The 56,875-nt window shown below is 66.0% G+C and carries 52 protein-coding genes, 2 tRNA genes and 1 pseudogene (1 of these 55 cut by a window edge); 27 read left to right on the forward strand and 28 right to left on the reverse strand.

The features are described from left to right. The first annotated feature begins 86 nt into the window (after positions 1-86). Both F4Y72_09170 and F4Y72_09175 read left to right on the forward strand, forming a co-directional pair. The gene (locus tag F4Y72_09170) at positions 87-3,251 is read left to right on the forward strand and encodes a TonB-dependent receptor (GenBank protein ID MXZ28461.1); all 3,165 of its coding nucleotides are present in this window, start codon (positions 87-89) and stop codon (positions 3,249-3,251) included. A gap of 57 nt (positions 3,252-3,308) precedes the next feature. Continuing rightward, positions 3,309-5,294, forward strand: a complete 1,986-nt coding sequence (locus F4Y72_09175; protein MXZ28462.1) for a S9 family peptidase — start codon at positions 3,309-3,311, stop codon at positions 5,292-5,294. Between the two features lie 6 nt (positions 5,295-5,300). On the opposite strand, the gene F4Y72_09180 is transcribed toward F4Y72_09175, so the two are convergent. Continuing rightward, the gene (locus tag F4Y72_09180; protein MXZ28463.1) at positions 5,301-5,762 is read right to left on the reverse strand and encodes a RidA family protein; all 462 of its coding nucleotides are present in this window, start codon (positions 5,760-5,762) and stop codon (positions 5,301-5,303) included. A 147-nt stretch (positions 5,763-5,909) separates the two neighbouring features. Here F4Y72_09180 and dapF point away from each other — a divergent pair, with 147 nt between their 5' ends. From dapF to ubiB, 9 genes are read left to right on the forward strand one after another with little or no spacing between them, the layout of a single operon-like run. Next, entirely contained in the window at positions 5,910-6,734 is an 825-nt protein-coding gene (dapF, locus tag F4Y72_09185; protein ID MXZ28464.1) for a diaminopimelate epimerase, read from the forward strand. After that, positions 6,731-7,435, forward strand: coding sequence for a DUF484 family protein (locus F4Y72_09190; protein MXZ28465.1), 705 nt, complete (start codon positions 6,731-6,733; stop codon positions 7,433-7,435). The genes dapF and F4Y72_09190 overlap by 4 nt, the downstream gene beginning before the upstream one ends. Then, positions 7,435-8,349 carry a tyrosine recombinase XerC gene (gene xerC, locus F4Y72_09195; GenBank protein MXZ28466.1) on the forward strand — a complete coding sequence of 305 codons (915 nt, stop codon included), beginning with the start codon at positions 7,435-7,437 and terminating at the stop codon, positions 8,347-8,349. Before F4Y72_09190 ends, xerC begins: the two co-directional genes overlap by 1 nt. Then, positions 8,346-8,924, forward strand: coding sequence for an ATP-dependent protease subunit HslV (hslV, locus tag F4Y72_09200; GenBank protein MXZ28467.1), 579 nt, complete (start codon positions 8,346-8,348; stop codon positions 8,922-8,924). Before xerC ends, hslV begins: the two co-directional genes overlap by 4 nt. Then, on the forward strand, positions 8,921-10,246 hold the full coding sequence (gene hslU / locus F4Y72_09205) for an ATP-dependent protease ATPase subunit HslU (protein MXZ28468.1): 1,326 nt from the start codon (positions 8,921-8,923) through the stop codon (positions 10,244-10,246). Before hslV ends, hslU begins: the two co-directional genes overlap by 4 nt. Before the next feature lie 2 nt (positions 10,247-10,248). Next, positions 10,249-10,608: a DUF971 domain-containing protein gene (locus tag F4Y72_09210; GenBank protein MXZ28469.1), complete on the forward strand. Its 360-nt coding sequence runs from the start codon at positions 10,249-10,251 to the stop codon at positions 10,606-10,608. Beyond that, positions 10,595-11,350, forward strand: coding sequence for a bifunctional demethylmenaquinone methyltransferase/2-methoxy-6-polyprenyl-1,4-benzoquinol methylase UbiE (gene ubiE / locus F4Y72_09215; protein MXZ28470.1), 756 nt, complete (start codon positions 10,595-10,597; stop codon positions 11,348-11,350). The genes F4Y72_09210 and ubiE overlap by 14 nt, the downstream gene beginning before the upstream one ends. A gap of 11 nt (positions 11,351-11,361) precedes the next feature. Then, complete coding sequence (locus tag F4Y72_09220; protein ID MXZ28471.1) at positions 11,362-11,955, forward strand: hypothetical protein; 594 nt, start codon at positions 11,362-11,364, stop codon at positions 11,953-11,955. Positions 11,956-11,984: 29 nt separating this feature from the next. Continuing rightward, positions 11,985-13,577: a 2-polyprenylphenol 6-hydroxylase gene (gene ubiB / locus F4Y72_09225; GenBank protein MXZ28472.1), complete on the forward strand. Its 1,593-nt coding sequence runs from the start codon at positions 11,985-11,987 to the stop codon at positions 13,575-13,577. A 13-nt stretch (positions 13,578-13,590) separates the two neighbouring features. Here ubiB and F4Y72_09230 read toward each other — a convergent pair whose 3' ends face one another. Then, entirely contained in the window at positions 13,591-14,409 is an 819-nt protein-coding gene (locus F4Y72_09230; protein ID MXZ28473.1) for a tryptophan synthase subunit alpha, read from the reverse strand. Positions 14,410-14,570: 161 nt separating this feature from the next. Between F4Y72_09230 and F4Y72_09235 the strand changes: the two are divergent. After that, positions 14,571-14,861 (forward strand): annotated as a pseudogene (locus tag F4Y72_09235) (glycine zipper family protein). A 124-nt stretch (positions 14,862-14,985) separates the two neighbouring features. Here the strand turns inward: F4Y72_09235 and trpB are convergent. The 9 genes from trpB to F4Y72_09280 all read right to left on the reverse strand — a co-directional run bounded on the left by trpB (position 14,986) and on the right by F4Y72_09280 (position 29,181). Further along, positions 14,986-16,215 (reverse strand): tryptophan synthase subunit beta, encoded by a 1,230-nt coding sequence (gene trpB, locus F4Y72_09240; protein MXZ28474.1) that lies wholly within the window; start codon positions 16,213-16,215, stop codon positions 14,986-14,988. Continuing rightward, positions 16,215-16,919 carry a phosphoribosylanthranilate isomerase gene (locus F4Y72_09245; GenBank protein ID MXZ28475.1) on the reverse strand — a complete coding sequence of 235 codons (705 nt, stop codon included), beginning with the start codon at positions 16,917-16,919 and terminating at the stop codon, positions 16,215-16,217. The genes trpB and F4Y72_09245 overlap by 1 nt, the downstream gene beginning before the upstream one ends. Further along, positions 16,817-17,644, reverse strand: coding sequence for an indole-3-glycerol-phosphate synthase (locus F4Y72_09250; protein ID MXZ28476.1), 828 nt, complete (start codon positions 17,642-17,644; stop codon positions 16,817-16,819). The genes F4Y72_09245 and F4Y72_09250 overlap by 103 nt, the downstream gene beginning before the upstream one ends. Beyond that, positions 17,641-18,672, reverse strand: coding sequence for an anthranilate phosphoribosyltransferase (gene trpD, locus F4Y72_09255; protein ID MXZ28477.1), 1,032 nt, complete (start codon positions 18,670-18,672; stop codon positions 17,641-17,643). The genes F4Y72_09250 and trpD overlap by 4 nt, the downstream gene beginning before the upstream one ends. A gap of 20 nt (positions 18,673-18,692) precedes the next feature. Further along, on the reverse strand, positions 18,693-20,495 hold the full coding sequence (locus F4Y72_09260; GenBank protein ID MXZ28478.1) for an SLC13 family permease: 1,803 nt from the start codon (positions 20,493-20,495) through the stop codon (positions 18,693-18,695). Between the two features lie 68 nt (positions 20,496-20,563). Then, positions 20,564-21,892 carry a hypothetical protein gene (locus F4Y72_09265; protein ID MXZ28479.1) on the reverse strand — a complete coding sequence of 443 codons (1,329 nt, stop codon included), beginning with the start codon at positions 21,890-21,892 and terminating at the stop codon, positions 20,564-20,566. 89 nt (positions 21,893-21,981) lie between these two features. Further along, positions 21,982-23,652, reverse strand: a complete 1,671-nt coding sequence (locus F4Y72_09270) for a pyridine nucleotide-disulfide oxidoreductase (protein ID MXZ28480.1) — start codon at positions 23,650-23,652, stop codon at positions 21,982-21,984. Beyond that, positions 23,202-25,556 (reverse strand): SLC13 family permease, encoded by a 2,355-nt coding sequence (locus tag F4Y72_09275; GenBank protein MXZ28481.1) that lies wholly within the window; start codon positions 25,554-25,556, stop codon positions 23,202-23,204. Before F4Y72_09275 ends, F4Y72_09270 begins: the two co-directional genes overlap by 451 nt. After that, positions 25,549-29,181 (reverse strand): 5-oxoprolinase, encoded by a 3,633-nt coding sequence (locus F4Y72_09280; GenBank protein MXZ28482.1) that lies wholly within the window; start codon positions 29,179-29,181, stop codon positions 25,549-25,551. Before F4Y72_09280 ends, F4Y72_09275 begins: the two co-directional genes overlap by 8 nt. An 11-nt stretch (positions 29,182-29,192) precedes the next feature. On the opposite strand from F4Y72_09280, the gene F4Y72_09285 reads away from it, so the two are divergent. The 5 genes from F4Y72_09285 (at position 29,193) to F4Y72_09305 (ending at position 32,927) form a co-directional block, all read left to right on the forward strand. Further along, positions 29,193-30,644, forward strand: coding sequence for a sodium/proline symporter (locus F4Y72_09285; protein MXZ28483.1), 1,452 nt, complete (start codon positions 29,193-29,195; stop codon positions 30,642-30,644). Further along, complete coding sequence (locus F4Y72_09290; protein ID MXZ28484.1) at positions 30,637-32,037, forward strand: sodium/proline symporter; 1,401 nt, start codon at positions 30,637-30,639, stop codon at positions 32,035-32,037. The genes F4Y72_09285 and F4Y72_09290 overlap by 8 nt, the downstream gene beginning before the upstream one ends. Positions 32,038-32,099: 62 nt before the next feature. Next, on the forward strand, positions 32,100-32,336 hold the full coding sequence (gene rpmB / locus F4Y72_09295) for a 50S ribosomal protein L28 (GenBank protein ID MXZ28485.1): 237 nt from the start codon (positions 32,100-32,102) through the stop codon (positions 32,334-32,336). A gap of 23 nt (positions 32,337-32,359) precedes the next feature. Then, a complete protein-coding gene (gene rpmG / locus F4Y72_09300; GenBank protein ID MXZ28486.1) occupies positions 32,360-32,515 on the forward strand; it encodes a 50S ribosomal protein L33 in 156 nt (51 codons plus the stop codon). A 76-nt stretch (positions 32,516-32,591) separates the two neighbouring features. After that, complete coding sequence (locus F4Y72_09305) at positions 32,592-32,927, forward strand: STAS domain-containing protein (protein MXZ28487.1); 336 nt, start codon at positions 32,592-32,594, stop codon at positions 32,925-32,927. A gap of 14 nt (positions 32,928-32,941) precedes the next feature. Here the strand turns inward: F4Y72_09305 and F4Y72_09310 are convergent, their stop codons facing one another. Then, a complete protein-coding gene (locus F4Y72_09310) occupies positions 32,942-33,625 on the reverse strand; it encodes a JAB domain-containing protein (GenBank protein MXZ28488.1) in 684 nt (227 codons plus the stop codon). Between the two features lie 370 nt (positions 33,626-33,995). On the opposite strand from F4Y72_09310, the gene coaBC reads away from it, so the two are divergent. After that, positions 33,996-35,231: a bifunctional phosphopantothenoylcysteine decarboxylase/phosphopantothenate--cysteine ligase CoaBC gene (coaBC, locus tag F4Y72_09315; GenBank protein MXZ28489.1), complete on the forward strand. Its 1,236-nt coding sequence runs from the start codon at positions 33,996-33,998 to the stop codon at positions 35,229-35,231. Next, positions 35,099-35,704: a dUTP diphosphatase gene (locus F4Y72_09320; GenBank protein MXZ28490.1), complete on the forward strand. Its 606-nt coding sequence runs from the start codon at positions 35,099-35,101 to the stop codon at positions 35,702-35,704. Before coaBC ends, F4Y72_09320 begins: the two co-directional genes overlap by 133 nt. Positions 35,705-35,710: 6 nt before the next feature. Here F4Y72_09320 and pyrE read toward each other — a convergent pair whose 3' ends face one another. The 3 genes from pyrE to F4Y72_09335 are packed head-to-tail and all read right to left on the reverse strand — an operon-like array spanning position 35,711 to position 39,453. Then, positions 35,711-36,355: an orotate phosphoribosyltransferase gene (gene pyrE / locus F4Y72_09325; GenBank protein ID MXZ28491.1), complete on the reverse strand. Its 645-nt coding sequence runs from the start codon at positions 36,353-36,355 to the stop codon at positions 35,711-35,713. A gap of 15 nt (positions 36,356-36,370) precedes the next feature. Next, entirely contained in the window at positions 36,371-37,171 is an 801-nt protein-coding gene (locus F4Y72_09330) for an enoyl-CoA hydratase family protein (GenBank protein ID MXZ28492.1), read from the reverse strand. Beyond that, positions 37,168-39,453: a bifunctional salicylyl-CoA 5-hydroxylase/oxidoreductase gene (locus F4Y72_09335; protein ID MXZ28493.1), complete on the reverse strand. Its 2,286-nt coding sequence runs from the start codon at positions 39,451-39,453 to the stop codon at positions 37,168-37,170. The genes F4Y72_09330 and F4Y72_09335 overlap by 4 nt, the downstream gene beginning before the upstream one ends. Positions 39,454-39,519: 66 nt before the next feature. Here F4Y72_09335 and F4Y72_09340 point away from each other — a divergent pair, with 66 nt between their 5' ends. From F4Y72_09340 to F4Y72_09360, 5 genes are all read left to right on the forward strand, one after another. Then, on the forward strand, positions 39,520-41,031 hold the full coding sequence (locus F4Y72_09340) for an NAD(P)-binding protein (GenBank protein ID MXZ28494.1): 1,512 nt from the start codon (positions 39,520-39,522) through the stop codon (positions 41,029-41,031). A 99-nt stretch (positions 41,032-41,130) separates the two neighbouring features. Further along, positions 41,131-42,384 (forward strand): DUF1015 domain-containing protein, encoded by a 1,254-nt coding sequence (locus tag F4Y72_09345; protein MXZ28495.1) that lies wholly within the window; start codon positions 41,131-41,133, stop codon positions 42,382-42,384. After that, positions 42,374-42,574: a hypothetical protein gene (locus tag F4Y72_09350; protein ID MXZ28496.1), complete on the forward strand. Its 201-nt coding sequence runs from the start codon at positions 42,374-42,376 to the stop codon at positions 42,572-42,574. The genes F4Y72_09345 and F4Y72_09350 overlap by 11 nt, the downstream gene beginning before the upstream one ends. Positions 42,575-42,668: 94 nt before the next feature. After that, positions 42,669-43,574, forward strand: coding sequence for a DUF1838 domain-containing protein (locus F4Y72_09355; GenBank protein ID MXZ28497.1), 906 nt, complete (start codon positions 42,669-42,671; stop codon positions 43,572-43,574). A gap of 23 nt (positions 43,575-43,597) precedes the next feature. Beyond that, the gene (locus F4Y72_09360) at positions 43,598-44,638 is read left to right on the forward strand and encodes an NAD(P)-dependent alcohol dehydrogenase (GenBank protein ID MXZ28498.1); all 1,041 of its coding nucleotides are present in this window, start codon (positions 43,598-43,600) and stop codon (positions 44,636-44,638) included. 17 nt (positions 44,639-44,655) lie between these two features. Here the strand turns inward: F4Y72_09360 and F4Y72_09365 are convergent. The 9 genes from F4Y72_09365 to F4Y72_09405 all read right to left on the reverse strand — a co-directional run bounded on the left by F4Y72_09365 (position 44,656) and on the right by F4Y72_09405 (position 50,832). After that, positions 44,656-44,732 (reverse strand) — tRNA-Met (locus F4Y72_09365). 2 nt (positions 44,733-44,734) lie between these two features. Next, positions 44,735-44,810 (reverse strand) — tRNA-Thr (locus F4Y72_09370). Continuing rightward, the gene (locus tag F4Y72_09375) at positions 44,801-45,631 is read right to left on the reverse strand and encodes a type III pantothenate kinase (GenBank protein ID MXZ28499.1); all 831 of its coding nucleotides are present in this window, start codon (positions 45,629-45,631) and stop codon (positions 44,801-44,803) included. Before F4Y72_09375 ends, F4Y72_09370 begins: the two co-directional genes overlap by 10 nt. Continuing rightward, positions 45,586-46,377, reverse strand: coding sequence for a biotin--[acetyl-CoA-carboxylase] ligase (locus F4Y72_09380; protein MXZ28500.1), 792 nt, complete (start codon positions 46,375-46,377; stop codon positions 45,586-45,588). Before F4Y72_09380 ends, F4Y72_09375 begins: the two co-directional genes overlap by 46 nt. An 11-nt stretch (positions 46,378-46,388) precedes the next feature. After that, on the reverse strand, positions 46,389-47,039 hold the full coding sequence (plsY, locus tag F4Y72_09385) for a glycerol-3-phosphate 1-O-acyltransferase PlsY (GenBank protein MXZ28501.1): 651 nt from the start codon (positions 47,037-47,039) through the stop codon (positions 46,389-46,391). Between the two features lie 6 nt (positions 47,040-47,045). Further along, positions 47,046-47,693, reverse strand: coding sequence for a glutathione S-transferase family protein (locus F4Y72_09390; GenBank protein MXZ28502.1), 648 nt, complete (start codon positions 47,691-47,693; stop codon positions 47,046-47,048). Continuing rightward, the gene (locus tag F4Y72_09395; protein MXZ28503.1) at positions 47,690-48,388 is read right to left on the reverse strand and encodes a thiol:disulfide oxidoreductase; all 699 of its coding nucleotides are present in this window, start codon (positions 48,386-48,388) and stop codon (positions 47,690-47,692) included. Before F4Y72_09395 ends, F4Y72_09390 begins: the two co-directional genes overlap by 4 nt. Positions 48,389-48,418: 30 nt before the next feature. Then, positions 48,419-49,621, reverse strand: coding sequence for an FtsX-like permease family protein (locus F4Y72_09400; GenBank protein ID MXZ28504.1), 1,203 nt, complete (start codon positions 49,619-49,621; stop codon positions 48,419-48,421). Continuing rightward, positions 49,621-50,832, reverse strand: a complete 1,212-nt coding sequence (locus F4Y72_09405) for an FtsX-like permease family protein (protein ID MXZ28505.1) — start codon at positions 50,830-50,832, stop codon at positions 49,621-49,623. Before F4Y72_09405 ends, F4Y72_09400 begins: the two co-directional genes overlap by 1 nt. A gap of 96 nt (positions 50,833-50,928) precedes the next feature. Between F4Y72_09405 and F4Y72_09410 the strand changes: the two genes are divergently transcribed. Further along, the gene (locus tag F4Y72_09410) at positions 50,929-51,678 is read left to right on the forward strand and encodes a queuosine precursor transporter (GenBank protein MXZ28506.1); all 750 of its coding nucleotides are present in this window, start codon (positions 50,929-50,931) and stop codon (positions 51,676-51,678) included. A gap of 142 nt (positions 51,679-51,820) precedes the next feature. Here F4Y72_09410 and F4Y72_09415 read toward each other — a convergent pair whose 3' ends face one another. From F4Y72_09415 to F4Y72_09425, 3 genes are all read right to left on the reverse strand, one after another. Further along, a complete protein-coding gene (locus F4Y72_09415; protein ID MXZ28507.1) occupies positions 51,821-52,156 on the reverse strand; it encodes a hypothetical protein in 336 nt (111 codons plus the stop codon). A 109-nt stretch (positions 52,157-52,265) separates the two neighbouring features. Then, a complete protein-coding gene (locus tag F4Y72_09420; GenBank protein ID MXZ28508.1) occupies positions 52,266-52,940 on the reverse strand; it encodes an ABC transporter ATP-binding protein in 675 nt (224 codons plus the stop codon). A gap of 34 nt (positions 52,941-52,974) precedes the next feature. Further along, positions 52,975-54,123, reverse strand: a complete 1,149-nt coding sequence (locus tag F4Y72_09425; protein ID MXZ28509.1) for an efflux RND transporter periplasmic adaptor subunit — start codon at positions 54,121-54,123, stop codon at positions 52,975-52,977. 52 nt (positions 54,124-54,175) lie between these two features. On the opposite strand from F4Y72_09425, the gene F4Y72_09430 reads away from it, so the two are divergent. Next, positions 54,176-55,306, forward strand: coding sequence for a PA0069 family radical SAM protein (locus F4Y72_09430; protein ID MXZ28510.1), 1,131 nt, complete (start codon positions 54,176-54,178; stop codon positions 55,304-55,306). Further along, entirely contained in the window at positions 55,303-56,052 is a 750-nt protein-coding gene (locus tag F4Y72_09435) for a 3-oxo-5-alpha-steroid 4-dehydrogenase (protein ID MXZ28511.1), read from the forward strand. The genes F4Y72_09430 and F4Y72_09435 overlap by 4 nt, the downstream gene beginning before the upstream one ends. 15 nt (positions 56,053-56,067) lie before the next feature. Here the strand turns inward: F4Y72_09435 and F4Y72_09440 are convergent, their stop codons facing one another. Continuing rightward, positions 56,068-56,875: the 3' end of a methyltransferase domain-containing protein gene (locus F4Y72_09440; GenBank protein ID MXZ28512.1), read on the reverse strand. 983 nt of this gene lie beyond the right edge of the window; only the last 808 of its 1,791 coding nucleotides appear in the window; the start codon falls outside the window, past its right edge — the gene reads right to left on this strand; its stop codon occupies positions 56,068-56,070.

Consider the following 56,875-nt stretch of genomic DNA (forward strand, 5'->3'; position numbering starts at 1 on the left):
CCTTATTATGGGCGTATCGAAAACGTCGGATCCGTAGACGCTTGTCGTGAGGCGGGGCGGCGGGAACAACAAGAAGGGGAACGATCATGAGGCTGTTTCGATTTATGCCGCTGATCCTGGCTTTGGCGCTGACTCAAGGGCTGCACGCGCAGCAGGACGAGACGGACGAGGAGGCCGCCCAGGCCGACGAGACCGTCATGGAAGAGGAGGTGATGGACGAAATCGTCGTGACCGGTTCGCGAATCCGACGCGACGAGTTCAGCAGCGCCGCGCCGGTCCAGATCATCGACGGGCAGGTCTCCCGCGAACTGGGTTTGATTGACACGGCGGCATTGCTGCAGAGCGCCACCCAGGCAACGGGCACGCAGATTGACAGCACCTTTACGGCCTTTGTCGTGGACAATGGCCCGGGCGCCGCCCAGATCAATCTCCGTGGTCTGGGTGTCCAGCGCGTGCTGGTACTGCTCAACAGCAGGCGTGTCGCTCCGGGCGGCGTCGGTGGAGCGCCGACCTCGCCGGATATCTCGACCATTCCCAACGTGATGATCGACCGGATCGAGCTTCTGCTGGACGGCGCATCGTCGATCTACGGCTCGGACGCCGTGGCGGGCGTGGCGAACGTAATCATGAGAAAGGACTTTGAGGGATTCGAGGTCGAGGGCATATTTGAAGCGACGGACCACACAGGGGGTGCAGAGCAGACGATGGGGCTGGCCTGGGGCAGGACCGCCGATAACTGGACGCTCGGACTGGCCGCCGAGGTCTATGATCGCAAGCGGATCCGATTGCGCGACCGCCCCTACACGGAGCAGTGCAACCGCCTCTTTTATGAGGATGAGAACGGCAATCCGTTGAGCACATACCTGGGTCTGGTGCCCGGCACGACTGATAGTCCCTGTGCGCTGCGAACCATGAATCGCGTTTTCATTCCCGTCGGTTTCGGCAACGTCTGGTACACGCCGGGCACAACCAATATCGGCATTCCCAATTTCTCGGAGACGGAAGTCCCGGTGGGATTCACCGGGTTCAATCCCGCGGCCATCGTGCCCATCGACACGGACGGGGACGGCATCCCGGACACGGGACTGGTGGACCCGGACCGCAACGGCGTCTCGGAGATCGACCTGCAGACGGACGCCTACAACTACAACGGTTCGGACCGGGACCGCGCCGGCGACCTGCTTCCCAACTCCCGGCGCGTCAATCTGTACGCGTACGGGGAGCATGATCTGGGCAATGCGAGCAACTCGCAGGCGTACTTCGAGTTCCTGTACGCGAACCGGAAGACGGAAGTCTTCTCGCCCGGCGCCAGCATCTTTCCGGACGTTCCGCCCAACAATCCCTACAACCCCTGCAACCAGTTCCAACCGAACGGGGCCAACTGCCTGGGGTTCTTCGGCTTCAATTTCGGGAATTTCGAGGTGACGCCGATCGTCCACATTCGCGGAGACCGGGACAACAACGACGTGGAAATCGAACAGTTCCGCTGGGTGGCGGGAATGCGCGGCGATCTGCCGGGATGGCGGAACGATTCCGGTTTCGGCAACTGGGGATACGACTTCTACTTCAGTCATTCGTCGTCTCAGGGCACCGATTTCCAGACCGGCATCCTGGAGCGCGAACTGACCCTGTCGCTGGAGACTTCGGTCAGGAACCCCGCGACCGGAGAGGTCACCTGCGGCAATGGCCAGCCGTGCGTGCCCGTGAACATGTTCGCGGACTCGATTTATCAGCCGGGCGGGGGCGATTTCGCTACCCAGGAGGAGCGCGACTTTGTCTTCGGCCTGCGCAGCTTCGATACGAAGATTTACCAGTCCATATTCAGCGGTGTCGTGCAGGGCGAAGTGGCGACCTTGCCCTGGAACAACACCTCCATCCCGCTGGTGCTGGGTGTCGAGTACCGGGAGGACGAGATCGACTCGGTACCGAACGAGGTGGCCCGCGAAGGCCTGCTGATCGCCTACTTCCGGGACGGCGGAGCGGTGGGCAAGCGCGACATCACCGAACTGTTCGTGGAAACGGAACTGCAGTTGCTCGAGGGTGTCACGCTGGCGCAGGACCTTTCTCTGAATCTTGCGCTTCGCTGGACCGAAGAGAGCACCTACGGAAGTGATACCACCTACAGCGCCAAGAGCGTCTGGACGCCTTTCGAAGGCATTACGTTTCGCGGCACGTACGGCACATCGTTCCGCGCGCCGAACACGCACGAGCAGTTCCTGGCCGGAACTTCCGGCTTTGCGACCATCTTCGATCCCTGCGTGGTTCCCATCTCCGCCCGGGACGCGTCGTTGAATCCGAATGAACCTGCGACCTACAACCCGGACGAGGACCTGCGGGAGCAGGCCACGCTCGACAATTGTCGAGCCAATGGCGTGGATCCGACAACGTTGGGATTGGACGGCCTGAACACGACCTACTCGGTGGAGCGATTGCGCAAGGGCGGCCAGCAGGTTCAACTGGACATCGATCCGGAAACCTCGACCTCCTACACCTATGGAGTGGTTCTCGACCAGCCCTACTGGGACAACTTCACGCTGCGCGCCGGGGTGACCTACTACGACATCCATGTGGAGAACACGATCAGCCAGTTGGGCACGGGCTTCATCGTCAATGACTGCTACGTGGAACAGCCGAACAACGCCAGCGCCTTCTGCCGGTTCATCAATCGGGGCGCCAATGGCCTGATCGACCTGGTTGAAGCCAGTTTCGTCAACATCAACGCCATTACCTCGCGCGGCATCGACTACAACCTGTACTTTCAGCGCGACTTCATAGTTGCCGACCGGAACCTGAATCTGGAATTCGACATCAGGGTCTCGCGCCTGCTCGAGAACAACTTCATTTTCCGCGAGGCCGAGGAGGACGACGCCGGCACCCCGGTTGCGCCCGAGTGGGAAGGCACCAGCCTGCTGGTTGCGACCTACGGCAGGTTCCGCTTCCTCTGGCGGGCGAACTATATCCATGGCGAGGAGGACGACCCGGGCGATTTCTTCGTGGGAGCGCCCTGCGCCACGCTGCAGGTGATGTGCCGGCCGATTGCGAGGACAGATAAATACTGGACACATACCACCTCGGTTACCTGGGTTCCGCGCGACTGGGAGATCACGCTGGGGCTGGTGAACGTGTTCGACGAAGAGCCGCCCTTGATGGATAACGGCGCGCCGGAAGTGCAGTTGAATAACATTCCGCTGGGGGCGGGTTACGATCTGCTGGGGCGGCGCCTCTTCCTGTCGGTTAGGACGCAGTTCTAGCGAGATTGCGGAAATCATGCGGCGGACCGGCCCGATGAACAAGAACAGGAGTGGCCGATGAAGATCAGAATCCGTTTTCTTGCGGGCGTATGTCTCGCGCTGCCCTTATTTTCCGCGGCACAGGAACAACAGGCGCTGTCCGGGTATGAAGCGTTCGCCCAGGAACCCGCCATGAGTTCCGCGTCGGTCTCACCCGACGGCGAGCACCTGGCCACGCTGCAGCGCTTCGCCAAGGACGGGAAGCAGTTCCTTCTGGTTTATGACCTGAGCGATATGGCCAAACGGCCGGTGACGCTGGGCTCCGATCGAATGGACATCGTTTCCGCCGGCTGGGCCAACAACGAGCGGCTCATCGTGCGTTTCCGTCAGGACGTGGACACGCTGCAGCGGCTGGGCGCGGACACGCGCCAGGTCAGCAAACTGGCCACCGTGGACAGGGAAGGCAAGCGTTGGCTGGAGATTCCCCGCAGACGCGCCGACCGCCGGAGCCAGACGGCCAAGACCATTCAGCGATGGGCCGGCGCGTCCGTCTTTGACCTGTTGCCCAAGGACGACGACCACATCCTGATTGAGTATGACGACGATCAGAATTTCGTGGCGGACATTTTTCGGGTCAACGTGGAAACAGGCTCGGCGCAGCGGGTCGTGAAGAACAGCGACCGGATCAACATCACTTACCTGGACGACGACGGCGACCCCAGGCTCGCCTTCCGTTTCGACGAGGGCTCGGAAGCGATCATTGATCTGGCCAGGCTCAAGGGCGAAACGGACTGGATCGAAATTGGCCGGACTCAGGCCAGTGTGGGCAATATGAGCAGTATTTTCAATGCCTTCCGTATTGTGGGGCCACCGTCGAGCAACGAGTTCTATGTCCTGTCCAACCACGAGACGGACACCGCTGCGATCTATACCTTTGACCTGGAAACGCGCGAGTTCGGCGAGATGCAGTTCATGCACCCGCGATACGATGCGACCGGCGTGCGCACCCGGCTGGACGAAGAAAAGAACGACGTGATTATCGGGTTTACGTTCACCGGCAAGGCGGGTGACGTCTACCTCGTGGATCAGGAGGAAAAGGCGCTCTACGACGCGATTGACGGGATTCTCCCGGATACGGACAACAGCATCGTGTCCCGTTCTCACGACGGCAAGACAATGGTCATTCGCGCCGAAGGCCCCCGCACGCCGCGGTCCTGGTATCTGCTCAAGGAAGGCCGGCTGGATCTGCTCGGGCGGTCGATGCCGTTCCTGACCGAGGACATGCTCGCCGAAGTGGAGTGGGTCCGGTACGAGGCCCGCGACGGCATGGAGATCCCGGCGCTGGTGACGGTACCGCGGGGCGACGGTCCCTTCCCCCTCGTGGTACTGCCCCACGGCGGGCCGGTTGCGCGGGACTACTGGGGCTTTGACGTCTGGGCGCAGTTGCTTGCGTATCACGGCTACGTGGTCATTCAGCCGCAATTTCGGATTTCCGACGGATTTGGCCGGCGGCACCTGGAGTCGGGTTTCTCGCGATGGGGTTACGAGATGCAGGACGATCTGGAAGACGCGATCGGTTATCTCGCCCAACGAAACCTGGGCGATCCCGGACGGGCTGCCATATTCGGTTGGAGTTACGGCGGATACGCCGCTTTTGTAGGCTCCTTCCGCGATCCGAATCCGTTCCGCTGCGCGATCGCCGGTGCGGGCGTCGCCGACTTGCCATACTTCCGGGCTTGGCTGGCCGATTCAGGGACCCTGGCGGAGAAAGCCTATCGCCCCACGGTGGACGGCGTAAACCCGCTGGAGCACGTGGACAGCGTCGATGTCCCCATCCTGGTGATCCACGGCGATGACGACGAACGCGTGCCGGTGGACGAGAGCCGAAAATTCGTCGCTAAGCTGAAGGAATACGACAAGCACCACAAGTACATCGAACTCGAAGGCGCGAACCACTTTTTCGGCACGATCTACTACCGCCACTACATGGAAATGTATCCGGCCATGATCGACTGGCTCGACAATACCTGCAACCTCAAGGCAACCGCCGCCGCCGCCAACTAAGGCCTGCTAGTCGGTAACCGCCCGCACGTTGATTTCCACCAGCAGTCCGGGATAGGCCAGCGCCGAGACCCCGATGACCATCGATGCCGGTTTGTGTCCGGCGGGGAAGAAATCGCGCACGTCCTGGTAAACGGGGGTGGGGTCCACGTTCTCCAGGTTCACGATGTAGATTTGGATTTCGACCACGTCCTCGCGCGTGGCGCCTGCCGCCTTCAGCGCGCGGTCGATATTGGCCCAGGTCAGGCGCGACTGTTCGGCCAGGCTCTCGGGGAAGCTGTCGTCGGGGTGGATGCCGGCCTTGCCGCCCAGGTAGATGAAGCGCCCCGGGTTTTTGGCTATGACCACCTGCGAGTAGCCGTCGGGCTGGGAAAGCCCTTCCGGGTTGAAGCGCTCGATTTCGGTGGCCGCCGCTACCGGCAGGGCGAATACCAGGCCGGCCAGCGGAAGTGTCCTGCTGTTGTAGGTCATGCTTTGTTCTCCTGATTGTCGGATCGAAAGGCGCCGGCCTGTGCCGCCGGGCCGTGCCTATTTTCGGTCAATTGTCCGCCGGGCGGTGGCTACGGCCGAAAGTCGCCGCAGGACTATAATTTTCGGAGCGCCCGCCGACTTTCCGAAATGCTCCAGGCCTTTACCAAGATGCAATCCGCCGGCAACGACTTCATGGTCGTGATCGGCCGGTCGCTGCCGGCGCCGTCACGGCAACGGATTCGCGCGCTGGCGGACCGCCGCCGGGGCGTGGGTTTCGATCAGCTACTGTGGGTGGACGAGCCCGGAAACGGCATCGATGCGGTCGGGTACCGGGTCTTCAATGCCGATGGCGGCGAGGCTGGCCAGTGCGGCAACGGAGCCTTGTGCATCGCCGCCCTGGTGGCCGATCGCCGGCCGGCCGGCGGTGAATTCTCCCTGAAGAGCCGTGGCGGGGAGGTCCGCGCAAGGTTCGCCGGGGATGATTCGGTCAGTTGCTCGCTTGGCCGACCCGAATGGAACCCCGAGCGGGTCCCGTTTGTCGCCGGCGAGCAAGAGCCGTCATACAGGATTGCGGTCGATGGAGAGAACTGGCAGATCGAAGTGCTTTCCCTGGGCAACCCGCACGCGGTCATTGCCGTCGCCGACGCCGCCGAAGCTCCGGTTGCGGGCCTGGGGGCCAGCCTTTCCGTGCATGAGCGATTTCCGCGCGGCTGCAATGTGGGCTTTGCCGAGACGCTGGGCGAGCAGGAACTGAAGCTGCGCGTGTACGAGCGCGGCGTGGGCGAGACTCCCGCCTGCGGCACGGGCGCCTGCGCGGCGGCGGTTGCAGGCATTCGTCAGGGCCGGGTCCGTTCTCCCGTCAAAGTGGAAATGCCCGGAGGCGATTTGCAGGTCGATTGGGCCGGTGGCGACGAACCGGTCTGGCTTACCGGGCGGATCGATTGCGTTTTCGAGGGCCGGGTGGAGTTATGAGCCCGCCGCGCAAGGCAACCCGCAGCTCCGGCTTGAGTCCGAAGAGCGTGGCCGCTTATCTCAGGGACAATCCCGACTTTTTCGAGCGTCACGCCGACCTGCTGCTGGAGCTGAGCGTGCCGCACGACGGCGGCGCAGGGGCCGTGTCGCTGGTCGAGCGCCAGATCGAGTTGCTGCGCCAGCGCAACGAGGAAATGCGCCGCACGCTCGACGAGTATGTGGCCAACGGCCGCGCCAGCGATGAACTCGCCGGCAAGCTGAACCGGCTCGTAACCAAGCTGCTGGCCTGCCCCGACCCGGACGAAAGGTTGCGCGCTTTGCCGGGGAATCTGCGGGAGATTTTTTCGCTGGATTTCGTTCGCCTGTTGCTGTTCGACGCGGCGTCCGGCGACTATGCCGACGTACCGGGACTGTCGGCGACGCCGCGCGAAGACCTGATGACCGAGGGCCTGAGCGCGGTCCTGAAGGCCAACGCGCCGCGCTGCGGCCGATTCAGCTCCGGGCAGCGCGAATTCCTGTTCGGCGCGGACGCCGGCGAGGTGGCGTCGGTGGCGCTGGCCCCGCTGGGGCATCGCGGCAAGCTGGGACTGCTGGCCCTGGGCAGCCGCGACCCCGATCACTATCACCGCGCCAAGAGCACCGAGTTCCTGGGCCGCGTCAGCGCCATCGTGGCGGCGGCGGTATCGCCGGAAAGCTCCTGATGCGGGCCGGGGCGCAACGGCAGGTTGACGCGTTCCTGCACCACATACGATTCGAGCGGCGACTGTCGGAACACACGGTCAGCGCCTATCGCCGCGATCTCGCGGCGCTGGGCGAGTATTGCGCCGAGCGCAATCTCGCCGACTGGTCCGGACTGTCCACCGGCGATCTGCGCCGTTTCGCCGCGGGCGCCCACCGCCGCGGCCTGGCGCCGCGCACCGTGCAGCGCCGCCTGGCCGGAGCCCGCAGCTTCTTCAACTACCTGGAGAGCGAGGGCGCGATAAGCTGCAATCCGGCGCGCGGGGTCAAGGCCCCGCGGCCGCCACGCAGCCTTCCGCAAACCCTGAACCTCGACCAGGTGACGCGGCTTCTGGACATCCCGAATGGCGATACGGTTGCCTGCCGCGATCGCGCTATGCTGGAACTGATCTACTCCTCCGGATTGCGGCTGGCCGAACTGGCCGGCCTCGACCTGGGCGGCGTGGACATGCGCGAGGGCCTGATCCGGGTCACGGGCAAGGGCCGCAAGACCCGCATCCTGCCGGTGGGTCGCAAGGCGATCGATGCGCTGAAGGCCTGGCTGCGGCGCCGCGGCGAGTTGGCGGCGGACGGTGAGAACGCACTGTTCGTGGGCGTAAGGGGCCGGCGAATCAGTTCCAGCAGCGTCCAGTCGCGACTCGACTACTGGGCCCGGCGCGCGGGCCTGCCGGGGCGTGTTCACCCGCATATGCTTCGCCACAGTTTCGCCACGCACCTGCTGGAATCGTCCGGCGACCTTCGCGCGGTGCAGGAACTGCTGGGTCATGCCGACATATCGACGACGCAGGTTTACACCCACCTGGACTTCCAGCATCTGTCAAGGGTGTACGATCGCGCCCACCCCAGAGCCCGGCGCAAGGCGTCCACGAAATCATGAACTCTCCGGACCGTACGAAAAGCCCCGCGGCGGGCAAAAAGGTCCGCTCCACGACCATACTCTGCGTTCGCAGGAACGGCACGGTCGCAATGGGCGGAGACGGACAGGTAAGCCTTGGCGATACCGTCTTGAAGGGCAATGCCCGCAAGATTCGCCGGCTGGCCGATGACTCGGTGCTGGCGGGTTTCGCCGGCGGCACGGCCGATGCCTTCACTTTGTTCGAGTTGTTCGAAGGCAAGCTCAAGCAATACGGAAACCTCACCCGGGCCGCGGTCGAACTGGCCAAGGACTGGCGCACAGACCGGCGCCTGCGCCGGCTCGAGGCCATGCTGTGCGTGGCCGACCGGCAGAAGACGCTGCTGGTGTCGGGCTCGGGCGACGTGGTGGAACCGGAGGACGGGCTGCTGGCGCTCGGTTCCGGCGGCGGTTACGCGCGCGCCGCGGCGCGGGCGCTGCTGGCGGAAACCGAACTGGGCGCCGAGGAAGTGGTGCGCCGCTCGCTGGAGATCGCGGCGGACATCTGCGTCTACACGAATTCGGAAATCGTCATCGACACGCTCAAGAGCGAAGCATGACCCAGATGACGCCCAGGGAGATTGTCGAGGAACTCGACAAGCACGTGATCGGGCAGCACGAGGCCAAGCGGGCCGTGGCCATCGCGCTCAGAAACCGGTGGCGGCGAATGCAGCTCGACGACGAGCTGCGCCGCGAGATCACGCCGAAGAACATCCTGATGATGGGCCCCACCGGCGTCGGCAAGACCGAGATCGCCCGCCGCCTGTCGCACCTCGCGCGCGCCCCTTTCATCAAGGTCGAGGCCACCAAGTTCACCGAGGTGGGCTACGTGGGGCGCGAAGTGGACAGCATCGTGCGGGACCTGACCGATACGGCCGTGAAGATGGTGCGCGAAACGGAAATGGACCGGGTCCGCCACCGCGCCCGCGAAAGCGCCGAGCGGAGGGTCCTCGACGCCCTGGTGCGGGTCGCGGCGAGTGCGGGCCCGGCCTCCAGGCTTCCGATCAGCGGCGACGAACGGGAACTGAAGGCGGCGCTGAGGCGCGGCGACCTCGACGGCGAGGAAGTGGAAATGGAACTGCAGCTCGCGCCGGTGGGTGTGGAAATCATGGCGCCGCCCGGTATGGAGGAGATGACCAGCCAGTTGCAGAATATGTTCCAGTCACTGGGGAACCAGCGCACCCGGACCCGCAAGCTGAAGGTAAAGGACGCGATGCGGCTGCTTACCGAGGAGGCCGCCGCCTCGATGGTGGACCAGGAGGAACTGAAGTCGCAGGCGCTGGAAGCGGTGGAGCAGAACGGTATCGTGTTTATCGACGAGATGGACAAGGTCTGCCGCCGGGCCGAGGCCCTGGGCGCGGACGTTTCGCGCGAGGGTGTGCAGCGGGACCTCCTGCCCCTGGTGGAAGGCTGCGCCGTCACCACCAAGTACGGCGTCGTGCGCACCGACCACATCCTGTTCATCGCGTCCGGCGCATTCCAGGCGGTCAAGCCGTCGGACCTGATCCCGGAACTGCAGGGCCGGTTTCCGATACGGGTGGAACTGGGCGCGCTGGGGATCGAGGAGTTCGAGCGCATTCTCACCGAGCCGGACGCGTCGCTTACCGAGCAATACACGGCGCTGCTCGGCACCGAGCAGGTTTCCCTGAGCTTCGAGGCGGAGGCGGTGCACCGCATCGCCGAGATCGCCTGCTCGGTCAACGACAGCACGGAAAACATCGGGGCGAGGCGCCTGCAGACCGTCCTGGAGCGGCTGCTGGAATCGATTTCCTTCGACGCAGCCGACCGCGGCGGGCAGACGCTGAAAGTGGACGCGGCCTACGTCGACGAGCATCTCGGAAAGCTGGCGGAGGACGAGGATTTCCGCCGCTACATCCTCTGAAGGTGCAGACCGAGGCGCCTCTCGAGTTGCGCTTGCGCGGCAAGCGCCGGATCCTGCGCGTGAGTTTTGCCGACGGCGCCGCGTTCGATCTCAACGCCGAATACCTGCGCGTGAAGTCCCCATCGGCGGAGGTGCGGGGTCACGGACGCGGCGGCGGAGAATTGCCCCTCGGCAAGTCCGAAGTGCGGGTAATGGCGGTTGAACCCGTGGGCCAGTATGCGGTTCGCCTGGTGTTCGACGACGGCCACGATTCCGGCATCTACTCCTGGAAATACCTGCGGGAACTCGGCGAATACCGCGATGAGTACTGGGCGGGCTACCTCAGGGAAGTGGCGGCGCAGAAGGCTCATGCCGGCAACTAACCCCGGAGAGCGACACTTCGGCTTCAGCCGGGTAAGCCCCCAGGAGAAGACCCGGCGAGTGCGGGGCGTGTTCGACTCCGTGGCGGACCGCTACGACCTGATGAACGACCTGATGTCGCTTGGCGCGCACCGCTTGTGGAAGAGGTTCGCCCTGGCGCGCACGGGGCTGCGGCCCGGGGGCGTAGCGCTGGATGTCGCGGGCGGCACCGGCGATCTGGCCATCGGCATGGGCCGGCAGGTCGGACCGCAGGGACGTGTTCTGCTCACCGACATCAATCCCGCGATGCTGCGGGTCGGGCGCAGCCGGCTGCTTGACGCCGGCGCCTGGGGCAACACCAGGGCGCTGCGCGCCGATGCGACCGCCCTGCCCTTTGGCGCCGGACTGTTCGACTGCGTGACCATAGGGTTCGGGCTGCGCAACGTAACCGGAAAGCCGGCCGCGCTGAAGAGCATGGCGCGGGTCGTCAAGCCCGGCGGCCGCCTGCTGGTGCTGGAATTCTCGCGCCCGGCGCTCAAGTTCATTCGTCCCGCCTACGACTGGTATTCGTTCGCCGTCATTCCCGCCCTCGGGCGCATGGTCGCGGGCGACGCCGACAGTTATCGTTACCTGGTGGAATCCATACGGGTGCATCCCGACCAGGAAACGCTTGCCGAAATGATGCGCGAGGCCGGGTTCGAGAACGTGCGCTGGCACAACCTGTCGGGCGGCGTCGTCGCGCTGCACATCGGCTTTCGCTACTAGGAGGCCTGCGCTTGTTCGCGAAACTGGCCACCTCGCTGGAAGGCGTGCTGAACCGCAATCTTCACGCTTCGCTGACCGCGCGCCGCGCGGCGGCCGAACTGGAGGGACTGTGCATGGACATGGGCGTATCGGCGTCGCAGCCGATGCTGCGCATCAGCATGGAAGACGGCCGCCTGCGGTTCACCGAGCCCGACGAAAAGCCCTCCGGAGTCACGCTGTCCGGCGGCTGGCGCCGCTTGCTGGAACTGCTCGGCGGCGATCACGCGGGGCCGGGACTCGACTTGCGGGGCGATCCCGCCGTGGCCGAAGGATTCGCCCGGCTCCTCAAGCACTGCCGGCCCAGCCCGGAAGAGGAACTGGCCCGTTTCACCGGCGATGCCTTTGCCCATGAGGCGGGCGACGCCGCCAGGGCCGCCACCGCGTGGGCAGGCGAGGCGGCCGGATCATTGCGGCGCAACCTGCGCGATTTCGTCCAGGAAGAGGCACGCTTCTCGCCGACGCGGGTGGAGTTCGACGCCTTCTCGGGTGAAGTGGAGCAGCTTCGCGACAGCGTCGCGCGTATCGGCGCGCGGATCGAGGCCCTGGGCAGGGGCCGGACCCGATAGCCGACGGGGCCGCGGAATCCGGTTCAGTCGTGCGCCTGTTGTTCCGAATCATTGGGATCGTGCGCCTGCTGGCGCGTTACGGCCTGTTGCGGGATGCCGGCGTCGCGCGCCCTCTGCGCGTGCCCGCATGGTTGCTGCTGGCGCGGCGCAGGCTCAAGGGCGAATCGCGCGGCCGGCGCTTGCGCGAGGCGCTGCAAGACCTCGGCCCGATCTTCGTCAAGTTTGGGCAGAACATTTCCACCCGCCCCGACCTTCTCCCGCAGGACATAGCGGAGGAGCTGGCGCGGCTACAGGATGACGTACCGCCATTCCCGGCGGAAGAAGCGCGCGAACTGCTGGGCGGCTTCTACGGACGTCCGGTGGAAGAAGTATTCGCCGAATTCGAGCCGGAAGCGCTGGCGGCCGCCTCGATTGCGCAGGTCCATGCCGCGTGCCTGCCGGACGGCGAGGAAGTCGTGGTCAAGCTGCTGCGCCCGGGCATCCGCGCGCGCATCGGCCGCGACGTGGAGTTGCTCTACGGCGTGGCGCGGCTGGCCAGCGCATGGTGGCCGTCCACCTACCGCCTGCGCCTGGTCGAAGTCGTCGAGGAATATGAGCGCACGCTCGGCTACGAACTGGACCTGACCCGCGAGGGGGCCAACGCCGCGCGCCTGAAGCGCAGCTTTGCCGGCTCCGACATCATCCACGTGCCGGCCGTGTACTGGGACTACTGTCGACCGGACGTGCTGGTCATGGAGCGCATACACGGCGCCCCCATCCGGGACGTGCAGGCGCTCAAGGACGCCGGCGTGGACATTCCGGAGCTGGCCGCCCGGGGCGTGCAGATCTTTTTCACCCAGGTGTTCCGGGACAGCTTCTTCCATGCCGACATGCATCCCGGAAACGTGTTCGTGGACATCAGCGATCCGAAGAACCCCCGCTACGCCGCCGTGGATTTCGGCATCGTGGGAATACTCGACGAGCGCGACCATCACTACCTGGGCCAGACGCTGCTGGCCTTCTTCGAGCAGGACTATGCGCGCCTGGCGCGGCTGCACCTGTACTGGGGATGGGTCGCGCCCGATGCGCGCGCCGAGGACCTGGAGGCTGCCTTCCGGGTCATCGGGGAGCCGATCTTCGCCAGGCCGCTGAGCGAATGCAGCTTCGGAAGGGTCCTGGGCCGGATCTTCGCCACCGCCCAGGAATTCGACATGCACCTGCAGCCGCAGATGCTGCTGCTGCACAAGACGCTGCTCAACATCGAGGGCCTGGGCCGGGAGCTCTATCCCGAACTGGACCTGTGGGAAACCGGCTATCCGCTGCTGAAGAAGTGGATGGCGCGCCGCGCCGAACCCGGCCGTGTGATGAAGGAGCTTCGGCGCGACCTGCCAGAGTTGCGGTACGCCGTTCAGCGCCTGCCCCGCGCACTCCACCGCCTGCTGGACAGGGCCGAAGGAGCGCCGAGCCGGCGTCGCGAACGCCGTCCGGAAGGGAGGCGAAGGCTGTGGCGGCAGCTGACCGGCTGCACGCTGCTGCTCGTGGGGGCCGTGCTGCTGGGTCTTCAGGCCCAGCCGCCGTTCCTGTCCTGGCTGGCCGGCGCGGCCGGCCTGCTCCTGGTGCTCAGCGCCCGCCCGCGCGCCTAACCGGCGCTTCGATTCAGGCGCGCAGCGAGCGGAGGAAGTCGCCGGGGTCCTCGCCGCGCTCGAGGCAGTCCACGACCGCCGAGCCCACGATAACGCCGTCCGCCACGCTCGCCAGCGTGCGCACCTGCTCGGCGCTGCGCACGCCGAAGCCCGCGCACACGGGAAGCGTCGAACACTCGCCGACCGTTTGCAAGTAGGCTGTCATTTCATCCGACACCCGGCGCTCGCCGCCGGTCACGCCGGTGACCGTCACGGCATAGACGAATCCGCCGCTGCCCCCGCACAGGGTCCGCATCCGCTCGGCGGGAGTGGCCGGCGTGACCATCTGGACCAGCCCGACGCCGTGATCCTCAAACAGTTCACGGACGCTGTCGCATTCCTCCCAGGGCAGGTCGGGCACGATCAGGCCGCCCACATGGCACTCGCCGCAGCGCTCGGCGAGGTTCTCCAGGCCGTAGGCCAGCAGCGGGTTGTAGTAGCTCATCAGCACCAGAGGCGCGCCCGGATCGCCATGCGCCTTCAGTTCTCGCAGGATCCAGTCGAGCGAAACGCCGTTGGCGAGGGCCGCTTCGCTGGCGCGCTGGATGGTCACGCCGTCTGCCATCGGATCGGAGAACGGAACTCCGATCTCCACGACATCGCCAGCATCTGCAAGCTGCTCAAGAATCGAATGAAACTCCCCCGCGCTCGGATGTCCCGCAGAGAAAAAAGGAAGCAGGGCAGGCCGCCGGGCTTCAAGGATGGCGCGTCGGATTCGTTCGGCGCCGGGCATCGTACTACTCACGAAGCCGTACTGTAGGTCAAGGCAACCGCGTCTGACAAACGAAGACATCCGGCGTGGCGCAGCGGGCTTTGCAACCCTGTACCCATGGACGGCATCCACTTAGGTACTGGTCTTGCAGACAACAGGGGAAACAAATGAGACGCTTGGCGGGCATTGCAGGCACCTTTCTTCTTGTCGGTTGCACCGGATTTTCGGATCCCAGCGGTGCGATTGTGGACCTTAAGGGAGTGGACAGGGAGCAATATGAAGCGGACCTGGCGGATTGTCAGGACTATGCGAACGAAGTACCGCTGGGGAAACATGTCGGCACCGGCGCTGTTGCCGGCGCTGTTGTTGGTGCGGCAGGGGCGGCCGTCTCCGGAGCCAATACGACGGGTATAGGGCAATCGGCTGGTGTCGGCGCGGTCTATGGCGGGACGATCAGAGGATTGGGAGCCGTGGGCGAGAAACAACAGGTCCTGCGCGAGTGCATGCGGGGCCGGGGCTATCGCGTCCTCAACTCCAGACACTACGGGCGTTCGACGCATTGTTGCGTGAATAGTGTGCCGCCGGTTGCCGTAATTCGATAAAGGAAGGGATCGCGCGGGCAGCGCAGGTTGCAGGCGCCAGCCCGAGGTATCGTGGCTACCCGACTGCCTGAGTAGTGAGCGTGGGCATGTCCTTGTCGCCGCGGCCGGAAAGACCGATCAGTAAGCGCGTGCCGGGATTCTCCGCCGCCCAGCGGCGCGCGGCGAAAAAGGCGTGGGCCGGCTCCAGCGCCGGCAGTATGCCTTCCAGCCTGCAGCATTCGGCCAGACTCTCCAGCGCCTCGGAGTCGTCCGCCGTCACATAACGGACCCGGCCGAGCGCCTGCAGCAGCGCATGCTCCGGGCCGACGCCCGGGTAGTCCAGCCCGGCGGAAATCGACGAGGTTTCCAGCACCTGGCCGTCGTCGTCGTAGAGCAGCATGGAATAGCTGCCGTGCAGGACGCCGGGCCGCCCGGCCGACAGCGACGCGGCGTTTTCTCCGGGGCCGAGTCCCTTTCCACCGGCCTCCACGCCGAAGATGCGAACCTTCTCGTCGCCGAGAAAGGCGTGGAACAGGCCGATGGCGTTGGAACCGCCGCCGACGCAGGCGAATAAAGCGTCAGGCAGTCCCCCGGCCTGTTCGGCGAACTGCGAGCGTGCCTCGTCGCCGATGATTCTCTGCAATTCGCGCACCAGCCAGGGATAGGGATGCGGACCCACTGCCGAACCCAGCAGGTAGTAGACGCCCTCGGGATCGGCCACCCAGGTTCGAAAGGCCTCGTCGGTAGCCGCTCGCAGGGTCCTGTCCCCCTTGTCCACGGCCACGACCTCGGCGCCCAACTGGTGCATGCGCTGGACGTTGGGGGCCTGCCGTTCCATGTCGAGCACACCCATGTACACGCTGCAGGGCAGCCCCACGCGCGCACAGGCGGCCGCGGCCGCCACGCCATGCTGTCCCGCGCCGGTTTCCGCCACCACCCGGCGGGCCCCGAGCTTGAGCGCCAGGTGCGCCTGGCCCAGGGCGTTGTTGATCTTGTGCGCGCCGGTGTGGGCCAGGTCCTCGCGCTTGAGCCAGACCTGCGCGCCCCAGGCTTTTTCGAGGCCGCGGGCCCGGGTCAGCGGCGTCGGACGGCCGATCCATTGGCGCCGCTCCTTGTCCAGGGCCTCACATGCGCCGGCGTCGGCGAAGAATTGGCGCGCTGCCTTCTCCAGACGGGACAGCGCGGGCATCAGCGTTTCCGGCGCGAAGCGACCGCCGAAGGGCCCGAAGCGGCCGTTGCCGTCCGGCAGGTCGCCGCGGAGCAGGGCGTCGAGCAGCGAGCGCCCTTCGGAAGCACCGATCTTCATCAGGCCAGGTCCGCCTCCCGGGCAGCGCGAATGAAGGCGCGAACCTGCCGGGGGTCCTTCACGCCGGCGCTTGACTCCACGCCGGAACTCACGTCCACGCCCCATGGACGCACGCGGCGAACGGCCTCGCCGACATTCTCGGGATCAAGGCCGCCGGCCAGCATCACCCGGGTGCGGCGGGCCAGGAGCGCTGCCCGCTCCCAACTCGGCGGACGCCCCTTGCCGCTTACGGCGCTCTCGAAAAGGCAGGGTATTTCAATCGAAAAATTGTCGGTATCGAATCGCTCATGGTCCCGGTACACAGGCAGCCTCCCGACATCCTCGGGCAGGCGCAGTTCCGCCAGGCAGTCGGCATCCGCCTGCAGTGAATCCGGTCTGAAACCTTCCAACACCTCGTCCCACTCCGCTTGTTGCGGGCGCAGCATAACCGCAACGCGCTGCACGTGCCCGGGAACCGGTCCGGCCAGCGCCGTCGCCCGCTGCGGAGACAGGAACCGTGGTGAGGGTGGATGGAAATTGAAGCCGATCGCATCGGCGCCCGCCTCCACCGCCGCCTCCACCGCATCGTGACGGGTCACCCCGCAGATTTTCACGAACAGGCTCACGGCTGCCTTCTCCGGCGGCCCTCGGCCAGCATGGCGGCGGTCAGCTCTTGTGGGTCCGCAGCGCGCATCAGGGCCGTGCCGATCAGCAGGCCGTCCCAGCCGCGGGCGGCCAGTTCGCCCGCCTGCCGCGCATCCTCGATTCCGCTCTCGGCAATCATCCGGTAGCCGCCTGCGTTTTGGGGGTCCACGCGCCCGAACCGCTCACGATCAACCTCCAGGGTCCGCAGGTCGCGGCAATTCAGTCCCAGCAATATCTTGTCCCGTGGCGCGTCAACGCGCCCGGCCATTTCCCGCGCACGCTCCAATTCCGCGTCCCCGAACGCCTCCAGCAGCGAAAACATGCCGCAGGCCAGGGCGGTGGCGAGCATCGCTTCGGTGTTCACGTCATCGGTCATGCCGACAATCAGCAGCACGCCCGACGCGCCATGCAATCGCGCCTCCAGCACCTGGTAAGGATCGACCAGAAAATCCTTGCGCATGACGGGTATGTCCCCGGCGGCCTTGGCGATGTCCGCCAGCAACTCGAGCGACCCGCCGAAGCGGCTGGGTTCGGTCAGGACCGACAGCGCGGCCGCGCCCGCCGAAGCGTATTGCCGGGCAAACGCGGCCGGCGAGAAATCGGCGCCGGCCAATCGGCCCTCGCTGGGGGAGCGCGGCTTGATCTCCGCGATCAGGTCAAAACCATGAGGCGAGAAGCCGATGGCCCGCGGAAGCGGCAGCCGCTCGACCCGGCGGCGCAGCTCGTCCTCGGCCATGTGCTCCTTCGCCTCGGCGGAACGCCGGCAGCTGGATTCCGCCATGCGCTCGAGAAATTCGCCGCTCATGGCGCCGCCGCTCGCATGTCCTCCAGCAGGCCGCCCGCCGCGCCCGCCTGCAGTGCGTCCCGCGCCGTGCCCAGGCCTTCGCGCAGGCTGCTTGCCGCGCCCACGAGTTCCAGCACCAGGCCCGCCTGCAGCACCAGCGCGTCGCTCAGCGCTTCCGCTCCCTCGCCGCGCAGGGCGCCCTCCAGTGTGGCGGCGTTGTAATCGCGCTCACCGCCCGCCAGGTCGGATGGCTTGCAGCGCGGAATACCGAAGTCGGCTGGGTCCACGCTGCGATTGCGCATCTCGCCGGGACGCACGTCGATCAGCAGGAAACGGCCCACGGGCGTGGGCTCGTCCCAGCCCGGTTCGCCGTGCACGACGAAGCAGCGCTCGATGTCGAGGCCGCTCAGGGTATCCGCCATCAGGGCTGCCGCTTCGCGGCTGAACGCGCCCACCAGCATGAAGGGAGGCCGCGCCGGATTGGCCAGTGGGCCCAGCAGATTGAATACCGTGCGCACGCCAATCGCCGCCCGGATCGGCGCGATCGACTTCATCGCCGGGTGAAAATACGGCGCGAACATGAAGGCGAAGCCGTGGGCTTCGAGCGACCCCGTAACCTCTTCGGCCGTATTCGGCCAGGCCACGCCCAGCGCCTGCAGCACGTCGGCGCTGCCGGTCTTGCTGGACACCGCCCGGTTGCCGTGCTTTGCGATGCGCACCCCGCAGGCGGCCGCCAGCAGTCCTGCCCCCGTGGACAGGTTGATGCTGCCGGAACCGTCGCCGCCGGTGCCGACCACATCGGCAACGGGCCCGCCCGCCGGCAGTTCCGGGCGGATCGCCAGCTCGCGCATCGCCCGCGCGAAACCGCGCAACTCCGCGGCGCTCTCTCCTTTCAGACGCAGCGACGCGAGCAGCGCGCCGGCCAGCGCCGGTTCGGCTTCGCCTCCGGCCAGTTCGCGCATCGCGGCCTCGGCCTGGCCCTCGGAGAGGTCGTCGCCGGCCAGCAGCCGTTCCAGCATGGAACGGAGCGTTTGAGTCTGGGCGTTCACTGCGTGCTTCGAGGAGGCGCCTAGAGCGAGTACATCATGGGCAGCAGCAGGGAGAAGCCCAGCCACATAATCAGGGTGAGCGGCGCGCCGATGCGCAGAAAGTCCAGGCGCCGGTAGCCTCCCGCGCTCATGATCAGCAGGTTGGTCTGGTAGCCGATCGGCGTGAGGAAGCTCATGTTGGCGCCGAATATCACCGCCAGGATGAAGGGCTCCACCGGCGCGCCGAGGCCGGTGGCGAACGAGTACGCGATCGGCGTTCCGATGATGGCCGCGGCGTTGTTGGAGACGATGTTGGTCAGTATCGCCATCAGAAGCATCAGGCCGCTGAGTATCAGCGGAATCGGCAGGTCGCCCGAAAGCACCACGAACACCTGCGCCAGCCAGTCGGCTGCGCCGGTCTTGATCAGGGCCTGGCCGAGGCTCAGGCTGGCCACGATGATGATGGTCAGAGGCACGTTGAAAGCGTCCCGCACGTTCCTCCAGCTCAGGCACTTGGCCGCGATCATCAGTCCGGCTCCGGTCACGGCAGTGAGCACGATCGGTACCCAGCCCAGCGCCGCCGGGACGATGATGGCGGCCATGATCCCCACCGCGGCCTTGGCCCGGCCGGCGCGGGGAAGTTCCACGACCCGTCCCAGCACCAGCATTGCGGATTCCGTGGCGAGGCGGCGGATTTCGGCGCGCGATGCCTGCACCAGCAACACGTCTCCGGTGTTCAGCCGCGCGTTCAGCAAGTCGTGCGTGGGCGCCTCGCGCGCGCCGGCGCGATGGATGGCCAGCGGCACCAGCCCGTAGATCTCGTCCAGGTGCGCCGCGCGCACGCTGCGCTTGTCCAGCGGCGAGCCCCGCGTCACCACGAGTTCCGCGATCTGCTGGGGTTCGTCGCGGAACCGGTCCTGGCCATGCGGCAACGAGGCGCCGAGCGTCTCTTCATATTCGCTCAGGCGCTCCATCGTGTCGCGAACGAACAGCCGGTCGCCCGCCCTGATCTGCAGCGTGTCAAGCCCGTGAAGGAACACGTTGTTGCCGCGCACGATCCGGGTAATCAGCATTTCATTGTTGGTGCGGGCCCGAATCTCCGCGACCGTCTTGCCGTCCGCGAATCCGCCGGGTTCGATGATCAGCGTGGAGGTAAAGAGAAGATTGGCCTTGGCCAGCGGCAGCGTACGCTCCGGCACCAGGCGGGGCGCAACGAGCCACAGGAACACCATGGCAACGCTTCCCACCAGCAGCACCGGCAGGCTGAAGGAGAACATTCCGAAAGTGGGCAGTCCGAGGTCCTGCTCGGCCAGCTTCACGACCAGCAGATTGGTGGACGTGCCGATCACCGTGGACATGCCGCCGATCAGGGTCGCGAATCCCATCGGCAGGAGAATCGACGACGGCGCCTGTTTGGCGTGCAGCGCCGCGGCTGTAAGCACCGGAAGCAGCATCACCACCACCGGCGTGTTGTTGACGAACGCGCTGAAAGCGGCCGAGCCGACCAGCGTCAGCAGCGCGGCGAGCAGCGGCTGGCGGGTCCAGAGCCGGGTGAAGAACAGGGCCACCGGTCGTAGCGCGCCGGTGGTCTCGAGACCCTTGCCGGCCACCAGCAGCGCCGTAATCGTAACGAGCGCTTCATGGCCCAGGTTAAGCAGGAAGTCCGTCGGCCGGATAAGTTCGCCGTCCTGCTCCAGCGGCCAGAAATGGAACGCCAGCAGCAGCAGCAGCAACACGCCCATGCCGGCGGTTTCCAGAGGAATCCGGTCACGGGTAAACAGGTACAGCGCGAACACGGTGAGCAGCATCACCATCACCGCGTGTGCGCCCGGGAACTCCGGCAAGGCTTGATCCCCCCAGTAAAACGGAGGCCGCTATGGTAGCAGCCCCGGTGTTGCCGGAGATGGTTGCTTCAGGGGCCCTGACCGGCACGCAGCAAGGCCCAGGTCGAACGGAGCAGGCGCTCATAATCGGCCCGGTCGAGAAGCGAGCGAACCCGGCTGCCGTGCATCGTGAGGTTGTCCGCAACACGCACGAGCGGCAGCAGATTCAGCCACTTGCGGGCCGGAATGGCGTTTGCCCGGCGCGGCAGTACGCAATACGGCGACAGCGCCAGGAGTTGGCGGTGACGCGGGCTGCGCCGGGAGATGATCCGGCGAGCGCGGACGTCTCCGTAGCGCGGGGCAAGCGCGCGCACCAGTTGTTCCGCATTGAGCGCCGGGTACGGCCCCCGCTCCCGAGCCAGGCGCAGGGATTCGCGTAGCAACTGGCGCTTGAACAGCGTCAGCCAGCGTTGCAGGAGCCGCAGCGTGGAGAAGGACGCCGGATCCAGCCCGTGGCGCAATACCAGGTCCCCGATCCCGGTGACGTGCGCGGCCAGCCGGCGATTGGCCAGGGCGTCGCGGCGCAGTTGCTCCGAAGGCCATGTCACGGCATCGATCAGGTTGTCGGCCAGCCGCACTCCAACCCGAACCAGCTTCTTGAGGTGTTGCGTGCCGCGCTCGATCTGCTCCAAGGGGATCGCGCTCAAGTCGAACTGCATGCCCAGCCAGGCGGTATCGGCTGGGGCCTCGAACAGGCTCAGCGGCATGATCGTGTCCGGCCTCTCGCTACCCATCAGGTCCGTAAGCGGCTGCTTTTGGCCCGCAAGGACCAGGTCGATGCGCGGGTTGACGTGACTGGCGCAAACCAGTTCCTCCCACAGCGCTTCCTCGCGGAAGGTTCCCGCGTCCACCCGCAACGCCGTGCGCGGGCCTGCTCCGCCCGGATCCTGCACGGCCTTCAGCAGGGTGCGGCATGCCGGATGTTCGGCACGAAGCGAAAAGACCACCGGAGGAACCTCGGGCAGGACCTCGGACTGCTTTCGGATCTCGCGGATCAGCGCGTCGAGCCAGGCGCCGAAATGATCCGGGACAATCCCGGAGAGGTCGATCCCGATCGCGACGTCCCGCTCTCCGGGTTGCGCAAGGCAGTCGCGAAATGCCCCTAGCGCAGGACCGCCGGAACCGGGCGATTCGTCCGGGCCGACCCGCATGCGGAAGGCATATTGTCCGGAGACGGCATGGCTTGTCGCAAGCGGATCCCCGGCATCGAACGGCAGCGGCCCGATGGTTTCGCCGCTGAGCAACCGCTCGAAGTAGCCGCGCCAGCGCTGGGGCTCCGCTTCGCCGCGCACGGCTATCGCCGCCAGTGCGCGCGCATGCTCCAGCCGCCCGCCATTGCCGATCGTCCGCGGATCCATGCTTCGAATGTGCCGCTCGAATGCCGGCCCGGCAATCGGGAAATTGGCCGCGTTCGCCCCGTTATGGGTGTGGCGGGCCTAGTGACTTGTCACGCCTGGATCAGGTCCTTGAGGGCAACGGACTCGTCGGTCAGCAGACCAGGGTCCGGGGCAGAGCCGGAGGCGATCAGTTTCTTGCCCGCCATGAAATCCCGTGGACTGGATACGGCTTCCACCGCGGTCAACCGGTCGTCGCGCAGGCGGAACGCCGCGAAACTGCCGGAGGTTGGATCGCCGCGCAGGATGGTTTCGTCCGCGGGCCGGGCGAGTCCTGCGATCTGCAGCTTCACGTGAAACTGGTCCGACCAGAACCAGGGCAGGCCGGAATAGGGTTTCGGATCGCCCAGGATTACCGAGGCGGCCACCTGGCCATGGTCCACGGCGTTCTGCACCGATTCCAAACGCACGGCGAACCCCAGGGTGGTATTGACCGCGCGCGCGCAGTCGCCTGCGGCCAGCACCGATTCGTCTTCGGTCCGGCAGTGCTCGTCGGCCAGGATGCCGTCGTCTTCGCCAAGACCGCACTCGCGGGCCAGGTCCGCCGACGGGAGCACGCCGATGCCCACCACCACGGCATCGGCGGCATGCGTGCCGTTGGCCGTTTCGACCGCCTCGATGCGCCTGCGCCCCGCGAAGCCCCGGACCTGCTCGCCGACCCGAATGCGCACGCCGGATTGCCGGTGCAGGCCGGTAAGCCAGTCCGCGACGGGGGCGCTGGCCACGCGGCTCATTACCCGCTCCTCGGCCTCCAGGACAGTGACTTCGGCGCCGGCCTTCGCCGCCGTGGCCGCCACTTCCAACCCTATGTACCCTCCGCCCACAATGACAATCCGCCGCCCGGGAGCCAGCTCTCCGTGCAGTGCGTCGGCGTCGTCCAGCGACCTCAGATAGTGGACGCCGGGCAGGTCCGAGCCCGGAGCATCGAGCTTACGCAGAACGCTTCCCGTGGCCAGCACCAGGCGGTCGTAGCCAAGCTCCTCGCCATCGTCCAGAAACGCGCGCCGGTGGCCGCGGTCCACCGACAGCACCCGGCGGCCCAGGCGCAGCTCCACGTCCCTGGACTCGTAGTACTCGGCCCGGCGAAGCAGCAGCCGCTCGCGCTCGAGGTCGCCGGCCAGGTACTGCTTGGAAAGTGGCGGGCGCTGATAGGGTGGCGCGTTCTCGTCGCTGACCAGCGTTATCGGTCCGCCATGGCCGCCGAGCCGAAGCGAAACAACCAGTTGGGCCGCGGCCTGGCCGCCGCCGACGATGAGCACCGATTCTCCCGACACTAGGAAACGGCCGGCTGCAGCGGCCAGAAGATCGGCAGCAGCAGCATCACAATGACGAACACGAGCAGCGTAAGCGGAATGCCTGCCCGGATGTAGTCCTTGAACCGGTAGTTGCCGGGACCCATGATCAGGATATTGGCCGGATGCGAAATCGGGCTGGTGAAGCTGGCTGACGCCGCCATGGCCATGGCCATCATCGCCGTCGTCGGTGCGATCCCCAGCGACGCGCTGGCCGACAGCACCACCGGCGACATCAGCACCACCAGCGCGGCGGTGGGAACGATCATCGTGGCCAGCGCCGTAACCAGGTAAAGCCCGCCTATCACGTACCAGGGTCCCAGCGTTCCCAGCAGATCGACCGCGGTGCCGGCCAGCAGCCGGGCGGCGCCGGTGTTGGCCAGCGCCGTGCCCAGGGGCAGCATGCCCGCGATGAGGAAGACCGCCCGCCAATCGATCGCCCGGTAGGCATCCTCCATGCTGAGGCAGCGGATCAGCACCATGAGGGTCGCGCCGATCAGGGCGGCGATGGAAATCGGCAGCCAGCCGGTCAGCACGGCGCCGATCACGCCGATCATGATCAGTCCGGCATAACGCTTGCGCGGGCGCCGGGGGACGAAGGGAGTCACCTCGATGAACGAGGGGTCCCGGGCCAGCCGGCGCAGATTGTTACGCGGCCCCACGAGCAAGAGCGCATCGCCGAAGTTCAGCCGCTCCGTCTGCAGGTCGGTGTGCAGGGTCTGCCCGGCGCGCCGGATCGCAACCAGTTCCAGGCCGTACTTCTCGTTGAAACCCATTTCCGCCGCCGTGCGGCCGCCAAGGCGCGACAGTGGCGCCAGCGTGACCTCTTCGGTGGCCAGCCGGTCGGTGGCGTAGAGGTTCAGGGCCGGCGTCATTTCCTCTTCGATTTCGAGTTCCTGGACCGCGCGCAGCGTTTCCAGGTCCTCGTTACGGGTCTGCAGAAGCAGACGGTCGTCCTCGCGCAGCACTTCATCCGGATCCGGAATGAAGTTGACTTCGTCCTCGCGGTTGATGGCCAGCAGCCGGAACTCCAGCGCCTCGGCCAGGCGGGATTCGCCGTAGGCCAGGCCGACCAGCGGCGAGCCGGCCGGAACGCGAACGCTGATCAGACGCTCATTGGGCCGGTAAAGCCTCTCCAGCGTGCCCTGGTCGAGTTCGATCACTTCGTCGAATTCCTCCAGTCTCCGGGCCAGGTCCGCCGTTTCCACCCGACCCTGGAGAAGGACAAAGTCCCCGGCGCGCAGCGGCAGCCGGCTCAATCCGGAACGGCGCACGCGGGTCCCGCGTCGAAGCGCGATGGCCAGGCCGCGGGTCTTCAGTTGCAGCTCCTGCCGGTTTACGGGGTTCTGTATCAGCGGCGACCCCTCGGCGACCCGAGCCTGCACCATCCGGAGGTTTTCGGTCAGGGGCAGGTTGGCGGGCACCGTCTCGCCCTTTCCGATGACGCCCTGCCACGCGCGCAACTCTTCGATGTATTCGCGCTTGCCCTGCACCAGCAGCCGGTCGCCCGCCTTGAGCGCCGTCTGGCGCGCGGGCAGCCGGATGATGCGCCGGCCCCGTTCAATGGCGATGACGATCAGCCCCAGGGCCGCTATCCGGCTCTCCGCCAGCGTGCGTCCGGCGAGCCCGGAAGCACCGCTCAGGGAAACCGTGAACATGAATTCCCGCAATCCGTAGAGCGCCCTCAGGTTGCGCTGGCTGCGCGTCCTGGTGAACTCGCCCGCCTCGCGAGTCGGCAGCAGCCGGCGGCCGAAGAGCACGAAGAACAGCACGCCCCCGACCAGGGCTGCCCCGCCCACCGGCAGGAAGTCGAACAGTTGGAACCGGAAATCGCCCTGCTCCGCGAGCGCCGCGCTGACCAGGAGGTTCGGCGGGGTTCCGATCTGGGTGGTGAGGCCGCCGAGCAGGCATCCGAATGCCAGCGGCATCAGCAGCCGCGAGGGCGGCACGCGGGCGCGCCGCGCCAGTCCCATGACGACGGGCAGCATCAGCACCGCCACGCCGATATTGTTCATGAAGGCCGACAGCCCGCCCGACGCGAACATGATCACCGCCACCAGCGCCGCCTCGTTGCGGCCGGCCAGGCGCATGAGGTAGCGCCCGATCAGATCGCCCACGCCGGTGCGCAGCAATCCCTCGCTGATGATGAACATGGCCCACAGCGTGATGACGGCCTCGTTGCTGAACCCGGCCACGGCCTCCGCGGGCGTGACCAGGCCGGTGACGGTAAGCGCGCCCACCACCAGCAGCGCCACGATGTCCATGCGCAAGGCCTCGGTGACGAACAGCACCAGCGCGATCACGAGGATCGTGGTGACCAGTGCGATGTCAAACATCGGGTGTTTTCTCCGGGGCGCCGTAACCGCCGCCGCCCGGCGTTTCGATCGTGAACAGGTCTCCGGGCTCCACACGGGTCCTGTCGCGTGCGGTCAGTTCGGTCACGACGCCGTTGGAGCGCCGCACCCGGCCACGCCCGGGAGCGCCGTCGCCGCCCCCCGCCAATCCGAACGGCGCCGTCCGGCGTCGGTTCGACAGGATGGCCAGTTCCATCGGCTGAAGGAATTCGATGCGGCGTACCGCGCCGTCCCCGCCGCTGCGCCGCCCGCTCCCCCCGCTGTCGCCGCGAAGGCGGAACTCGCGCAGCAGCACCGGAAACCGCAATTCCAGCACTTCGGGGTCGGTGAGGCGCGAATTGGTCATGTGCGTATGCACGGCGGAGGCCCCATCGAAATCGGGACCCGCCCCGCTGCCTCCGCAGACGGTCTCGTAGTACTGGTACCGCTCATTGCCGAAAGTGACGTTGTTCATCGTTCCCTGGGCCGCCGCCATCACCCCCAGCGCGCCGTACAGCGTGTCCACCACGCACTGCGAGGTCTCCACGTTGCCGGCAACCACCGCGGCCGGCCAGCGGGGATTCAGCAGCGTGCCTTCGGGAAGGATAATGCGTAGGGGCTTCATGCAGCCGGAATTCATCGGAATGTCCGCGCCCACCAGCGAGCGGAACACGTAGAGCACGCAGGCCCGGCAAATCGGCGAGGGCGCATTGAAGTTGCCCTTGGATTGTTCGCTGGACCCGCTGAAGTCGATGACGGCTTCCCGCCGGCGCCGGTCGATGCGGATATCCACGACGATCCGTTCGTCGCCGTCCATTGTGCATTCGAACCGCCCGTCCTCCAGCCGGTCGATCACGCGCCGCACCGACTCCTCGGCGTTGTCGCGAACATGCGTCATGTAGGCGCGCACCGTCGATGCGCCGTAGTGCGCGACCAGCGCCTTCAGTTCCCGTGCGCCCTTGGCGTTGGCCGCGAGTTGCGCCTTGATGTCGGCCAGGTTGCGGGCCGGGTTGCGCGCCGGCCAGGGACCGCCCGTGAGCGCCGCGTTCAAGCGCGCTTCCTCGAGGCGCCCGCCCGACACCAGCAGGAAGTTGTCGAACAGCACGCCCTCTTCATCGATGTGCCGGCTGTCGGGAGGCATGGAGCCCGGCGTGATTCCGCCGATGTCAGCGTGATGTGCCCGCGAGGCCACGAAAAAGTCCGCAGCCTCCTCGTTCCCGAGGAACACCGGTGAAACCACCGTGAGGTCGGGCAGGTGCGTGCCGCCGTTGTAGGGGGCGTTGACCAGGTAGGCCTCGCCCGGGCGCGGGCCGGACTTGCGGGAGGTCAGGACCGCCTTGACGCTGGCGTCCATCGAGCCGAGATGCACCGGCATGTGCGGCGCGTTGGCCACCAGTTCGGCGCTCGAATCGAACAGGGCGCAGGAAAAGTCCAGCCGCTCCTTGATGTTGACCGAGTGCGCGGTGTTTTCCAGCACCGCGCCCATCTGTTCGGCGATGTGCATGAAGCGGTTGTTGAACACTTCCAGCAGCACCGGATCGGGAACGTCGCCGGTGGTCTCGATCCGGTCCTGGCGCGCGTGGCGGGAAAGGACCAGGTGACCCCCGGGCCGCGCCGATGCCGTCCAGCCCGGCGGAACGACCGTGGTGGCGTGGTCCTCGGAAATGATGGCCGGGCCCGTGATGGAGTGTTCGGCGCCCAGGTCCCGCCGCCGATACGCGGGCGTGCCGTGCTCGGCGCCGCCGAACACGGTCTTCGCGGTGAATGCGGGCCGTGGCTCCTGCGACGGATCGGGATCGTTGCCGGGCTCCCACCGGTATTCCTCGCCGGTATCGCCGCTGGCCTGCACGCGAATCGCTTCGACGACCAACGCCGGCCCGGGCGGCTCGATGCCGTAGCGAGCCCGATGCGCTTCGGAGAACCGCCGCCGCAAATCCGACAGCCCGGAGTTCCCGCCCTCCACGGAGACGGGAAGCGTGTTGTCCGAGTCCCGCACGCGGATTTCGGCCACGTATTCGAACGACAGGTTTCCCGGCTCGATGTCCGCTTCCACCAGTTCCCTTCGGCACTCGTCCGCAAGCCGGGCAAAAGCGGCCTTCATCCGTTGGACCGTTTCCGCATCCAATGAGGCTTCCAGCGCCTCCTGCCGGTATGCGCGCAACGGCGCCAATCCCAGCCCCAGGGCCGACAGCACACCCGCCAGGGGATGAAGCAGCACGGTGTCCATTCCCAGCTCTTCGGCGATGGCGCAGGCGTGCTGACCGCCCGCCCCGCCGAATGAGCACAGCGCGAACTCGGCCGGGTTCTCGCCCCGCTGCACGGATATCTTCTCGATCGCGGAGGCCATCTGGTTGATGGTGACCCGCAGGAAGCCCTCGGCGGCTTCTTCGACGCTCATCCGCCTGCCGCTGTTGTCGAACACCTCCGCGGCCAGCTTCGCGAATCCCTCCCGCGACGCCGCCTCGTCCAGCGGCTGCCGTCCATCCTCGCCGAACACACGGGGAAACATGCGCGGCTGAATACGCCCCAGCACCAGGTTCGCATCGGTCACGGTCAGCGGTCCGCCGTTGCGATAGCAGGCCGGACCGGGGTTGGCGCCCGCGGACTGGGGACCGGAAAGAAACCGGCCGGACTTGTAGCGAAGGACAGAGCCGCCGCCCGCGGCCACGGTGTGGACCTTGAGCATCGGTGCGCGCAGGCGCACGCCCGCGATTTCGTTGTGCGTAACGTACTCGTAGCCGCCGGCGTACAGCGCGACGTCGGTGGAGGTTCCGCCCATGTCGAAGCAGATCAGCTTTTCATGGCCCGCCTGCCGCGCGGTGCGCACGGCGCCCACCACGCCGGCCGCCGGCCCGGACAGAATCGCGTCCTTGCCCCGGAACCGCCCGGCTTCGACCAGTCCGCCGTTGCTTTGCATGAAAGCCAGGTTGCGCGGCGCGATCCGCTTGCTCTTCAGCCCGGCGCTCAATCCTGCGATATAGCGCCGCAGCACCGGCGAGAGGTACGCATCGACCAGGGTGGTGTCGCCGCGGCTAACCAGCTTGATCAGGGGCGACACCTCGTGCGAAAGCGACACCTGTTCGAAACCGGCCCGCTCCGCCAGCCGGCCGGCCTGCCGTTCGTGTTCCGGATTGCGCCAGGCATGCATGAAGCAGACCGCCACCGACTTCAGCCCTTGCCCGCGGGCCGCCTTGAGCCCTTCGAGAAGCGCGCCGGCGTCGAGCGGAGCCAGTTCCCGTCCGTCGGCATCGATGCGCCCCTCGGCCTCGAGCACGTCCGCGTACAGGGCGGGCGGACGCCGAATCTCCAGGGCGAACAGATCGGGCCGGTTCTGGTAGCCGATCAGCAGGGCGTCCGCGTAGCCGCGGTTCACCAACAGCAGCGTGGGTTCTCCGCGCCGCTCCAGAAGCGCGTTGGTGGCCACCGTGGTGCCCATTTTCAAGTCTCGCACGGCGCCCGGGGCGCCGTCTTCGGCCATCAGCGCGCCGATAGCGTGCACCGCGGCGTCCGTGTAGCGGGAAGGATCCTCCGACAGCAGCTTGTGGACTTTCAGTTTCCCTTCGGGGTTGCGCGCCACTACGTCCGTGAACGTGCCGCCGCGATCAATCCAGAACCGCCAATCGGACATGCGGAAATTGTATGTCGCATGGCTGCGCCTTCGCCGCTATAGTTGCCCGGATGAACAGCACCGCCACGGTAATCGTCACCCTCGTCCTGTACAAGCTGGTCCTGCTTTCGATCGGCGTGTGGGCCCACCGGCGCAGCCAGGATCAGGGCGAATTCCTTCTGGGGGGAAGGCGCATCGGCGCCTGGGTGACGTCGCTGAGCGCCTGCGCCAGCACCACCTCGGCCTGGACGCTGCTGGGCGTGAGCGGGTTTGCCTATTTTGTTGGCCCGCCGGCCATCTGGTTGACGGTAGGCATCGTCGGCGGGTTCGTGATCAACTGGTGCTGGGTGGCGCCGCGCATCAACAGGGCGGCCGCACAGACCGGCGCGCTGACCCTGACCGAACTGCTGCTCGGCGGTGACGACCCCTATGCACGCCTGGCCCGGCGGGTCGCGTCGGTGATCATCCTGGTGTGCTTCATGTTCTACGTGGCGGCCCAGTTCCAGGCGGCCGCCAACGCCTTCAACGAATCGCTCGGGCTTTCGGTCGAATCCGGCATCCTGGTGGGCGCCGCGGTGATCCTGGCCTACACGCTGCTCGGCGGTTTCCTGGCGGTCAGCCTCACCGACAGCGTGCAGGGCGCCCTGATGCTGCTGGTCTCGATACTGTTGCCGGTGGTCACGGTGTTCTTCGTGATTGCGCTCGGAGGAAGCGATTACATATTCAGCGTCCGCGGAGAGGCCTTCAGCATCGCGCCCCCGGACGCGGGCCTTGCGGCGATCGGCTTCGTCATCGGTTCGCTGAGCCCGGCCCTGGGCCAGCCTGGGCAGCCGCATGTCGTGAACCGCTTCATGGCCGCCCGCGACTACCAGGCGGTGCGCCGCGCACGGATCATCGCGCTGGTGTGGGTGGCGTTCGTGTTTGTGGGCATGACTGTTCTCGGACTGGCGGGACGGGTGCTGTATTCGGACATCGGCAATCCCGAGGACATGTTCTTCGTCGTGACCCAGCGCTTGCTGCCCCCGATCCTGGCCGGCATCGTGATCGCGGCGGTCCTGAGCGCCATCATGTCCACCGCCGACAGCCAGCTACTGACCGGGGCGGCCGCCATTTCGCGCGACTGGAACCTCAAGCGGGCGCGCCGGGCGGTCGGGCTGAAGTTCACCTATGCCGCCGTCACCGCGATAACCGTCGGAGCCACGCTTCTCGCGCTGTTCGCGCCCCAATCGATCTTCCTGCGGGTCCTATTCGCCTGGCATGCGCTGGGCGCTTCGCTGGCCCCGCTGGTCTACATGGCCGTGCTGGGAAGACAGGTCCGCTCCGGTTACGCGCTGGCCGTGCTGATCTGCGGCTTTACCTTTACCGTCGTGCTGCACCAGCGGCCGGATACGCCCGGCGACTGGCTGGAGCGCCTGGTTCCGTTCATCGTTACCATGTGCATCGCGATAGCCGGTTCGCGCCGGATCGACGGAAAACATGACTAGCAACGCAACCGTAATCACGACGCTGATCTGCTACAAGCTGGTCCTGCTCGGCATCGGCTTGTGGGCCTGGCGCCGTTCGCAGAACCAGGGCGAGTTCTTTCTGGGCGGCAGAAGCATCGGCGCCTGGGTCACGTCCATCAGTTCCTCGGCCAGCGCGGCGTCGGCCTGGACCCTGCTCGGCGTCAGCGGCTTTGCGCTGACCCAGGGTTTGCCTGCCGTATGGCTCTGCGGCGGCGTAATCCTGGGTTACATCATCAACTGGTTCTGGATTGGGCCGCGGCTGCGCGTGATCGCCAGGAGGACCGGCGCCCTGACTCTTACCGAGTTGCTCCTGGGCGACGGCGACGACGCCCTTCGGCGCGCCTCGCGCAAGGTCGCTTCGCTGATCATCCTGATTTCGTTCGTGTTCTACGTCGCCGCGCAATTCCAGGCCGCCGGCGACGCCTTCAGCCAGGCGCTGGGCCTGCCCGGCAACACCAGCATCATGCTGGGAGCCGCGATCATCCTGGCGTACACGCTGCTCGGCGGATTTCTGGCGGTAAGCGTTACCGACACGCTGCAGGGCCTGCTGATGGTGTTCGTGGCGGTCGCCCTGCCGGCAGTCGCACTATTCGCCCTCGCAGACCTGGGCGGGTCGGCGCAGGCTGTGCTGGCCGACGATGGAACGCTACGGCTGACGCCCGCCAACGCGGGCATTGCCGCCCTGGGATTCGTGGTCGGCTGCCTTTCCGTGGGTCTTGCCCAGCCCGGACAACCGCATGTGGTCAATCGCTACATGGCGGCACGGGACGACAAGGCCATTCGTCAGGGCCGGATCATCGCCCTTTCGTGGGTGGTGCTGGTGCTCTCCGGCATGACCGCGCTGGGCCTGGCCGGAAGAGTGCTGTTTACCGGCCTCGCAAACCCGGAGACGGTCCTGTTCGAGACCGCTGCGACCCTGCTGCCTCCGGTACTTTCGGGCCTGGTGATCGCGGCGGTGCTCAGCGCCATCATGTCCACCGCCGACAGCCAGCTCCTGGCCGGTGCGGCCGCCGCCTCGCGCGACTGGCGGCTGGAGCGCGTGCGCGAGCGCAAGGGCCTCAGGTCCACGTACGTCGTGGTGACCTTGATCACGGTCGGCGCCACGATGATTGCGCTGTTCGCACCCGAGGCGATCTTCACCCGGGTGCTGTTCGCCTGGCACGCCCTGGGCGCATCGTTCGCGCCGCTGGTGGTCATGACGGTGCTGCGCCGTCCGGTGCGGCCCGCCTATGCGCTGGCCGTGCTTTGCTGCGGCTTCGTGTTCACCGTGCTGCTGAACTGGCAGGAAAACACGCCGGGCGACTGGGCCGAGCGCCTGCTTCCGCTGATTCTGACCATGTCGATCGCGTACCTCGGATCGCGCCGCCGCTGATTCAGTCTTTCCCTTATTGCTATACAATGCCGGCCTCAAACGGCGCTCGCCGGGGAAACACCATGTCACGCGTATGCCAGGTCACGGGGAAACGACCCATGTCGGGGAACACCGTTTCGCACGCGCATAACAAGCGCCGTCGCCGTTTCCTGCCCAACCTCCACACGCACCGCTTCTGGGTGGAGAGCGAAAAGCGTTATGTCAGGCTGCGGGTTTCGCGCAAGGGACTGAAGATCATCGACCGCGACGGCATCGACACGGTGCTGGCGAATCTGCGTGCGACAGGCGAGCGGGTATAAGACGCAGCCCGGGAGTTATCGCGATGCGGGAGAAAATCAGGTTGGTATCCACGGCCGGGACCGGTCACTTCTATACGACCACGAAGAACCGCAGGACGCACCCGGAGAAGATGGAAGTGAAGAAATACGACCCGCGCGCGCGCAAGCACGTTACCTACAAGGAAGCCAAGATCAAGTAGTTTCAGCGCGCCTCGCGGCCGGATTCGCAGGTGCTAGAATGCGGAAATAGCTGGCTTCGGGGGAGCCACTGGTCCGATGCAGATTCGCACCGAGACTATAGACGGAACGCTGATCGCCTACGCGGCGGGCCGCATTGACGGAGCCAGCGCATTAGACTTCAAGCGTTCCATGCAGGCAGTGCTGGGCGACGAAAAAACAGTCGTCGTCGATTGCCATGAAGTCACGGAAGTCAGCAGCGCGGGACTGAGCGCGTTCCTGATGATCGCCAGGGAATTGCAGGAGCAGGGCATGAAATTCGCGCTATGTTCCATGACGCCGCGGGTCAGGATTGTTTTCGAGATGACCGGGTTCGACAAGATCATCCCGGTGCATGCGACCCGCGAAGGGGCGCTGGGCTCGCTCCGCGACTGAAGTATGACACGGCACTAAAGCGCCCCCAGGCGCGCGAGCGAAGCGCATCCGTCGTGTCCGACGATAAAGTGGTCTAGCACCCGCACGTCGATCAGTTCCAGCGCCTTGCGGATGCGCTCGGTAATCAGGTGGTCCGCCTGGCTGGGCTCCGCCACGCCGGACGGGTGGTTGTGGGCAAGGATGACCGCCGCCGCGTTTCGTTCCATGGCGCGGCGCACGATTTCCCGCGGATAGACCATGGCGCTGTCGAGGGTGCCGTGAAAGATCTCTTCAAAGGCCAGCACCCGGTTTCGGCAATCGAGAAACATGCAGCAGAAGGTCTCGTAGCGGCGGTCCCGCAGCCGGGCCAGCAGGAAGCGCTCGCTGTCGGCCGAATTGCCCAGTCGGCGCCCTGTCGTGATCTTTTCCTTCAGCGACCGGGCATAGCATTCACGAGCGGCCGCGATCACGGTGGCCTTGGCCGCGCCGATTCCGTGCACCCCGGCGAGTTCGCGGGGCGTGGCCGCGAATACCCCGCGCAGGCCGCCGAAGCGCACCAGCAACTCCTGCGCCAGCTCCAGCGCCGACATCCCGGCGGCGCCCGATCCCAGAAGAATGCACAGCATCTCGGCATCCGACACGCTGTCGACTCCCTCGTTCAGAAGCCGTTCCCGGGGTCGCGTGGAACTCGGCCACTGGCTAATCCTTGAACCGGCCATGCTAGTGTGCTGTCCCCTAAGTTCCTTGCCTTTCAGCGTGTCCCCTGTGGCGTGTGGCGAGGCGCGTTCCGCCGGGAATGGTGTCTTCCATTGCCAAGGGGCGCAACGCGGCCACGGGCCACAGGGGCCGCGCCCTACGGGAGCGGGCCTGAAGCGCCACTGCGGCGTTGTCGTCCTGGGCAATACGGGCGTATTCCCTGCGGACGGCGCCTTGCATTGACGCTTCAGGCCCGCTCTGAAAGGCAAGGAACTTAGGGGACAGCACACTGACAGTGTGCAAGCCGACGGGCGCGCGGCAAAGGGCGAATGGCGGCGCGTTTGCAAAGAAATGACGCGACACCGGCGTTTGCTGGGATAATGGGCGGCGACCATGCACATCCTGACGAACAAGAAGATCCTGCTGGGCGTAAGCGGCAGCGTCGCCGCGTACCGTGCCCCGGAGCTGGCCCGCCGGCTGTCCGAGCATGGCGCGGAGGTTCGCGCGGTCCTGACCGAAGGCGGCGCGAAGCTGATTTCCCCGCTTTTGATGCAGGCCGTTACGGGTGCGCCGGCCCGCTGCTCGCTCTGGGACGAAGCGGCCGAGGCGGCGATGAGCCATATCGAGCTGGCGAGGTGGGCGGATTGCATCGTCATCGCCCCCGCTACCGCCAATACGATCGCGCGCCTGGCTCGCGGCGAAGCCTCCGACCTGCTCGGCACGGTATGCCTGGCGAGCAATGCTCCGGTGCTGGTGGCGCCGGCCATGAATCGCAATATGTGGAGCAACCGGGCCACGCAGGAAAATTGCGCCTCGCTGCGCGAGCGCGGATGCGTACTGGTGGGTCCCGATCACGGACAGCAGGCCTGCGGCGACGTTGGCGAGGGTCGCATGAGCGCGGTTCCGGACATCATCGAGGCGCTGGAGCGGAGCGTCGGCGTGTCGGACCAACTGGCCGGGCAGCGGGTGCTGATTACGGCCGGACCGACGCGGGAACCGATCGATCCGGTGCGATTCCTGTCCAACCGGAGCACCGGGACGATGGGATTCGAGCTTGCCGAAGCGGCGGCGCGGGCCGGCGCCGACGTTCAGTTGGTGACCGGACCCACTTCGCGGCCTACGCCGGCGGGAGTCGAGCGCCTGGACGTGGTCACTGCCGACGAAATGCTCAATGCTGTGATGGAGCGGGCGAACGACTGCCACGTTTTCATCGCCTGCGCTGCCGTGTCGGACTACACTCCGGCGCGTTACAGCACCAAAAAGCTGAAACGCCGGGACTCCGCGGAAGCGCTGGAACTGAAGCCGTCGCCCGACATTCTGGCCGGCGTGGCCCGACTGCCCGAGCGGCCTTTCCTGGTCGGCTTCGCCGCCGAGACCCAGCAGGTGGAGGAGAACGCGCGCGCCAAGCTTGAGTCCAAGGGCGTGGACATGGTGGTCGGCAACCGGGTCGGCGAGGATCGCGGGTTCGGGGACGTGGCGACGTCGGCGAGGGTCGTATGGGAAGGCGGCGGCCGGCGGATCGGGAAGTGCGCCAAGCCGGAGATGGCGCGGCAGTTGATCGGCCTGATCGCCGAACGCTGCGGACTGGAGAAAGTAACGCTGCTGCGGACCCGGAGTTCGGCGCAGTGAGCCGACCGGCGCGGCCCGCGGATCAGCGGGGTTGCGCGATCCAGCTACGGATTCTCAATGAAAGAGCCCGGCTGCCCCGTTATGAAACGCAGGGATCGGCCGGCATGGACCTTCGCGCCTGCCTGGACGAGCCGCTTACGCTGAAGCCGGGCGAGACCCGCCTCGTACATACGGGCATCGCGGTGCATATCGCCGATCCGGAACTGGCCGCGGTCATACTTCCGCGCTCCGGCCTCGGCCACAAGCACGGCGTAGTGCTCGGCAACCTGGTGGGACTGATCGACTCCGACTACCAGGGCGAGATCATGATGTCCTGCTGGAACCGCGGCGACAAACCCTTCGTGCTGGAGGACGGAATGCGGGTGGCGCAACTGGTGCTGTTGCCGGTAGCGCGGGCGGCCTTCGACGTGGTCGAAGAATTCACGGCATCCGAGCGGGGCGAGGGCGGCTTCGGCCACACCGGCCGCACCTGAGGAGGATCAGGGCGCGCCGTATTTCTTTCGGTAAGCCGCGATCCGCTCTTGTGCGTCGGGGTCCATTCCGGTCGCGCGCATCGCACCGAGCAGGCTGTCCAGTCCGAATACGGAGCAGACGCCGATACCGAATACGTCAGCCAGTTCCCCGGCCGCGCTGAGCTTGCCGGAACCGCGTTCCTGCCGGTCCAGCAACAACAGCAAGCCCACGGGTTCGGCTCCGGCATCCCGCACAAGGCCCACCGCCTCGCGCGCGGAGGTGCCGGCGGTCAGCACGTCGTCGACGATCAGAACGCGGCCGCCCAGTGCCGCTCCCACCACGGCTCCGCCTTCGCCGTGGTCCTTGCGCTCCTTTCGGTTGTACGCGTACGGGACGTCCAGGCCGTAGCCCTGCGCCAGGGCCAGCGACGTAATGGCGGCCAGCGGTATGCCCTTGTAGGCCGCGCCGAAGAGCATGTCGAAACGCAGTCCCGACCCCATGGCCGCCTCCGCCAGGGCCTGGCCGGCCACCAGCGAACCGCGTCCGGTGCACAGCTTCGAGGAGTTGAAGAAATAAGGACTTGCCCGCCCGCCCTTGGTTGTGAATTCGCCGAACAGCAAGGCGCCGGTGTCGAGCGCAAGGCGCAGCAGATCGGCCTGGCTGGGACGCAGCACGCTCACTTCCGGTCAGTCTCCCCTGAATTCCGGTCGCTCGCGCTTCACGAATGCCTCGTAGGCGCGCCGGAAATCACCGGTCTGCATGCAGATGGCCTGCGCCTGCGCCTCCGACTCGATCGCAAGATCCAGCGGCATGTCCCACTCCAGGTTGAGCTGGTTCTTGGTGATCGCGTGCGCGAAGTTGGGACCGGACGCGAGTTGCCCGGCCCACTCCAGGCTTTCGTCCAGAAGCCGTTCCGGTTCCGCGAGGCGGTTGAAAAACCCGGTTTCCCGCGCCTCGTCGCCGCTCATCGAACGTCCGGTCAGCAACAATTCCGTTGCCCTCCCCTGCCCGATGATGCGCGGCAGCAGCGCGCAGGCCCCCATGTCGCAGCCCGCCAGTCCCACGCGGGTGAAAAGGAAAGCGGTCCGGCTACGCGCCGTGCCGACCCTTAGATCGGCGGCCATGGCGATCGCCGCCCCGGCCCCCGCGCAAATGCCGTCGACGGCGGCGATGACGGGCAGGGGGCAGGAGCGCATGGCCTTCACCAGGTCGCCGGTCATGCGTGTGAAGTTCAGGAGATTCGTCCCGTCCATTTCCAGCAGCGGGCCGATGATCTCGTGCACGTCTCCGCCGGAGCAGAAATTGCCGCCGGCGCCATGTATCACGACTGCGCGCGGCTCCGCATTGCGATCCAGCGACCTGAAGGTGTCCCGGAGTTCCGCATAGGAGTCGAACGTCAGCGGGTTCTTGCGTTCCGGGCGATTGAGCGTAATGACGGCCACGCGCCCACGCAATTCCATCAGGAAATGCTCGGGACTGAAGTTCATATGTCCGCTTCCTGCAACAGTGCCGCCCGGGCCGCAAGGCGCTCGGCCTGTTCTTTGCCCGACAGGTATTGTATGGGCCAATGCTGCCGGCCGTGGCCCAAGGCCGTGGAGGCGTGCAGCGTCCAGTACGGGTCGCTGAGATGCGGCCTGGCCAGCGCGCACAGGTCGGCTCGGCCGGCGGCCAGGATACTGTTGACGTGGTCGGTCTCGTAGATGTTCCCGACCGCGATCGTTGGCACGCCGGCCTCGTTGCGGATCCGGTCCGAGTACGGCGTCTGGAACATGCGGCCGTAGACCGGCCGCGCGCGGGTGGAGGTCTGTCCCGCCGATACGTGAATGATGTCCGCGCCGGCCGCGGTCATGGCGCGCGCGATCTCAACCGAATCCTCGCCGGTCACGCCGCTCTTGACCCAGTCGGTGGCCGAAATCCGCACCGACAGGGGCCGCTCGTCGGGCCAGATGCCGCGCACGGCTTCCAGCACCTCCAGCGGGAACCGCAGGCGGCGCCTGAGCGACCCGCCGTATTGGTCGCGGCGCCGGTTGGACAGCGGAGAGATGAACGAGGACAGCAGATAGCCGTGGGCGCAATGCAGCTCCAGCCAGTCGAAGCCGGCCTCAATGCCGAGCCGGGCCGCTTGCCGGAATTGTTCCACGACCTCGTCCATGTCGGCGCGGGTCATGGGGCGGGGAACCTGGCCGCCACGCCGGTAGGTTTTCTCCGATGGCCCCATCACCGGCCAGTTCCCGGATTCCAGCGGCTGGTCCATTCCGTCCCACATCAGGCGGGTGGAGCCCTTGGGGCCCGAGTGCCCGATCTGCAGTGCAATACGGGCCTCGCTGTGTTCGTGCACGAAGTCGACGATGCGCCGGTAGGCATCGGCGTGTTCCCGGCGGTACACGCCGGCGCAGCCCGGCGTGATCCGCCCCTCGGGAGACACGCAACTCATTTCGGTGAACACCAGTCCCGCGCCGCCCTGCGCGCGCGACCCCAGGTGCACGAGGTGAAAGTCGCCTACGGTTCCGTCCACCGCGCTGTACATGTCCATCGGCGCCACCACCACGCGGTTGGACAGTTCCAGGTCCTTGATTCGAAAAGGCACGAACATCGGCGCGACCGCGCGTGCGCTGCCCGTTTCCCGCCGGCTGTACCAGCGCTCCATCCGCTTGAGCCAGCGGCTGTCGCGCAGCCTCAGGTTCTCGTGGCTTACCCGCTGGCTGCGGGTCAGCAGCGAATAGTTGAACTGCTGCGGCGCGAAGCGCGCATAGCGGGGCACGTTCTCGAACCACTCGGTGGAATTGCGCGCCGCCGACTGCAGCTTGATCACCTCCAGCCTGCGGCTCTCCTCGTATTCCTGGAGCGCCTCGTCGGTGGCGCCGCCGCCGTTGAGCGCCTCGGCCAGCTCGATGGCGTCCTCCAGCCCCAGCTTGGTGCCGGAGCCGATCGAGAAATGGGCTGTGTGCGCCGCGTCCCCCGCCAGGATCAGGTTGCGGTAGCGCCACTTCCCGCAGTGCACCCGGCGGAAGTTCAGCCAGGCGTGGCCCTCGATATGGCCGGCGTTGCTCACCAGCCGGTGTCCGCCCAGATGTCGCGCGAATATCTTTTCCAGCGCCCGGCAGTTCTCCTCCTGGCCCATTTCGCCGAACCCGAGCCGCTCCCAGGCGCCCGAGCTGCACTCGGGGATAAAGGTCGAAAAACCGTCCTCGAAGCGGTAGGCGTGCGCCCAGATCCAGCCCTCCTCAAGTTCTTTGAATATGAAGTTGAAGGCCTCGAAGTGCTTTTGCGTGCCAAGCCACTGGAAGTAATTGGGCCGGGTCTGGATCTCCACGTCGAAGTGCGGAGCGTAAGCCTGGCGAAAGCGGCTGTTGACGCCGTCGGTGGCAACGACTAGGTCGTGGTCGCGATACAGGTCGAGGTCCGGTTCCGCCTCGGTTTCGAAGCGCAGTTCGGCGCCCAGTTCAGAAGCCCGGCGCTGGAGGATGCGCAGCAGCCGCTTGCGCCCGATTCCGCAGAAGCCGTGACCGCCGGACAGAAGCTTGCGGCCCCGAAAGTGCACCTCGATGTCGTCCCAGTGGGTGAACCGCCCGCGGATTTCGCCGGCGGTCTTTGGGTCGTTTTCGGTCAGGTTGTCGAGCGTCGCGTCGGAAAACACCACGCCCCAGCCGAAGGTGTCGTCGGGCCGGTTGCGTTCCAGCACCGTGATTCGGTGACTCGACGAGCGCCGCAGCATCGAAATGGCCAGGTACAGCCCGGTCGGTCCGCCGCCCGCAATCAATAAGCGCATCCGCTCAGTTTATCCGCTACGCGGTATCGGGCGCGACGGTCCGGAGGGCCTTATACTCTTGCGTCCATCCCAACGAGGAGGAGGCGGGAGACAGTGAGGAAATTCAATCGGCGGGACGCGGTAAAGGGCATCGGCGCCACCGCATTCGTGCTGGCCGGCTGCGGCCGGAGCCCCAGCAACGAAGACAATGCGGCTGCAAACGGTAACGGATTGCCGGCGACGGACAGCGATGTGATCGTGATCGGCGCCGGGCTGTCCGGCCTGCAGGCGGCGCGGCTGCTCGAGTCGGAAGGCCTGAGCGTCAAGGTGCTGGAATCGCGCAACCGCGTGGGCGGGCGGGTCCTGTCCTACCGGCATATACCCGGTTCGCCCGAAGCCGGAGGCACGAGTTTCGGGGCCGGCTACGCGCGCCTGATGCAGGTCATCCAGGAGCTCGGCGTAGGGCTGGTGAACCTGGACGCGATGGTCGAGTTCTTCCGCGTGCGCACACTGGCCCTGAATGGCGAGATCATTCCCATGGAGGAATGGCCCACGCACGCATTGAACCCGCTGCCCGAGCAGTCCCGCCAGTTCCCGCCCTGGGCCTACCTGAATTTCAAGATGTTTACGAATAACCCGTATCCCACGACGCCGGATTGGGTATCGCCCGAGTTTGCTCACCTCGACGTGTCGCTGCGCGAATACCTGACCGGTCAGGGCGAGACCGATGCCGTTGTCGATCTCTGCTACAACAACAACCCGGGCTGGGGCAACAACGCCGACGAGGTGTCCGCCGCACTCGTGTTGTTCGCGATGCGGTTCGGGGCCGCTGTGGAGGGGTTTACCGGTCCGGACGGCGGGTCCGCGTACACGGCTGTGAACGGCAACCAGTCGATACCCGAGGCCATGGCCGCTGCGCTGAACTCGGAGGTGCTGCTGGAGCGCCGCGTCACGGGCATCACCGATACCGGTTCCCGCGTCGAAGTGCATTGCGAGGACGGCAGCCGTCATTACGCCGGCCGCGTGGTCTGCTCGCTCCCATGCTCCCTGCTGCGTCATCTGAACCTGGAGCCCGGGCTTGAAGGATTGCAGGCCGAGGCGGCACAAAACGTCGATTCCCAGATACTCAACCAATTGCACATGGTCGCGAAGCGTCCCTTCTGGGAGGACGACGGCCTTTCGCCCAACATGTGGACCGATTCGCTCGCCGGAATGGTGGTCGGCGAGCGCAAGGGCGACACGCCGGACGAAGTCACCAGCCTCACGAGCTGGACGCGCGGCGCGCTGGCGGTGGAGCAGGATCGATTGTCGGACGATGAAGCCGCCGCCCATATCGTTGCGGACATCGAGCGCCTGCGCCCGGCCGCCAAGGGCCAGCTTGAGGTCATGGCCTACCAGTCGTGGTACAACGATCCCGACTCGGCGGGCGACTGGGCGGTCTGGAAGCCGGGCCAGGTCATGAAGTACGCACCCGAGGTGGGCAAGCAGCATGGCCGGGTGCACTTCTGCGGCGAACACACGGCCGTGGCCAACCGCGGCATGGAAGGAGCGCTGGAGTCCGGCGACCGCGTCGCCTTCGAAGTGCTCGACTTGATCTGATTCCCATGATCGAAACCCGGGAGCGAGGTCATGCCCCTCGCGGCGTCCCGCCCGCACTCCTGATACGCGGTAAATGAGCGCTTCGGCCTGGTCCCCTGCATGCTTGAGGTAGCACCTTTCAGCGCATTGCGTCCCTCGCCGGGACAGGCTTCCGAGACCATCGCTCCGCCGTACGACGTAGTGAGCATTGACGAAGCCCGAGCACGAATCGCCGGTCGGCCCCACGATTTCTTCCGCCTTTCGCTGCCGGAGGCTGCCATGTCCGACTCCGACAACAGCGGGCCGGAGCAGCACTACGCCAAGGCGCGTCGGACGCTTGATGAATTCCTGGCGAGCGGCGTGATCGCCCGTGATGCCAAACCGGCCTATTACCTATATCGGGTACGGAGCGGGGACCATGCGCAAACCGGAATCGTGCTGCTGGTTTCGGTGGAGAGCTATCGCGCGGGCACGCTGCGCCGCCACGAACTGACCCGTCCCGACAAGGAAACGGTGCGTTCAAGGCTGATCCAGGCGCTGGAATCGCAGACCGGGCTGGTCATGCTGGCGCACCGCGCGCATGAAGGCCTGGCTGCGCTGATTGCCGCAGCAACGCAGGTTGCCCCCGATTGCGAAGCAACCCTGGAGCAGGGCGGTGCGGTTACCGAGCACAGCGTCTGGGTGGTGGATGACGAGTCCTCAATGGAGCGGATCACGAAGGCGTTTGCCGATCTGGGCGAGTTGTACATCGCCGATGGCCACCACCGCGTTGCCGCGGGCAATCGGGCCGCGGCGGCGCATGATGGACGGCCCGAAGCGCAGTGGCTGATCGGGGCCACCTTTCCTGCCGACGAATTGAGGATCCTCGACTACAACCGTGTCGTCTCGGGCCTGAACGGGTACAGCCCCGCGTCGTTCCTTGAAGCGTTGTCCGCCTGTTTCGAGGTGACCGCTTCGCCAGGACCGGCACGACCCGCTCGATCCCGCGAATACGGACTCTACCTGGACGGCAACTGGCACCGGGCGCGGCTGCGTGCGGGCCTTGCGCCGGAAGACGATCCCGTCGGCAGCCTGGACGTAAGCCTGCTGGGGAAACATCTGCTGGCGCCGATTCTGGGAATCGAGGATTCGCGTACCGACCCGCGGATCGACTTCGTGGGCGGCGCGCGTGGTCTTGAAGAACTGGAGCGGCGCGTGGACGGAGGCGACGTGTCGGTTGCCGTAGCGCTCTACCCCACGCCCATGCAGGCCCTGATGGACGTGGCGGGCGCCGGCGAGATCATGCCGCCCAAGTCCACCTGGTTCGAACCCAAGCTCGCCGACGGATTGTTGGCCTATAGTTGGGCCACGGAGGTGACTGAAAATGTCCGATGAAAACGCTCTGGCGGAAGCCAACGAGATCGATGATGAAGTGAAGTTCGCGCCGGATGCGGCGCCTTTTATCGAGCGCATTCCCGGCTTTGTCCGCGGCGTGGCGCTGAAGTCCATGATCGCCAAGGCCAAGGAGAAGGGCGTCACTCTGATCGACGGCGCGTTCATGGACGAGAACAACCCCATGAAGTAGCCCTGGAAGCGAGGGCATCTCGCCCTCGAAAGAGGCGCGCTATCATCCATCCCCGCCCCATAGGCATGCCACAAGTTAGGGAGAGGAGGGACAAATGGGACAATTTGCATTGAATCGGCGCGAAGCCATTTTGGCGGGCGCCGGAACCGCGCTGACGGGCGGCGTGCTTACCGGATGCGCGGCCGAGACGCCGCTGGATCTGGAACTGGACCTCGAAGACCCTGCCGTCCGCGCCCGCGTGCGCGCCAAGGTATCGGGTTCCGCCGCGGAGGAAACGGTCTACAGGTTCTACCGCCTGCATCTCTACGCCTACATGAACGACGGCAACCTCATACCGCTGTTCACGATGAATAACCTGAACGTCACGCAGTGCAGTCCGCTGGAGGACAACCAGTACGCATTCAAGGTGTTCGAGTGCGGCGTCTATTGCAAGTTCGACACGGACGAGGTGCTGGAGTCCTGGGAAAACCCGATTACGGGAGAAGTCAGGGAGCCCTGGACGTTCCTCGGCGGACCGCTGAATGTGAAAATGGGTCCCGACGGGGTGGAGACTCCGCCGGAGGCCACGGTCCACCCAACGCCCCTGCGCATGGAAACATACGGCGGCATGGTCTTCGTGCCCATTGCCTCGCATTTTTCGTATCCCAGCCCGTTCGACCCGGAAGAATGGCCGAAGGAATCGCCCGGCCGCACCCACTACTGGGATTCCCTGTTCGTCCACGCCGCAAGGCTGGAGGACGTGGCCAATCCGGAAATCAACAACGCGCCGGCCTTCTGCCAGTTCCAGAACCTGGTGAGCTGGGGACCGTGGGTCGGCATGGGCGGCCACGAAGGCCGCAGTTACGGCCGGGCCTACGGCACAAAGCTGGCCAGCATCGACGAACTACCGGCCGGGGCCCGGAAGTCGCTGGAACTGAAGGCGCCGAAAATCTTCGACGTGGAGAACTGGACCGAGTACCACGACTACATAGAGGAATACAAGGACACCTACGGGTCGTAGCCGCGCGGGAACGGGCGCGCGCCATGAAAGTCTTTGAAATAGGGGACTACAGCGAGGGCCTGGCCCTGCATGCGGTTGAGCGGCCCGAGCCCGTTCCCGGCCACGGCGAAGCGGTCATGCGGGTGCGCGCCACCGGCATCAACGCCCGCGACCTCACCATCATGCACGGCAGTCTGGGCAAGACCGTCATGCCTTATACCCGCGTCCCGCTGAGCGACAATGCCGGCGACATCATCGCGGTCGGCGCCGGCGTGGGAAACGTCCGGGTCGGCGACCGGGTGACCATGAGCCATTACTGGCAATGGCTGGACGGCGACTGGCACGCGTCCATGTCGGAACAGGACTACTCCGCCACCGTCGACGGTTTTCTCGCCGAGCAGGTCGTCGTGCCGGCGGCGGCGCTGATCAGGCTGCCCGACAGCCTGAGTTACGAGGAGGCCAGCACCCTGCAAAGCCCGGGCCTCACTGCCTGGAACGCCGTGGTGGAAGCGGGTGCGGCCAGGGCCAGCGATACGGTCCTGACCCTGGGTTCCGGCGCGGTGTCCGTGTTCGGAATGCAATGGGCCAAGATGCTGGGCGCGCGATGCATCATGACGTCATCGAGCGACGCGAAGCTTGCCCGCCTGAAGGAACTTGGCGCCGATCTCGGCGTGAACTACCGCACCAGCCCGGACTGGCCCGCGGAGGTGCTGGAACTCACCGATGGCGAGGGCGCGGACATCATTCTCAACAATGTGGGTTTAGGCGAAATGGAGAACTGCCTGATGGCCGCCGCCTCCAACGGCCGCATCATGCACATCGGCGCCAACCCGGTGGTCCACCACCAGGAACCGCAGGAGCCCCCGGTCCTGACGAAGCTGCCGAACCTCATTCTCAAGAACCTCACCGTTAGGGGCATCATCGTTGGCAGCCGGCGCATGTTCACGGACCTCATCCGGGCCATGGTCCGCAACGACATCAGGCCCGTCATCGACCGCGTCTTCGACTGGGACGACATCTACGACGCGATCGACTACATGCAAAGCGGCCAGAAGATCGGCAAGATCGTCATCCGGGTCACGTAGCGCCACGTGCAAGAAAGTGGTGGTGATGGGTGGGCTTGAACCACCGACCTGCGGGTTATGAGTCCGCCGCTCTAACCAGCTGAGCTACATCACCACTGGTGCCGGAAGAGGGACTTGAACCCGCAACCTTCCGCTTACAAGGCGGGTGCTCTACCAGTTGAGCTATTCCGGCCCGACGCGCAATTCTAACGCGAGCGCGGCCAGCCCGCGCAGCACCAGGTCCGGCGTCAATCGCGCTTCCGGCAGTTCGCCAGTGGCTAGCAGGGCGTCGGCGCCTCCGCCGGTCAGGAGCAGTGCCGGTGAACCCCCTCCCTCGCTTGCCAGCCTTTCCATGCCCGAGCGGATCATGCCCAGTTGCGCCGCCAGCGTTCCTTTCTCCATGGCTTCGGCGCTGTCGGTGCCGGGTGCGAGATCGCCTGACCGGCCGGCATGGTCCCTGAGCCTCAAGGCGAGTCCGGCCGTTCCCTTCGCCATGGCGGCCAGGCTCATTTCCCGGCCGGGCGCGATATAGCCGCCCAGATGCCGACCGTCGGCCAGCAGCAGGTCCAAGGTCACGGTGCTACCCGCGTCGACGATGCAATAGTCGGCGGGGCCCAGCGCGTGCGCGCCGATCAGGGCCGCCCAGCGGTCCGCGCCCAGGTTCAGGGGGTTGGCGTAGGCGGCGGTGACGCCGCAGGCGGAGGCTTGCGCCTGCACGAAAACAAGTTCGACGGACAGTCTTTCCCGCACCAGTCCGGCCAGCTTGCGTCCAAGTTCAATGCCCGCCACGTTGCAAGCCACCGCGCCGGCTATCGCCTCTTCGCCATCGAGGAAAGACAGCCCGGACAGCCCATCGCCGGTGCGTACGGCGCCCGCGCTTTCAGGTTCCTTCCCATCGCCGGGCAGCCAGGCCCACTTGATCCGCGTATTGCCCAGATCGATCAGAAGGACACGTGAAGAAGCGGCGTTCACAAGCGGATCTCCGCTGACAGGATGCGCCGTTCGCCGCCGGATTCCTCAAGCAGCAGGGCGCCCGACGAATCGACTCCGGTGGCCGTGCCCACGTGCGTATCGGCGCCGCTTCGTGCCTCGATTCGCTTTCCCGCAAGCCAGTCGCGCCGTTTCCAGTCGTCCGTCCAGCGGCCGAAACCGTCGACGGGATGCGAATCCAGCACTCCTGCAATCGCCGTGATCATGGCGACCGCCAGGTCGTTGGTCTCGGGCGCTTTCTGCAGATTGAGCTCCGAAAGGCCGGCCGGGTGCATGCCGCCCGCCCCGGTGACCAGCTTACGCTGTTCTTCGTTTACCCGGATGTTGATGCCCAGGCCCGCAACCACGCGGGTTTCGGCTCCGCCTTGCGAGGAGGTCTCGACCAGGATGCCGCCCAGCTTGCGGTCCTGCGTCACCAGGTCATTGGGCCACTTCAATTCCACGCGGTCGGATACGAAGGCCTCCAGGCCTTCGGCAATCGCGACGCCCAGCGCCAGGGCAAGGGAACCGTCCGGGGGCTTCGGCGCGGTCCGGCTCACGCTTAGCAGCAATCCGGCGCCGGACGGCGAATGCCAGCTCTTTCCGTTCCGCCCCCGCCCGGCGCTCTGATGGCCGGCGAGGCATACCGCCAGGCTGCCGGCAGTCGGCGTATCCGGAACCTGCAGCAACCGCTCGTTGGTGGACGGCAGCGAATCGTGGATTTCGAGCAGCGTGATTTGCCGGAGCAATGCCGGATTGAGCGCTCCCAGCAGTACGTGCCGGTCGTACAGGACTTAAGGCCCTACCCGCCGCTCTTGAACCAGTGATCGACCCGCACCTTCCTGAAACTATGCTCCGATCCGTCGAGCAGGTTGCGGATATTGTCGCGGTGCGTCAAAACCGTGAACGCACCCGCCGCGGCCGCCAGCCAGAACAGTTCCGGCGGCGCCTCGGGCATGAAGAAAGCAAGGAACACGGGCGCCGAAACGGCCGCCACCATGGTCGCCAGTCCCACGTAGCCGCTGAGGATCATCACGATCACCCAGACGGCCAGCACCGCGCCCACCAGCGGCGCGTGCAGCACCAGGTACGAGCCGAGCAGCGTGGCGAACCCCTTGCCGCCCCGGAACTCGTGCCAAAGCGGATAGCAATGCGCCGCGGTCACGGACGCTCCCGCGGCCACCTGGACCCAGGTCAGCGAAAACGTCGGGTTCTCCGCAAACGAGTAGGCCAGCGTGGCGAGCGGGCCCACCGCCAGGATCGCCTTGCCCACGTCGCCGACCATGACCGCCAGGGCAAACCAGAATCCCGCGGCGCGCAGGGCATTGGTGGCGCCGGCGTTGCCGCTGCCCGTTTTGCGTACATCCAGGTTCCGGAGCTTGCCCAGCGTCAGGCTGAAATTGATCGAGCCGATCAGGTAGGCGAAGACGAGGGATAGGCCGAGTTCAAGCATGCGTCGTCACGCCGCTCCGTGGAGGCTGGGACGTTCGGATACGCGGGCGTGCCAGGCGGCCAGCTCCGCACGGTCTTCCAGCACGGCGAGATCGAACTTGCTTGCCATTCGTGCGGCCATGTCAACGGCCACCCGCAGCGTGATGTCGGCGATCGTGAATCGGTCCAGCGCCAGGTAGTCGCGGCCGGTCAGCCGGCGGTCCATGAAATCCAGGAAGTGCCGGGCGCGCTTGCGGCCCCGCTCCACCAGTTCGGGAATCTGGGCGTAGGCCACAGGACCCGGCAACGCATGGTCCCTGAAGTTGTTGATCCTGTTGCGGAGGGCTTCGGCGAGCCCGGGCATGCCTTCCTGCTCGACGATGTGGTTCCACATCAGCACCTGCGCGCGCTCGTCGGGACCTGATCCGAACAGATTGGGCTCCGGGTACAGATCCTCCAGATAGTGGCATATGGCAACGCACTCGCTGATGCGCGTGCCGTCGTCAGTCTCCAGCACCGGCACCTGGCAGAGCGGGTTGACCTCCCGGTACTCGGGATTCAATTGCTCCTTCTTGACCAGGTCGACCTCCACGCGCTCCATCTCCAGGCCCTTCTCGGCCAGAAAAATGTGCAGGCGCTTCGGGTTGGGCGCATGGGCGTAGTCGTACAGCTTCATGCCTTCTCCAGTGTCTTCTTGCCCGTTTGACCATAAAGCATCTTGCGCTGCTCCTCGGTCAGCGGCTTGTCGGACCGCAGTTCCCTGCCGACATCCATTCCACGCTGCAGTGCCGGACGTGCGCGCAGCCTCTCGATCCAGGCAGCCACCCGAGGCAACTCTTCGATGCTCTGGCCGAGCCTCTCGTAGGGGGCCGCCCAGGGATAGCAGGCCATGTCCGCGATCGAATACTCGCCGGCCAGGTAATCGCGGTCCCTGAGCCTGCGCTCCATGACCGCCAGCAAGCGTCCGTACTCGGTCGTGTAGCGCTCGGTAGCGTACTCGTGCTTGCCTTCCTGGTAGATGAGGAAGTGGCCCGCCTGGCCGGCCATGGGCCCCAGCCCGGCCATCTGCCAGAACAGCCATTGCATCACGTCGAAGCGCTGGTGCGTATCCGTGGGCAGAAAGCGCCCGGTCTTGTCGGCCAGGTAAACCAGGATGGCGCCCGACTCGAACACCGAAAGCGGGCCGCCGGTCGCGTCGTTGTCGACGATCACGGGCATCCGGTGGTTGGGGTTCAGCGCCAGGAACTCGGGCGTGAACTGGTCGCCCGCGCCGATATTGACCGGCTTGATGTCGTAAGGTAGCCCGCACTCCTCGAGCATGATGGCGATCTTGAAGCCGTTGGGCGTCGGCCAGTAGTAAAGATCAATCAAGTTGCTGCTCCTCTTGTGTAAAAAAGGGGGTTATTCGGCGCGCAGCGCCAGCACCGGGTTCATGCGCGCCGCGCGCACCGCGGGCGCCACGCCCGCGAGGATTCCGATCAGCACCGCGATCATCAGGGCTGCAATGGTATAGGCCACCGAAATACTGACCGGGATGACCGGGAACAGCGCGCTCAGCAGCCAGGCCGCGCCCTGGCCCAGGGCCAGTCCGAGCAGGCCGCCGGCGGCTCCTAGCGCAAGCGCTTCGGCCATGAACAGGCGGCGGACCTCGCGACGCCGGGCCCCCAGCGAGCGAAACAGGCCGATCTCGAAGATGCGCTCCTGAACCGAGATGGTCATGATCGTGAAGATGCCCACTCCGCCCACCACCAGCGATATGCCACCCAGGGCCGCGACCGCCGAAGTGATCGTGCTCAGAATCACCCGCATGGTGCTGAGCATCTGGTCCTGGGTTGTTATCGAAAAGTCTTCCGAACCGTGCCGCGCGATCAGCAGGCGCGTGATGTCGCCCTCCACCTCGCTGGCCGGCCGGTTTTCGTCGTAGCGCACGTCCACTTCCTGCACGCCCAGCATGTTGTAGATTTCCATCGTGTGCCTGACCGGCACAAAGATGATGTCGTTCATGTCGAAGCCGACCGTGGTGCCGGCATCGGCGAGCACTCCGACCACCCGGAAGCGCTGCCCGGCAACACGGATGTACTGTCCCAGCGCGTTGTCCGCTCCGAACAGTCGGCGCTTCATTTCGCTGCCCAGTACCGCAAGCGGACGCGAGGCCTCGAAGTCCTCCTGCGGCAGGAACCGGCCCGACGCGACTTCCAGCGAGAATATCTCGGGAAGGCTGGGGCCGGTCCCCAGCACCGTCACGTCGCGCTTGATGCCCTCGCGTTCCGCTTCCGCAAATCCCATGACCGCGGGGGCAACGGCCTTGACCGAACTCAGTCGCCCGATCGCCAGCGCATCGTCCAGGGTCAGCGGACGCACCGTATTGGTGTTCAGCCCGGGGGGTCCGCCGATGGTGACGGTCTTTCCGGGCGTGATGACCAGGAAGTGCGTTCCGAAGCGAGTGGCTTCGGTCTCCATGAATTCATACATGCCCTCGCCGATGGACGTCAGCAGAATCACGGCGGCCACGCCGATTCCCGTGCCGAGGGCGGTCAGCAGCGTGCGCAGACGATGCATGGACAGCGCGCGCAAAGCCAGGCGCAACAGGTCAACGGGACTCATCAGATGCGCCCTCTCAGCGCCTGCACCGGGTCCAGGCGGGCCGCCTTGCGCGCGGGCAGCGCTCCGAACACCAGGCCGCTGCCCACGGCGGTAATCACCGCCGCCAGCACGGCCCACCAGGGCGGCCGGATTTCAATGGCCGGGAACAGTTGCTGCGCGAACCAGATCAGCAGGTAACCCAGTCCCAGCCCGCACACGGTCCCGATTACCGCAAGAAGCGCGGCCTCGCCGATAAACAGGCGCATGATCTGGCGGCGGGCTGCTCCTATGGCCATGTAGAGGCCGATCTCCGACGTCCGCTGGCTGACCGCTACCAGCATCACGTTCATGATCAGGACCCCGGCCACGATCAGGCTGATCCCGGCGATACCGCCGAGTGCGGCCGTAATCGCGTTGAAGATGCCGTCGAATACCGACAGGACCGCGTCCTGGGTGATGGTTATGAAATCCTGCTTGCCGTAATGCTGTTCCTTCAGGCGTTCGGTGAGCCGGCGGATGACTCCGGGCACCGACTCGCGGTCGCGGGCCTGGACCATGATGTTGGTCAAGGCTTCGGTATTGAACATGGTCGCCGCGAAAGCCACCGGAACCACGACGATCTCGCCCACGTTGATCCCGATGCTCTGGCCCGTATCGGCCAGCAGCCCCACGATCCGGCAGCGGGAGTCTCCGAGCCGCAGCCAGGTGCCCAGGGCGGGTTCGGAGCCATACAGTTCCTTGACCAGCAGTTCTCCCGCCACGCACACCGGGGAAATGCGGTCCATGTCCATGCGCGGGAAGAAAGTTCCGGCACTCAGGTCGAGCCCCCGGATGTGGAAATAGTCCCGGGTGGTGCCCATCACGAACGATTCCCGTTCCTTCCCGCCCCGCGAGGCGGGCAGGGCACCCATCATCATTGGCGCCGCCTTCATCACGCCCGGCACGCGCATCACCACTTCCGCGTCGCGGTAGGTCAGGTCGCGGGGAGCCTCACCGGAAAAACCGAACGGGTTGGAGCCGGATTCGCCGGGATTGCCGGGCTGCACGATGATGAGTTCGGTCCCCAGGATCCGGAATTCGCCGGTAACGAACAGGCGGCCCGCTTCGCCCAGCGCGGTCAGCAGCAGCACCGACACGATCCCGATGGACGTGGCGAGCATCATCATGGCGGCGCGCAGCCGGTGACGGAACATCGAGCGCGTCGCCATCAACAGCAGGTCGTTGGTTTTCATTTGCCTGGGTTTTCGTGGGCAGATGAATTGTGCCTCATGTGGCTTGATGACGCCGAACGGTTACAGTAGCGGCTTCCGATTGACCGGGGCCCCACCATGTTTGCCGGATTCGAACAACTCCTGCAGGAACACCAGGCCTGGCTGTGGTTCCTGACGGTCATGCTGGACCTCGGGTTCGCGATCCTGCTGTACCGGTTCTTCGGGCGCTACGGCCTCTACGGGGCCATCGTCCTGAGCCTCGTCATGGCCAATATCCAGGGTCCGAAACTCACGACCGTCATGGGCCTTGAGACCAGCATGGCGGTCATCCTTTACTCCAGCATCTTCTTCGCCACCGACCTCCTGAGCGAGAAGTTCGGCCGGCGGGAGGCGCAGCGGGCGGTCCTGCTGGGGTTTGCCGTCAGCGTGATGGTGGTGGTGATCAGCCGGGTGGGTTTGTTCTATGCGCCCACATCCGATCCGGACACGGCCGCGTACGCCTTGAGAATGCACGAGGCCATGGCGGCGCTGTTCGACTACACGCCCCGCTTCGTGTTCGGATCGCTGTTGGCCTATCTACTGAGCCAGAGCTTCGACGTGTGGGTGTTTCACCGGATTCGCAAGGCGACCGGCGTGAAGCATCTGTGGCTGCGCAACACCGGCTCCACACTCCTTTCGCAGGTCGTGGACACGCTGATCTACGGCCTGGTCGTGTGGTGGGGGATCGTCGATCTCGTGACCGCGCTGCAACTGGCCGCGGCCAAATACGTATTCAAGTTCCTGATCGCCGTGATCGACACGCCGTTCATCTACTGGGCCCGGACCTGGAAGCGGACCGGGCTCGCGCGCGCCGCGGCCGAGCGTTAAACGCCCGGTTCCTTTTGCGGAGTCTCAATGGCGCGCGCCCATCCCGCCGGGGATGCCCCGGCGGGATGGGCGCGAAACCAAGCGCCTTTTGGGTGATTCAGGGCGTGGTGCGCTAAGTGCGCGCGACGCCCCAGGAATCCTGTTACAGGCTTCCCTTGGATATCAGGTTCCAGGCACGTACGCCCAGCACGCCCGCGCCACCTGACAGGTAGACGACCGCAACCTGATCGACGATATTGTCGAGGAAGCCGCCGACTGCCGGGACGTTGGAAAGCACGTCCGCTCCGCCGGCGGCGGCGACCACCAGTGCGGTGGTCAGAAACGCCTGCGGATTTGCGGCATCAATGTTCATTACGGCGTAAGCCACTCCGAGCACGACCATGGCCAGCGGGAGAAGGTCGCCGGGGACCGCGCCGGGCGCAACGCCCTCTATGACAGCAGCAAGGATCGCAAGACCGTAAACCACACGTGTCGCCATTTCCATTCCTCCCAAGTTGGCTAAACAAGCTTCCCAACCTTATCACGCGAAATCGGGCGGGAGGACGGCGCAGGTCGGCGCGCGGCGATTGCCTTATGGCTGCCCGGATTCAGAGGCGCTCGTCGCCGCCGATACGACCGTCCAGCATGGTCAGCCGCCGCCGCGCGCGGCGGCCGAGGTCCGGGTCGTGGGTCACGACGACCAGCGTGAGCCCGTCCTCGTTCAGCGATTCCAGAAGCCGGATGATTTCCATGCTTGAGCGCGAATCGAGGTTGCCGGTGGGCTCGTCGGCCAGCAGCAACTTGGGAGACATGACGATGGAGCGCGCGATGGCGGCTCGCTGGAGCTGACCGCCGGAGAGCTGGTTCGGGCGGTGCTCCATGCGGTCGGCCAGTTCGACGCGCTCGAGCGCGCGCCTGACCTTCTCGCGGCGCTTTCGCCGGCGCCAGCCGGCCAGTGTCAGCGGCAGTTCGACGTTCTCGAAGGCGGTCAGGCGCGGAACCAGGTGGAAGAACTGGAACACGAAGCCAATCACCTCGCGCCGCGTGCGCGCCAGCTTGTCGTCGGACATCTTCGCGGTGTCTTCGCCGAGCAGGCGGTAGCTGCCGCCGTCCGGCGAGTCCAGCAGGCCGATGATGTTCAGCAGCGTGGACTTGCCCGACCCGGACGGTCCCATGATCGACAGGTATTCGCCCGCCTCGACTTCCAGCGTGATGTTGCGCAACGCGTGCACCACCTGCTCGCCGACCGGGTAGTCGCGGAAAACGCTGGTGAGGGCCAACACCGGGCGATACCCTCTGGCCGGAATCGGCTGCGGTCTATTCCGCTGCGCGCACTGCCGGCGCGCCCGGCTCGACGCCCGCCCGGTCCAGGCTCAGGACCACCAGTTCCCCGTTCCTGGCGCCCTCGGTGATCTCGGTGAATTCCCAGTTGCCCAGGCCGATCTCGACCGTGCGTTCCTCGAGAAGACCCGTTTCCGTGTTCAGCACCATGATCCGTTCGTCCTCGATGACCGCCTCCGTCGGCACGCGAAGGGCCTCGTCGCGCACGTCCACGATCACTTCCACGTCGGCGCTGTAGCCCGGCATCAGCCCGTAGCGTTGCGGGTTGTTGATCTCGGCCTCGATCTCCACGGTGCGCGCCTGTTTCTCCAGATCCAGCACGTAAGGCGCAACGCGCCGCACGAAGCCGGGAAAGAACTGGTCCGGGAAAGCATCAAGCAGGATTCGGGCTTCTTGCCCCGCCTGGACCAGCGGCGCATCGACCTCGTCGATCGGGGCGGTGATATACAGGCAGTTGTTGTCGATCACGTCCACCGTGGGCAGCGTCGCAACGCCCATGGGCGAGGGTGTCACGAACTCGCCCAATTCGCCGTTGATCTCGGCGATGACGCCGTCGAAGGGTGAGCGCAGGATGGTGCGTTCCAGGCGTGCGCGGTTGACTTCCACGCGCGCCTCGGCGGCGCTTGCGGAATCGTTGGCCGCCTTGCAGGACGCGGCCCGCGCTTCCCCTTCGGCTTGGGCCCTTTCCAGCTCCTCCTCGGAGACCAGGTTGTCGTCATGCAGCTTGGCCAGCCGCACCGCCTCGCGCGCCGCCAGGTCGGCCCGCGTGCAGCTTTCCGCCGCCCGCGACCGCTCTGCAACCATGTTGCGCTGCGAGAGTTCGATTTCGGAGCGCAGGTCCTCGTTCCAGACCTCCAGCAGCACCTGGCCTTCGGTCACGGCGTCGCCCTCCGCTACGGGAAGGCTCGCAATCTGGCCTGCGGAGGCCGGCGACATCTGCGCCCGCCGGCAGGCGTCCACCGTGCCCGCGCGAGTGTTCAGCACCGTCTTTCGAATCTCTCCGGTGGTCACCTCGGCCACCCGCACTTCGACCCCGTCCTCGCCGCCCGAAAACAGGCTGAAGGCGCCCACGATCACGATCGCGGCGATCGCGATCCAGATGCTGTACTTGACGGCCGGGCGCATGGCTGCGTGAGTATAGCCGCGTCCGCCCGGCCACCCGCGTTATATTCCCCGAATGACCACGCGCATCCGCGACACCCTCCCCGAACACGGCCACAACATCCGCGGCCGGGGCGCCCGCGGCAACCTGCCCGGCCGCTTCGAACGGCGGACCTACGAGCCGGACCCGGGCGTCGCCGAGATGGCCCCGCATCCCGACACCGAGCTGATCCCCGAACTCAGCAAGACCATCATCAGCCGCAACAAGTCTCCGGATGTCGGCTTCGAACAGTCCATCAACCCCTACAAGGGCTGCGAGCACGGCTGCATCTACTGCTTCGCGCGCCCGGCGCATGCCTACCTGGACTTCTCGCCAGGCCTCGACTTCGAGACCAAGATCGTGCACAAGCCCAATGCCGCCGAGTTGCTCAGGAAGGAACTGGCCAAACCCGGATATCGATGCTCGCCGATCGCCCTGGGCATAAACACCGACGGCTACCAGCCGTTCGAGAAGCAGTTGCGCACCACCCGCTCGCTGCTTGAGATCATGCTCGAAACCCGCCACCCGGTAACGATCGTCACCAAGTCCGCGCTGGTGGAGCGGGACCTTGACCTGCTGGGCGAACTGGCGCGGCTGGGCCTTACCCAGGTCGCGCTGAGCATCACCACGCTGGACGACGAACTCAAGCGCCGCATGGAGCCGCGCACCGCCTCGCCCCGCCGCCGGCTGACGACCATTGAGCGCCTGACCGAGGCGGGTGTTCCTGCCGGCGTGATGTTCGCGCCCGTCATCCCCGCGCTAAACGACCACGAACTCGAAGCCGTTCTCGAGGCCTCCGCCGAGGCCGGCGCGCTGTGGGCCGGCTACGCGGTGCTGCGCCTGCCCAACGAGGTCCGTCCGCTGTTCAAGGACTGGCTCGCCGAACAATATCCCCTGCGCGCCGAACACGTAATGAGCCGCGTCCGCCAGATCCGCGGCGGCAGGGAAAACGACACGACCTTCGGCCGCCGCATGCGCGGCCAGGGTCAATACGCGGACTTGCTCCGCCAGCGCTTCGAGCGCGCCTGCCGCCGCCACGGCCTGAACCGCGGCACCCGCCCGTCCCTCAAGACCACGCTGTTCCGCCCGCCCGCCGCTCCGCCAAAGTCTGCGCGCCGTTCTCGACGGAACCCGGTCCCAGACGAACAGCTTTCACTTCTGTCTTGATCGCACCATTGACCCTGCTATCCGCGATCTGGGCCGCGCTCGCCGTTCTCGCGTTTGCAGTGAGCTTCAAGGTTCGCGACATCACCGGCCGGATCGGCGGCGCAGGTTGGGGCAAGCACATCGACGCCCGCTGGGGCTGGTTCTGGATGGAGCTGCCTGCGCTCGTTACGTTCCCCGCAGTCTACTTCGCAAGCGGGAATCTACACCTGGTCGGGAACATCGCAGTTGCGCTGTGGCTGGCGCACTACGCCCATCGCACCCTGGTGTGGCCCCTCGTCGTGCTCAGGCCGGGCGCCACGATACCGTCCGGCATGTGGCTGAGTGGAGGCGCCTTCAACGTGATAAACGGCGCCCTGTTGGGCGCCTACCTGGCGTTTGCTCCCCAGCTCGGTGACGCATGGCTGTCCGATCCGCGATTCATTGCAGGCGGACTCCTGATGATCGGCGGCGCCTGGCTCAACCTGTGGTCGGACTACCGCCTGCTCGGCCTGCGCCGTCGCAGCGGGCACCAACGCGTCATGCCCAAAGGCGGCGCGTTCAACCTCTGCTGCAGCCCGAACCTCCTCGGCGAGATCATCGAATGGCTCGGCTTCGCCATGCTGACCTGGTGCCTGCCCGCCCTCGCCTTCGCCCTGTGGAGCATCGCCAATCTCGTCCCCCGGGCACTCTGGCGCCGCTCCTGGTACCGCACCCACTTCCCCGATTTCCCCAAGACCCGCGCCGCTCTGATCCCCGGCCTGCTGTAGCGCTTAAAAAGCGAACTAAGCCGGCTGCCATTCGCGAAGTTGCTGGTCCCGTTTCAGAACCAGTTGCTGGAACATCAGGCCGTCGAATACGGATTCGAGCGTGAAGCCGTCCTCGCCGAGACCGGTTGCGGGCAGGGCGCTGCGCGCCTCGTCCTCGAATGTCGCCTTCAGCCGGATGTCTTGCTGGTATGCGGAATGCCACCAGTCCAGAAGACGCGACTTTGCGCTGTCCAGCGCATCAGGACTTGGGAGTCGGTCGGACTTGTTCTGATTGGTCCGGCGGTCGCTGGGCAGCAGATTCCACAAGTCATTGCAAGGCCAGGCGGAGAAGGGGAAGCAATGATCGATTTCATACTTTCTTGTCAGCCGCTTTCCGGTCCATACGCAATGCAGAGAACTATGAGCACGCAGAGTCTCCGCGCGCCTACGGGCAATATCGGTGTCGTGTTCGGGCGCAAGCCATTCGAGAGCCTTCCAGTGCGCGTCCCAGGATTGCTGACCCCCACTGGTTCGCTGTTCGTAAGTCCGCATCATCAGTATCCACTCGTTCAAAACCGCAGGCTCCAGCCAGGCGGCATAACGGCCCATGGCCTGCCAGAGATTGCGCGGCACCGAAAAGGCACCTAACGACCACAGAAAGGCCTCGTCAATGTTGACAGAGTTCTTCAGGCGCACCGGACCGCTGCGAACGCAAGGAAATACGGGCTTGTCGCTTCCGGGGTATGTAATGTAGTTGGCCGGCATACGTCGAATGCAGTTCGCTGCCTCGCGAATCGCCAGGATCAAATTTTTGGCGTCCTTTTCGCTGAAGCGCTGGCCAACG

The organism is Gammaproteobacteria bacterium (assembly GCA_009838035.1).
Taxonomy (GTDB): domain Bacteria; phylum Pseudomonadota; class Gammaproteobacteria; order Steroidobacterales; family Foliamicaceae; genus Foliamicus.

Bases quoted from the DNA above. Each gene is read 5' to 3' on its own strand.
- F4Y72_09350 (MXZ28496.1), top strand. From the start codon at position 42,374: ATGTCCGATGAAAACGCTCTGGCGGAAGCCAACGAGATCGATGATGAA.
- F4Y72_09310 (MXZ28488.1), bottom strand. From the start codon at position 33,625: ATGGCCGGTTCAAGGATTAGCCAGTGGCCGAGTTCCACGCGACCCCGG.
- F4Y72_09280 (MXZ28482.1), bottom strand. From the start codon at position 29,181: ATGTCCGATTGGCGGTTCTGGATTGATCGCGGCGGCACGTTCACGGAC.
- xerC (MXZ28466.1), top strand. From the start codon at position 7,435: ATGCGGGCCGGGGCGCAACGGCAGGTTGACGCGTTCCTGCACCACATA.
- F4Y72_09405 (MXZ28505.1), bottom strand. From the start codon at position 50,832: ATGAAAACCAACGACCTGCTGTTGATGGCGACGCGCTCGATGTTCCGT.
- F4Y72_09190 (MXZ28465.1), top strand. From the start codon at position 6,731: ATGAGCCCGCCGCGCAAGGCAACCCGCAGCTCCGGCTTGAGTCCGAAG.
- hslV (MXZ28467.1), top strand. From the start codon at position 8,346: ATGAACTCTCCGGACCGTACGAAAAGCCCCGCGGCGGGCAAAAAGGTC.
- F4Y72_09410 (MXZ28506.1), top strand. From the start codon at position 50,929: ATGTTTGCCGGATTCGAACAACTCCTGCAGGAACACCAGGCCTGGCTG.
- coaBC (MXZ28489.1), top strand. From the start codon at position 33,996: ATGCACATCCTGACGAACAAGAAGATCCTGCTGGGCGTAAGCGGCAGC.
- F4Y72_09390 (MXZ28502.1), bottom strand. From the start codon at position 47,693: ATGAAGCTGTACGACTACGCCCATGCGCCCAACCCGAAGCGCCTGCAC.
- F4Y72_09430 (MXZ28510.1), top strand. From the start codon at position 54,176: ATGACCACGCGCATCCGCGACACCCTCCCCGAACACGGCCACAACATC.
- hslU (MXZ28468.1), top strand. From the start codon at position 8,921: ATGACCCAGATGACGCCCAGGGAGATTGTCGAGGAACTCGACAAGCAC.
- F4Y72_09305 (MXZ28487.1), top strand. From the start codon at position 32,592: ATGCAGATTCGCACCGAGACTATAGACGGAACGCTGATCGCCTACGCG.
- F4Y72_09170 (MXZ28461.1), top strand. From the start codon at position 87: ATGAGGCTGTTTCGATTTATGCCGCTGATCCTGGCTTTGGCGCTGACT.
- F4Y72_09330 (MXZ28492.1), bottom strand. From the start codon at position 37,171: ATGAACTTCAGTCCCGAGCATTTCCTGATGGAATTGCGTGGGCGCGTG.
- F4Y72_09275 (MXZ28481.1), bottom strand. From the start codon at position 25,556: ATGTTTGACATCGCACTGGTCACCACGATCCTCGTGATCGCGCTGGTG.
- F4Y72_09265 (MXZ28479.1), bottom strand. From the start codon at position 21,892: ATGGATCCGCGGACGATCGGCAATGGCGGGCGGCTGGAGCATGCGCGC.
- F4Y72_09250 (MXZ28476.1), bottom strand. From the start codon at position 17,644: ATGAGCGGCGAATTTCTCGAGCGCATGGCGGAATCCAGCTGCCGGCGT.
- F4Y72_09345 (MXZ28495.1), top strand. From the start codon at position 41,131: ATGCTTGAGGTAGCACCTTTCAGCGCATTGCGTCCCTCGCCGGGACAG.
- ubiE (MXZ28470.1), top strand. From the start codon at position 10,595: ATGCCGGCAACTAACCCCGGAGAGCGACACTTCGGCTTCAGCCGGGTA.
- F4Y72_09285 (MXZ28483.1), top strand. From the start codon at position 29,193: ATGTCGCATGGCTGCGCCTTCGCCGCTATAGTTGCCCGGATGAACAGC.
- F4Y72_09175 (MXZ28462.1), top strand. From the start codon at position 3,309: ATGAAGATCAGAATCCGTTTTCTTGCGGGCGTATGTCTCGCGCTGCCC.
- F4Y72_09320 (MXZ28490.1), top strand. From the start codon at position 35,099: ATGGGAAGGCGGCGGCCGGCGGATCGGGAAGTGCGCCAAGCCGGAGAT.
- F4Y72_09425 (MXZ28509.1), bottom strand. From the start codon at position 54,123: ATGCGCCCGGCCGTCAAGTACAGCATCTGGATCGCGATCGCCGCGATC.
- F4Y72_09290 (MXZ28484.1), top strand. From the start codon at position 30,637: ATGACTAGCAACGCAACCGTAATCACGACGCTGATCTGCTACAAGCTG.
- F4Y72_09230 (MXZ28473.1), bottom strand. From the start codon at position 14,409: ATGTCTTCGTTTGTCAGACGCGGTTGCCTTGACCTACAGTACGGCTTC.
- plsY (MXZ28501.1), bottom strand. From the start codon at position 47,039: ATGCTTGAACTCGGCCTATCCCTCGTCTTCGCCTACCTGATCGGCTCG.
- F4Y72_09415 (MXZ28507.1), bottom strand. From the start codon at position 52,156: ATGGCGACACGTGTGGTTTACGGTCTTGCGATCCTTGCTGCTGTCATA.
- F4Y72_09355 (MXZ28497.1), top strand. From the start codon at position 42,669: ATGGGACAATTTGCATTGAATCGGCGCGAAGCCATTTTGGCGGGCGCC.
- F4Y72_09400 (MXZ28504.1), bottom strand. From the start codon at position 49,621: ATGAGTCCCGTTGACCTGTTGCGCCTGGCTTTGCGCGCGCTGTCCATG.
- F4Y72_09335 (MXZ28493.1), bottom strand. From the start codon at position 39,453: ATGCGCTTATTGATTGCGGGCGGCGGACCGACCGGGCTGTACCTGGCC.
- rpmB (MXZ28485.1), top strand. From the start codon at position 32,100: ATGTCACGCGTATGCCAGGTCACGGGGAAACGACCCATGTCGGGGAAC.
- rpmG (MXZ28486.1), top strand. From the start codon at position 32,360: ATGCGGGAGAAAATCAGGTTGGTATCCACGGCCGGGACCGGTCACTTC.
- trpB (MXZ28474.1), bottom strand. From the start codon at position 16,215: ATGAAGATCGGTGCTTCCGAAGGGCGCTCGCTGCTCGACGCCCTGCTC.
- F4Y72_09360 (MXZ28498.1), top strand. From the start codon at position 43,598: ATGAAAGTCTTTGAAATAGGGGACTACAGCGAGGGCCTGGCCCTGCAT.
- F4Y72_09180 (MXZ28463.1), bottom strand. From the start codon at position 5,762: ATGACCTACAACAGCAGGACACTTCCGCTGGCCGGCCTGGTATTCGCC.
- dapF (MXZ28464.1), top strand. From the start codon at position 5,910: ATGCTCCAGGCCTTTACCAAGATGCAATCCGCCGGCAACGACTTCATG.